This window comes from Methanoregula sp., assembly GCF_049518935.1.
GTDB lineage: Archaea > Halobacteriota > Methanomicrobia > Methanomicrobiales > Methanospirillaceae > Methanoregula.
This window is the reverse complement of the sequence record NZ_JBEKRH010000006.1, coordinates 55,979-111,576: the sequence shown is the minus strand read 5'-3', so window position 1 is coordinate 111,576 and position 55,598 is coordinate 55,979. Positions and strand designations below refer to the sequence as shown.

The window sequence follows — 55,598 nt, the reverse complement described above, 5'->3', positions numbered from 1 at the left end:
GAAGTAACCGCGATTATTCCGGTTTTCAATGACCGGAAATCGCTGGAAATTGCAATCCCGGCTTCAATAAAATCCCTTTCGGGGATCACCCCATCTTTCGAGATACTCATTGCCGAAGATGGCAGCTCCGATGGCAGTGCAGAACTGGTCACTGAATACAAAACGCAGGATCCAAGAATAAATCTCCTTCATAGTGACGAACGACAAGGACGGGGACGGGCATTGAACAGGGCGATCCGCGAGGCCCATGGAAGTATCGTGTGCTATTATGATGTCGATCTCGCAACTGACATGCATCACCTGCAGGAGTTGATCGATGCTATTCGCCAGGGATATGATGTTTCCACAGGGTCACGCCTCCTGCCAGATAGCGATATTGTCCGAAGTGGGGGGAGAGAATTCGCAAGCAGGTCCTATAACTTCCTTGTACGCACCATGCTTGGAAGCAGGGTTTTTGATCACCAGTGCGGGTTTAAGGCATTTAACCGCGAACGGATCCTCACCATTCTTCCTGCCATACGCGATACCCACTGGTTCTGGGATACGGAGATCCTTGTCCGGTCCCAGAAACAGGGCTACAGAGTCCGGGAATTTCCTGTGCAGTGGCGTGCGGGGAAGGGGACTACAGTCAGAATGAAAGATGTATTTTCAATGGGCTCGGCAATCGTGAGACTCTGGGGGCAGATCCATGTATCGAAAGATTAGCGCAATTGTTGTCCCGACACTCATAGCTGTAGGGATAATCGGATATATGCTGTATAGCGTCTGGGATCAGCTTCTCGTCGCACTCCAGCATATCATACCTGCATACCTTGTCGTGGGGGTTTTGATCTGTCTCTGTGCATGGTGGCTCCGTGGCTGGCGCTATCATACGATCCTCAAAAGCCTGAATTACTCAGTGAGTGTGAAGGTCTCAACTGCCTGTATTTTTGTCAGCCAGACTGTCAATCTCGTTGTCCCGGCCAGGCTGGGGGATTTTGTCCGGGTCTTCATCCTTAAACACGAATACAACACAACGTATTCCGAGGGAGTCTCTTCCCTTGTTGTCGAGAGAGTCTTTGACGTTGTCACAGTAGCATTTCTTGGTGCGGTTTCTCTGTTTTTTGTTCTTAACGCACCGTCATGGTTTCTAACGTTTATCATCGTACCTCTTGGGGCGGGAGTGGTATTTTTTGCGTTTCTCCTTATCATCGGAAAGTTCTCCTCAAAAAATAAGTACATTGTGATAATCCTCAACATGCTTCACGAGATTAAACGTGCCTCACTCACCCCGAGGTCCCTCACGCTGTTGGGAATATCTTCTATGGGGGCCTGGTTTCTGGACATCCTGGCATGTTTTGCTGTCGTGAAGATGTTTGAACAACAGATCCCGTTTGCAATTATCGTCCTTGCGGTAGTTATCGGAAATCTTGTAAAGGCAGTTCCCCTGACACCCGGGGGCATTGGCGCCTATGAGTATTCTCTGATGATAACCTTCGAGCTCGCTGGCGTTGCTCCTGCAACTGCCACCCTGATCGCATTGATCGATCACCTCGTCAAAAACCTTGTGACCCTTGTCGGAGGAGTCATATCGAATTATTATTTTGGGGACTGGGTCATTCCCAGTATAAAAGAAGCGTTTGCTGAAAAATTCGGAGGAGGGGAAACAGCCTGACTCCAGAACAGCAGATATTTTCCGTGATCAGCTGGCTGATTGTCCTCTTCCTCTTACAACTTGCCGTGTACCCTTCATTGAAGAAGCTGTTTGGCGAGGTTGCATTTCCCGCCGCATTCCCGGCATCGGTGCTCGCATTCACCATTATTTCCTGGTACTGCGGTCTTGCCAGGATTCCTGTTCAGGCAGCACTCGTGCCATTCCTTGTTCTCATTGCCTGGAACCTGGTCCATCGCGACTACCGGATCGATGAACTGAAAGGAGAATGGCACTGGGTGGTACTCTTCCTCATCCTCTTTTTCCTGATGCTGGATGTGCGGTTTGTCAACCCCACAATCTCATACGCCGAGAAATTCATGGACCACGGGTTTCTTGCATCCGTGATACGAAATCCTGTTGTTCCCCCGCTCGATCCATGGTTTTCCGGAGGCACCCTCAATGTGTATTATTATCTCGGATACTGGATGTTCGGGTGCCTGGCAATTATCAGTGGTGTCCCGTCTCCGGTTGCGTTCAACCTAGCCCTGCCAACAGTCTTCGCTCTTTCCGGAGTAGTCGCATACGCGATAGGAACCCTTCTGCTCGAGCGGTTCCGGTGGGTTACGCTGGTCATATTCTTCTTACCGAATCCTTCGTTCTTTTACAACCTGGCACTCGGTAAACCCCTGACTTCCGTTGTGTGGGACAGTACGCGGACAATTGCAAATACGATCAACGAATACCCTTTGTTCTCCTTCATCTGGGGGGATGTCCACGCCCATGTGGTCTCCATCTTCAACCAAGTCTTCCTGATATTCCTGCTCCTCTTTGCTTACAAACGGTGGGAATCTCTCGATTCATGGGGAAGATGGCTTATCTGCATCCTGTCCGCGTTGAGTCTCGGATCCATGCCGCTGATCAATACCTGGGACGTGTTAATCTACGCACCCATAACCCTGCTCTTCGGTCTGCTGATTCTCTGGAAAAACAGGACCTCCCTTCACAGCATCACATCCTGGATCTACCTGTGCGTGGTCCCACCCCTTGCCATCCTGTGCTATCTTCCGTTCTACCTTGAACTGCAGACCAATACCGGGGGGATCGGCATCGTCCCTGCCTCGTTATCATCAAGCGTCCCGGAATTTCTGCTGGTCAACGGCCTGTTCATTGCCATTTTTGTAGCAGTCCTTCATCGTGAGATCATTAAACGCCCAATCCTCATTCTCGCGGTGGTTCCGTTTGTCATCACGGGTTACCTGGCCGCAGCAGTTGCAGTGATTCCCCTTGTTTATTTATTTGCCCGTAAAGAGCAGGATTTCCCCGGTATCCTCGCAATGGCAGGCCTTGCAATTATCATCCTCTGCGAGCTGGTCTATCTGAAGGACAACATGGGAGACGTGTATTTCCGTATGAACACGGTCTTCAAGTGTTATCTTCCCGCGTGGCTGATGCTGGGCATTTCCTCATTCCTGATGGTTGCGCAAAAAACGGCTGACTGGAAAAAGATTCCCGTATTTTCTTTCCGGGAAAGTGCAGTCATTACGATCACTGTCGTCTGCATCCTGTTTGCGCTGCCATTTGTAATCCAGTATAACGCGGGATACGGGACAGGTACCCTTGACGGGCTTGCGTACCTCTCCACAACCCATCCCGGGGATGCCGGTGGGGTTGCCTACCTCAGGGCACTGCCAAGTGATAACGATCGCATTGTAGAAGCAGAAGATGGGGACTACACGTATTATTCGAGAATCTCCTCGTTCACCGGTATTCCGGCAATTATCGGCATGCCGTTCCATGAATTTATGTGGCGGGAAGACAACACCGGCTGGTTCAGTACAAGAAAAGCGGATATCCAGACAATTTATGAAAAACCTGACCAGACGATCCCTCTCATGAAAAAATACAACGCAACACTCCTATACGTTGGCGATGCAGAGCGCGAACGATATAATGTCAGCCTTCCTTCTGCCGGTCTTGAGAAGGTTTATTCTGCAGATAACACCGAAGTATACAGACTCGCGGGATAACAGAAGGACTATTGCCCAATAATGATAGGGCAATCCCAAACGTCAGATAGTCCCGTAAGTGCACAAACATTTATTTCCGCTCCTGTCGAATTGATATGGCTACATCATTTCAAACTGATGAGTAATGAAGGAGCAAAAATACTCCTGAATGAGGTGAGTTATGGCAAAAGGTTACGTAAAAACAGAGGCTCCAGAGGAGCTCCAGAACAAGGCTCTCGAAGCCCTTGAAGTTGCAAGAGACACCGGGAAGATCAAGAAGGGATCCAACGAAGCAACAAAAGCCATCGAACGCAGCATTGCAGCACTTGTCCTGATCGGCGCAGATGTTGAACCCGAGGAGATTGTTATGCACCTTGCCCCGCTCTGCGAGGAGAAGAAGGTCCCCTACATCTTCATCAACAAACAGAATGACATCGGTGCCGCAAGCGGCCTTGACGTCGGATCTGCAGCAGCAGCCATTGTCAAGCCCGGCAAGGCAAAAGAAACGATCGATGACCTTGCCAAGCAGCTTGTTGCGCTGAAGGCGTGAGGATTCCATCATGGCAGATGATGCAACGCCAGCCGAAGTAATAGAGGTCGTCGGCTCGACCGGCATGCACGGGGAGGCAATGCAGGTCAAGTGCCGCATTCTCGACGGCAACAACAAGGGACGGATCATCACCCGCAACACCGTAGGTCCGATCCGTGAGGGAGATATCGTCATGCTCCTCGAGACCGAGCGCGAAGCAAAGAAAATGTCGAGGCGGTAAGCGATGGTCGAACAGCATGTGTGCAGTTTCTGCGGCAAGCAGCTCGAGCCGGGAACCGGCAAGATGTTCGTGAAGAAAGACGGGACCATCTTCTTCTTCTGCAGCACGAAGTGCCAGAACAACCACAAACTCGGACGTGTCCCGCGCCGTGTTGAGTGGACCACCGCTGGCAGGAAAGCGGCCACCAAGAAGGAGTGATCCTTATGGACCGCTCTTTTGTCATGGTCAAACCGGATGGTGTCCAGCGCGGTCTCGTGGGCAACATTGTCTCAAGACTCGAGGCTAAAGGTCTGAAACTCGTCGCGGCCCGGTTTGAAAATCTGCCGGAAGCCCGTGTCACGGAACAATACAAAGAGCACCTGTCGAAACCCTTCTTCCCGTCATTGAAGAAGTACATCATGGGAGGACCGTGCTTCCTCATGGTATGGGAAGGCAGGAATGTAGTCGTCATCGTCCGCAAAGTGATTGGCTCCACCAATCCGGCGGAAGCAGCACCCGGAACCATCCGCGGCGATTTTGGGATCGATATCGGCAGGAATGTGATCCATGCCTCTGATTCACCGGAAAGTGCAGCCAAGGAGATCGCAATTCACTTTAAAAACGACGAAATCGTTTCGTACACGCGGATTGACGAATCCGTAGTCTACGAATACTGATTTTCCTTTTTTTGTAACCATAATCTCTATTAGCCTTCAGCACTGCACTATCCTTAATGGCCGGGGATATTCTCAGTTTCACGCTTCTCACACTCTCCTCGATACTCATTATTGTCAACCCGCTCAGCGCGACACTGATCTATGTATCCCTTACATCCAGTCTTGAACCTCCAGCAAAACTGACGATTGCAAAAGATTCCTGCAGGTTTGCTCTCCTGATCCTGCTGTTTACAGCGATCCTTGGCACGTGGATCCTCCAGCTTTTCGGTATAAGTCTTGAAGCGTTCCGGATAGCCGGTGGAATCCTCCTGTTCGGTATCGGCATGGAGATGGTATATGCAAAAGTGTCCCGTACGAAACTGACTGCCACGGAGAAATATGAATCCCGGGAGAATGATGATGTCGCGATCATGCCGCTTGCAATTCCGATGATTGCCGGCCCGGGCGCAATCACAACGTCAATCGTCATGATGAACGAGGCGATCGGTATGACTCCGTTTGCAATCGGAGTTGTCCTCATTTCGATCACGTTTTCGATAGGAGTCACCTATTATATGATGCGGAATTCAGATTATATCATGAAACGGATCGGGCAACGGGAATACCGGGCGATAAACCGCCTGATGGGAATGCTGCTTATTGCAATTGCAGTGCAGTTTGTCATCACCGGGATCAAGATCGCATTCCCGCTGCTCACCGGAGGATCATAATGGGGGAATGGGATCTTTCTTCAGTCGGACTCGTGCTGATCGGCAGCAGCATCACTGCCGCCGGGACGATTATGGCAGCGCTGCTTCTCGGCATAGCAGTCAGCCTTGCCCCATTCCTTCTCCTGACAACAGCAATACTCATTGTGATGAGTGCGGTTCTGATCGTACTTAGTACACCGAGAAGCCCGCCACCCATATAACCGGTGTACCTATGGTTGACCAGACGGTAATGAGGATCTGCAGCGCCCAGATTTCAAGTATCTGGGAAGATCCGGAAAAGACCCTGAAAAAAGCTGAATTTTTCATACGCCACGCTGCCGGTTCCGGCGCTGATCTCATCTGTTTTCCCGAACAATTTGCTACCGGATGGGATCCCATATCGAGAAAGAATGTCCAGGAGATTGATGGGCTCATCATCACATCCCTTTATGAAATGGCAAAAGACAATGCGATTGCCATTCTGGGATCATTCAGGGAGCAGCATGATCCGCTCCCAAAAAATACGGTTGTTGCCATTGGGAGCAATGGCAGTATCCTTGGAACGTATGCAAAAATGCACCTGTTCAGTCCCGGGGAAGAACACGAGGGATTCACGCCGGGTAAGGAACTGGGATTATTTACCATAGGCTCACTCAGATGCGGTATCGCTGTCTGTTATGATCTCCGGTTCCCGGATCTCTTCCGGATCTATGCACAGAAAGGGGTTCAGGCAGTTTTTGTTCCGGCAGCCTGGCCCCTTGCCCGTATTCGTCACTGGGAGCTTTTCATTCAGACACGAGCCCTGGAGAACCAGATGTTTGTTACCGGAATCAATACAACCGGTATGACGCCCGTCGATTCTTATGCAGGTGCATCCATGACGGCAGATCCTCATGGCACAATTGTGTGCAGAGCAAATGCTGCTGAGCAATTGATCTTTTGCGATCTCGATCCGTCCGTTGTTGAATCGGCACGAAAAACCCTGCCGGTTGCGAAGGACCGGAAAGATCAGCTCTATGACAGACTCTCAAAAAAGAGCGCATGAAATTGATATTCCCGTCGGTAAAACGGATTGCCCCGGAACCGGACCAGCAAAACCGCACGCCTATATGTAATCAGGAAACCAATACTTAGCCATGTACCATCTCGCATGCGTCAACTGTGGAGCCACCTATCCCGCTGACGAGATCCTGTATAATTGTACAAAATGCGGTCACCTCCTTGCCGTGAAGTACCCGCTAGATGAGATCAACATTACCCGGGCGGTATGGAACAAGCGGCCCATCTCCGTCTGGAGATATAAGGAACTGCTACCAGTACATATTGAACCTGTTACCCTGCAGGAGGGGGGAACTCCCCTGTACCATCTCAAGCGGCTCGGTGAAGAGATGGGCATCCCCCATCTCTATGCAAAACATGAGGGTATGAACCCATCCGGCTCATTCAAGGATCGCGGAATGACAGTCGGGGTTTCCATGGCACTCCAGCTCGGGAAAAAGAGCGTTGCGTGTGCAAGTACCGGAAATACCTCGGCAAGCCTTGCTGTTTATGCCGCGAAAGCCGGTATCCCCGCAGTGGTTCTTTTGCCTGCGGGCAAGGTGGCTGTAGGAAAGGTGGCTCAGGCACTGATGCACGGTGCCAAGGTCATCTCCATACGTGGCAATTTCGATCGTGCGCTTGAGATGGTGCACGATCTCTGCCTCTCCCACGGCCTGTACCTGCTCAACTCAATCAACCCCTACCGGCTCGAGGGCCAGAAGACCATTGGTTTTGAGGCAGTCGACCAGCTTGGGGAAGTGCCGGACCGGATTGTACTTCCTGTCGGCAATGCAGGAAATATCTCGGCAGTATACAAGGGGCTGCTGGAACTGCAGGAACTGGACTTCATCGACCGGCTCCCGATGATGACCGGTATCCAGGCAGCGGGCTCAAGTCCCATTGTCCGTGCCATCCATGAGAACCTGCCAGAAGTGGTTCCCGAACTGAATCCTGAAACCGTTGCCACCGCGATCCGCATCGGAGCACCGGTCAACGCGGAGAAGGCCCTTGTCGCCATCAGGAAAACCGGCGGACTTGCCGAGTCCGTAACCGACGCGGAGATCCTGCAGATGCAGCGGGACCTTGCAAGGAAAGAGGGGATTGGTGTCGAACCGGCATCAGCCGCATCAGTTGCCGGCATCCGCAAACTTGCAGAAAACGGCATGATTGATCGTAACGAGAAGATTGTATGCGTAGTTACCGGGCACCTCCTGAAGGATCCGGATACGGTGATAAAACAATGCGAACCACCAACGGAGATCGACGCCGATCTGTCCTCGCTGCTCTCTGCACTGCACTTGTAATTGCCCTTGCGGGAATTCCCGCTGCAGGAGCACTTTTTGCGAATTACACCGTTCTGCCAAACGGTACCGCATACAATGCGTCAGTTGAGATCACCAGCGCATCAGAGTATATGTTTTCCGATGTCGGGATCATGGGTGAGAATGTCCCGGTCCAGGTAGGAAATGTCCAGCTCTCGGGTAATTGTTCACCGTGTACTTATAACTGGAGCAGGCCCTGGGGGGCTCCGGCATCCATCACTTTTGAAAAAGGAAATTATACCGTCTCCTACACCGAGCCGCTCCAGGACAATACCCTTCAGGGAACATTCGATAGTCCATACCAGGTGAATGTCACCATCCCGGAAGAATTTGATGTGCGAAATCCGCTGCTTGCCGGCATCAGCCAGGGTGGAGTGGCAATACGTCACGGGGACAATACGACAACGGTCCAGTGGATCAAGACGGTCGTGTTCAACGTAAGATTCTATGATCCCGGCCGTGAGGAACTTCTCTGGTTCTTCCTGCAGTTCATGGGGATTCTTGTGTTGGTACTTGTCGTCATTCCATGGATGCTCTCGATGAAAAAAGCAGAATGAACCCCCTCATTCTGTCACTTGGAAGCAGGGTGATGAACGGATCCGGCTCACGCGGTCAATAATTCGACTCTGATCAAAGCAATCCCTTTCACGAGTTCCAGAATCAGTCCTGTATGCGTGAGGCAGCTGCCATAGGATAGCCGGTAGGTATTTTTGCAAGAGAGATGCCGAGTCAACACAACCTGCCTGCACCATAGGGGAATCTGTGGATTTTGTGATTGTCTTCCACGAATTTCACTACCAACACCCGCAAGAGAAATGTTTTTACCGCAATTTACCCAATAAAATAAAAAAAGGTTTTTTCATGCTTCTTGAAAATGTAATCGTCGGTCTGGTTCAGCTGGTCTTTGCCATAGTACTTGCTGTACTGGCGTTGTATATCGGTTTCTCAGTGCTCAACAGGATCACCAAGGATATAGACGAAGAGAAGGAACTTGCAAAAGGTAATGTCGCGGTCGGGATTGTCGTAGCAGCAGTTTTTGTTGCTATCGCTCTCGTGATTGAATCCGGCGTCAGTGGCCTTTCGGCGGGGATCAGCAAGGCGCTTGCCCTTGGTATCTTCACTCCGGATGGCCTGATCGTTGTGGGTCTTGCAGTATTCCAGCTTGTTCTTGGCATTCTCCTTTCCGTTGGATCAATTTACCTCGCGCTCACCATTCTCGATAAGCTGACCAAAGGTGTTAAGGAATTTGAGGAACTTAAAAAAGGAAATGTTGCGGTTGCCCTTGAAATGGCCGGGGTCATCATCGCCGTTGCATGGATTATCCAGTCCGGTGTAATCGGGATCACAGCAGCACTTGCCTGAATCACTTCTTTTTTAATTCCCTTCTCGCCAGAGGATTATTTTGCATCAACATCGCTGAAAGAACGGGAAAAATTATCCCATAAAAGGTACCTGGCTGTATGAAATGAAGGTTAAGGGAGATCGGAAGGTTGATCAGGGCCCTCATTAAGTGGTAAAAGTCCTGAGTTTCTGCACAAGTGCAAGATGTTTTTTTGTCTCCTCCTTTTTCTGTTTCTCGATGATCTGCATAATCTGTGCAAAGGTTTTTGAGAGACAGTAAATTTTCAGCGGACGTCCTTTACCTGCTGCCTTGTTTTTCCTGCTGGACATCCAGCCTTGCTCCGAAAGATAATTCATGGCAATACTGACTTCCGGTTGGCGAAGGTCAGTTCCTCGTTCGATCTCTCTTGAAGTAGCTTCAGGCGTATCTGCCATGAATACAAGTACTTTTGCGGTCACTTTCCTGATCCCTATGTCCACGAGGAGTTGGACAAGTTCCTCCTCTTTCTGCGTGAAATAAACTACGGATTTTATCTTCATACATCACATCCACATTACTCTTGAAATAATTTTGTAGATATATTCCGGGGGGTTAGATAAAGGCAGTGATCGTGAAGATTAATGTAAAATATAAAATAATATATTATGTTTGAAAGTTAAACGAATCTTATTCCATATTGACGAATTTGCCGGAATATGATGGAGACGAGCCAACGAGATAGAGATGATATATCCAAAATACCAGTGACGAGATAAAAAGAACAGGTAAAAAATTTACTGGTACCCGAATGACTTCAGGGTCACTTCAGGGTTTACTGCACCTACATGGTAAACGACACCCTCAGTGAGCTCGTTGATGGTAACTTCTGCGGGTGAGAAGAGCGAAGTGTCGATCTGGTAGAAGTCGAACTTGGCTTCCTTGAAGATCTCGTAGAACGGCTTACCGTAGCCCTTGGACTTGTTGCTCGGGATCTTCTCAAGGTAGTCCGTGATCTCGGGTGCTTTCATCGTCAGCGAGATACGGCCATAGTAGATGGTCGCATCGTTGGTGGTGCCCATTGCCCTGGTTGCATCCTTCTTGACCGGCGGGATGGGGGCGGAACCCATTGCGGAAATGATCTTCTTTGTGTCAAACCCGAGTTCGTTGAGCTTGTAGATCGCTGTCTCGACACATCGTCCCGAGACCTGAATGGAACCGACCATCGACGCGGTCGGTGCAACAACAGCGCAGACGTTTGCCACATCAACATGGCACTCTTCGGCGATCTTGTTCATAACATCCGCGTTGGGGAGGTGATCGCTCTCGAGACAGATGACTGCACAGTCGTAGTCATCCTCGTACTCGATCACTTCAAAGGTGTGCTTCGGCTTGAGCGAGAGCGCCCGGGCCGGGCCGCTGCCCATTGCAAAATAATTGCCAACCTTCACAGTCCATCCTGCCTTCTGTGCTCCAAGGCAGGAAATGGACGGGAAGTCCGTGTTCACATCAATGAAGGGCATCGGGATGCCCTTTATCTCTCCGTTCCGGAAGTTGACCTCTCCAAGACCGCCCATGCAGATCTCGGTGAAAGCCCTGCCCGCTGCATATCCACCACGGACGCTCACACCGCAATCGACAATACGCGCGCCATTGTCCAGTTCATGGTAGGCGCAATTAAATTCCTCGGCAAGATCTGCCAGATTATCAAAAATTTCCAGTGCCAGTTCGTTAACACTCAGCATAAGAGAAAACCCCTGTATTATTACAGAGGGGCTGGAAATAGATAATATTTTTCAAATACTGTGACGTTGTCTGGCTGCACATCTCAACGGGATAACTACGCGAGATACTCAAGCACTTTTACCGGATCATACCGGAGCGTGATGATACGGGTCCTGCCCTTCCCCTCACGGTACTGCAGGTTGATAAGACGCATTGCGTCCAGTTTCTTGACGATCTCGTAAAAGCGCGTATAGCCGATGGCTTGGGTTTCCTTGAAAGCTTTGTAGACATCTCCTGCATTCATTTCGTGCTCTTTGACACTCCGCTCAGCAAGGGATTTGAGGATCTGACGCTCTTCCCCTTTGAGCGTTTTCACGGTATACGAGAGGTGGAGGTACTTCGAGATCTCGTATGCCCCGCAGATGTCGTCGCGTTCTATGCTGCGCCGGGCCGCGCGTTCCGCGCTGAGGGTGGCACGCTTCAGCAGGTCGATACCAACCCGGAGATCCCCGTTTTTCTGGGTTTGTTCTATGACGAGGTTCAGCAGCTCCTCAGAAAGAACTCCGGTGAAAAGGCCCTGTGTTACGCGGGCCTTCATGATATCCCGGACTTCCTGATCACCATAGGGAGGGAAGTAGATATCGGTCGGACGGAAGACGGATGCAACCCGTGCATCCACTGCCCGTGACAGGTCCACGTCCATGTCGCTGATGATTACGATCACACCGATGCGCGTCCCCTCGTACGTTTCGTGAGACCGGAGAAGCGTGTAGAGCACCTTATTGATCTCGTTTTCGTAGAGGAGGTAGTTCGCATCGTCGAGAGCAACGAGGAGAACGATCTCCTCTTTTGTCAGATGGCGGGCTACCGCATCGAAGACCTGCTTGAACGACGTGCCCGATGAGGGCGGGAGGTGCCCGACCAGTTTCCTGTATATCTGGGAGATGATCGCGAATTTCGTATTATCGATCTGGCAGTTGATATAGACCGGGACGAGTTTCTTTGTCGTCTCCTCGATTTCCTGGAACAGCTTCCGGATACTCGTGGTCTTTCCTGTGCCGGGCAGGCCCTTGCAGACCGAGTTCATCGGCCTGCCGCCACGAAGCCCGGGCTTGATCTGGAATGCCAGCTCGCGCATCTGGTCGTCCCGGAACTCGAACTGCTCGGGAACGAAATCGATCTCCAGCACCTCAGGGTCCCGGAACAGGGTCTCATCCCACATAAGCAGGTTTTTCTTCATCTCACTACACCTCGACGCGATCGGTATTAACTGCATTGGATTTTGTACCGGTTTGCAGATTTGTTCTGCAATTAGATAAGATCGCTATAAAAAAGCGTTTTGTGGTCACGGACAAACCTATATCGCCCTTGCACACGAAACAAAAAATGAGCCTTGTGTGCGGCAGATGATGAAAGTTACCCCCACTGATTCATGATGACGCAGGGGACTGATGCCGCACTATTCAGGCAAAGAGGAAGTCGAGGAAATCGACTGCGTTTTTCCTGCGGAACATCCCGGTTTGTGCCGCTTTTTCCGAGAAAATGGTAGTATTGTCTTTTCCCTTCCCACGGATCACGAACGGGACCGGGTCGCGGGTATGGGTCTTCACCCGTATCGGTGTCGGGTGATCCGGCAGAACTGCAACGATGCCATCAAAGCCGTCCAGTATCATTCCCACGACCATGTCTACATTCTCGATTGCCCTGACCTTCTCTTCAATGCTGCCAAGATGCCCGGCTTCATCGGGCGCTTCTATATGGAGGTAGAGGAAATCGAGATGCCTGATCGCATCGAGGGCATAGCGTCCTTTTGCCGCATAGTCGGTATCGAGGTATCCTGTTGCCCCGGGAACGGTGATCACGTCCATCCCGGCACAGCGTGCAATCCCGTTGAGGAGATCCACCGCAGAGATGATCCCGCCTTTCTTCCCGTACTTCTTCTCAAAAAGCGGGAATGCGGGTTTGTGCCCCCCGCTCCATGGCCAGATCTGGGTTGTCGGGCGTTTACCTGCGGAAATCCGGGCGCGATTCACCGGGTGGTTCCCGAACACGATGCGACTTTTCTCCATGCACCGCAGGAGCAGCTTTGCATCGCCACCTTTCGGGAGGTACGGGACAATGCCCCGTCCAACGATATCGTGCGGGGGCGTGGATGAGGCCCCTTTTCCGCCATAGACCACCAGCAGGTTGCGATAGCTGACGCCTGCCCGGACCATTACATCGGGAATTTCAGGCTGGAGCGAAGCGAAGAGTGCTTTTCCTTCCGCACTGGAGATGTGGCCGGATGAGAAGTCTGTCATGGTGTCATCCTCCACGGTCACGAGATTGCAGCGGTATGCAACATCGTCCGGGGCAAGGTCAATCCCCATGCTCATCGCCTCAAGTGGGCCCCGGCCGGTATAGTACTTTTCCGGGGCATAACCGAGGATTGACATGTTCGCAATATCACTACCTGCCTCAAACCCGTCGGGGATCGTGGTCAGCATACCACAGCCACCTTCCCGGGCCATCCGGTCCATGTTCGGGGTCTTCGCATATTCGAGGGGGGTCTTGTTACCCAGCTCCGTAAGCGGCTCGTCCGCCATGCCATCCCCGAGGACGACGATATATTTCATAAAAAACCTCACCGCTCTTTCAGCAGGTCTCTCACAGCGAGCCTGACACTTTCCCGTGAACCGATCTGCGGTTTCCACCGGAGCCCCTTGATCTTTTCCACCGAGAGCTGCATCTTCGGGACATCCCCCACCCAGCCGCGCTCTCCCCCGGTGAAACGGAATTTTGTTGTGGGCAGGTGCATCTCTTCGGTAACAATCTCCGCGATGCTCTTCACATCGATCCAGTCCTCGGAACCGATATTGAAAGTATTGACAGTACCCTTTGCCTTACCGGTGGCATAGAGCATCGCTGCTATGCACTCATGCACCTCGAGATACGATTTTGTTTGTTTCCCGTCACCGAGGATTTCCAGCTCGGCCGGGTTCTCATTCAGTTTACGGATGAAATCCGTGATCACACCGTGGCCGCTCCGTGCACCGATGATGTTGGCGAACCGGAAGATCCATGTCTTCATACCAAAGGAGTGGCAGTACGAGGAGATCAGGGCTTCGCACGCAAGCTTGCTCGCACCGTACACGGATATCGGTTCGAGAGGGGTATAATTCTCCGGCGTCGGTATAACGGCTGCATCGCCATAGACCGTGGAGGTGGAGGTGAAAACCAGTTCAGGAATATTGTGCAGGCGCATGGCCTCAAGAATACGGTACGTAGCCATGATATTGTTCTGCATGGTCGGAAACGGGTTGACGGCGCTCTGCCGCACATCGGGATCCGCTGCCAGATGGAACATCCTGTCAGCCCCTTCGAGATGCTCCTGCCAGCCATCCTCCAGCAGGTCCATCTGGACTAACCTGACCTTGTAATCATCGATATGCCGGGCGATCGTTTCGCGGCGCCCTGCACAGAGGGAGTCAATGACAAGCACCTCGTTGCCCTGGGCAACGAGCGTGTCAACCAGATGCGAACCGATAAACCCGGCCCCGCCTGTCACCACATCGAACATCACTACCTAATATGTCATCCATGCTATAGGATTACTGCTATGTTCATAGGGATCGATCACGGTACAACTGCGATGCGGTTCGCCGGGGAAACGGGCGAATTTAAGATTTCACGCGAGGCCGCAAAGGAGTTTGTTATTACGGATCTCTCCCGCATCTGCCCGATCGATGAGATCGAGGGGATCGCGGTCTGTTATTCCATGGGCGATAATTTTTCAAAGATCACCCGCATCGGAAAAGTAAAAAACCGCGGTCTCGTGAGCCGCGAGGGGGCGGGAAAACACATAGGCGGGGGAACCCAAGTATTTGACGAAGTAGCAGCAAGCGGTATTCCTGCTGTTGCCATCCCCGGGCTCCACCGGGGTTCGCCGACCGATCCGCGGTTCAAGGCCTACTCCCACCAGACCAGCCCGGAGAAGATCGGCATCGCGTTCGAAGTCTGCGAAAACCTCGGGGACGACATAATTGTCTCGGATGTCAGCTCGAACACGGTCACGCTCCTGGTCTCGGCTGGAACATTTGTAGGCGCGCTCGATGCCTGCATCTTTGCCCCGGGATCGCTCCACGGTGCTCTGGATGTGGATGCAATCCGTAAAGTCGATGCAGGGGAATGGACCGCAAACGACGCGTTTCAGCATGCGGGTGTGAATTTTTCCCTTCCCGAAGCGGAGCGCCTGCCAGCAATTGCCATGTTTGCAGCCATGGAATGTGCTGCAATGCGGCTGCTGAATCCCCGCGCACCGGTTGCCCTGGCCGGCAGCCTTGCGCCGGTCATCGCCCCGGAAGTCCGGCGACTTCTTGGAGATGACGTGGCGGTATACGATGAATGGTGCGCTTCCCGCGGTCTTGCAAAAATTGCCCGTGAGGTCTTTTCGGGGAGCACAGACATTCTGGGTCTCGGTGTGGATCTCTAGATTTATATTGATTTATCATGTGTAGTTAGAAATCGGCTTTGTAAATTTACATAAACTATTTAACTTTCCGTCCCTATTTTAGTTCATGGTAAAGCTGGAGAATGATTACGCGAACCCGGATAATTTCGCCAGGAGCCGGAAGGCTGAAGCAACCCGGAAGCTTTACGCGGTTGCCCTGCGTTCGTTCGCCCGGCATGTCGGCTTGGAATATAGCGACCTCCCTCAATACCTCAAAAAGGCCAAGCTTGAGGATCTTGCCACCTTCGGCACGGATCTATCGGCTGGCACGAGGAAGGGATATGTCTCAATAGTAAAGGCGTGGCTGGAGTACAACGATATCGAGTTCTCGAAGCGGGAACGTGATGATCTTCGGATCACCGTGAAACAGGACGACAGGACCGCACAGAGGCCCCTTACACCGGACATTATCCGGAAATTATGCGACGTATCCGGGCTCCAGGGCAGATCACTTTTTATTACACTTCTCTCGACCGGGTGCAGGATCGAAGAGCTTCTCTTCACCGAGTTGCAGGATATAGATTTGGATCGGGGCGTGATGCGTATCCCCTGGGACATCACCAAGACCAAAAACTCCCGGTGCGTGGTTCTATCTCTCGAAGCGGTGGATATCCTGAAAACATGGATACACGATCGCGATACGTATCTTAAGGCCAGCGCGAATCGCGGTCAGTTTGATCGCAAACCAGTATTCGTCGGGGAAGGCAAGAAGCGGCGCGAACTTAAACGGGAGAACTTACTCTTCCCATACTCATACGAGACTGCGCGCAGCCTGTTTGCGACCGCGATCGGGAAGGTTTTCAATACTGATGGACGGTTGCGTAAGGAATGGGGCGATCTTTACGATCAGAACACGGGTCGCGGGAAACTACACCTTCACAGCTTCCGGGGGACCTTCAGGATGGAGCTCAGCAAGGGTGCCCGGCCCGAGATTGTTGAGAAACTCATGGGGCACGAGGGGTATCTGCAAGGCGCATACAAGGAAATCAATATCGATGAACTGATCGCCGAATACCGGAAGGCAGAGGAACACGTCACGGTATATGCAACCGATACACTCCGGCAGAAATTAAAGATAGCAACCAGTACATCGGCAAAACACGAAGCCGCGATCGAGAAGATGCAGCAGCAGATCGCGCAGCTTGTCCGGGCAGCAGAGATCGCAGAGAAAATGAAAAATTAATCTATTTTTTCATGGATTCGGCAACCCGTTTTGCGTACAGATTTGTTAAGTCGGGTGCTCTGTTGCCGTCCTTCGTACTGTACAACTGAGGTTCAATGTGGAATTTCAGATGTGTGATCGCTCCGTTGGGGGATGCATTCATTGCAGCAATAATGGCGTCAATCAGAACATGGTAATACGGGCCGTGATCGGTGACATCATTTCCATTCTTATAGACGACAGCACTTACCAAATTTGTCAGATCATTGATTGAAAAAATATCCCGTGTTCTCTTTTCGTGATAAGCAGCAGCTACGAGCGCAAGATCTTTTAGGGCTTGTTTCGCATGGCGCTTGATGCGGTAGTCATATTGTTTTTGCCTGTTCTTTTCATCCTCGTCACGTGGTTTTTCGGTATTCCGGGTTTGCAAATATTGACGGGTACGCGGGTTTAAAATTCCATAATTCTGGATTTCGGTAGGGATGCGTGTCATGCAAATAACTTGTAATTACGTTTTTATATAACTTTTCGGTCAATTTTGTTACTAAATGCAATACCTTTTTTTAATTTATTACGAAAATAAGTAACTTCCCCATATGCTAAATGAAGAGCATAGTTCGTATGAACAACATACGACCAACAACCACGATTTCGCTTCAGAAAAGCACAGTGCAGCGCCTTGGTGAACTCGGGAAGTTCAACGAATCGTACGATGACGTTGTAACCCGGCTGATTGAAAAATCAGGGAGTCTGGACGAGGAGGATGAAGGATGACAGCCGTTGTCTTTCTCGGTGAAATGCCAGCGGGTACCTATGCAGGGCTCCCATCACGGATGCAGGCAGCTTGCCGCGAAATGGTGAGACTGGGAGAAATGACGATCGAAGGTATGCCGGGTCAGCCGGTGGCAACGAGGGGCGATCATGGCATCAGAGCTCAACGAGGCAACTGATATCCCCGTTAACCGGACCGATGCCCTTCACATCCTGGCATTGAACGGTGATGACTTGAAACATCTTTCCTTCGAGCAGAAGACCGCTATCCTTAAGATCTATTTTCTCGATGACGACAGGACGGTTGAGCAGCTTGTCCAAGCCGGGGAGATCACCATCAGCAAGAGGGATATCCAAGAGATCGAGACGGGTGATCCATTATGACCCCTCCCCAAGAGCCCCCGGTGCGCCTCGTGATGGATGATGACCTGGGTCCGACCCTTGACACAGGATTCAACCGGCTTCTGGCCCAGCGGGAGGCAGAGAATCTATCATCAGCACCAATTCTCAAAGAACCCGGCAAAGCCTCACAGAACAAAGCGGTAGCCGTCCCTATTGCAGATCCTTTAACCCCAGAGGATCACAGGGATTATGAATCGGATGAACCCGGACCAGGGGTCTCAATAGACGCCCCAGGATCACTCACCGAGCTCGGTAATAGCAGAATGTTTGTCGATCAGTTCAAAGATCGATGTAAATTCTCATTCGATAGTAAACGCTGGTATGTGTGGGACAATGCGCAGCGATGGAAGCCTAACCATGTTGGAAAGGTCATACGATGGTCAAAAAGTATCGTTAAACATCTCTATTCCCATGCATGCAAGGTAACCGATGATACCCTTCGAGCCCGCGCCATCAAACATGCTGAACGATCAAACACCCGGTATGGCGTCACAAACCTTCTCGACCTTGCTAAATCGGATCTTGAATGTTGCGAGCTTGATTTTGATCGGGACGGGTATCTCCTGAACCTAAAGAACTGCACGCTCGACCTGCGTACAGGAAAGGACCGGGAACAGTCGTCAGAAGATATGATCTCAAAATTGGCCGGTGTAAAATATGATCCTGATGCCAAGTGCCCACGATGGGAGGACCATATCTCAAAAGTGTTCGATAATGACAAGACCTTGATTGACAACTTCCAGGAAATTTGCGGGTATATCCTTGCTGGTATTGGCAACCCCTCCGCAGCACTCTTTGTTCTGTATGGCCGAGGCCGAAACGGTAAGAGCGTGACTTTGAAAGTGCTTGTTTATATCCTCGGTGAGTATGCCGTCAATATTGCATCCCAGAGCTTGCAGCCCATGAAACCCGGGCAGATCAGATCGGACCTGATGCCAACAAAAGGCGCACGGATGATTACTTGCACCGAGCCCGGGAAGGGAATGAAGATTGACGACGGGCTCATTAAATCCATGACAGGAGGGGACCAAATAACGGCCCGTCATCTATATGGGGATCCGGTAAGCTTCTCGATAAGTGGATGCCTATTCTTGGCAACCAACCACAAGCCGCGAATAGCCGACCAATCCACCGCAATGTGGGACCGTATCTGGATGATCCCATTCCGGCACTACTTCGACCCGACCTCCGCAGACAGCGACTCGGATATTGAAAAGAAACTGATCAGGGAAGCGTCAGGGATCTTGAACTGGTGTATAATCGGATGGAAACGATACCATGATATCGGGAAGTTGGTTAAGTGCAAGGCAATCAGCGATGAGACCGTGGAATACCAAAACTCTGAAGATTTCCTGCATGAGTTCCTGTACCAGAAAAATCCGGTGGCCGAGCCGGTCTATAAGATCGAGCCGCACAATAAGACCCTCCAGATCAAAGCCTCTGATCTCTACGCAGCATACAAACAATGGTGCACAGTTGATGAATTCCGGCCAATGCCAAAAGAAGCGTTCGGGCGGGAGATGGGAAGCCGTTTTGAGATTCTACACACACGATCAGGGAATGTGTATTTGGGAATCAGCCTGTCAAAACGAGAAGTACAGACTGAAATGCCCGGGAGAGTGTGAAGGATGTGAAGGATAAACACGGAATTCACTATCTTCTTTTGCGCGCACGCGTATAGACAAAACCTGAAAATGGCATTATGCCTTCACATCCTTCACAGCGGATCTGTTCCTAACATACAGCAACCCGTACCTTCGCCGATTGTATGCCGCGCAGCAAGATACGGTCAAAAGTGATCCCCCGGTATCCCTCTCTATGATCAGGGAGCGCCACTCCTTTTCCAACAATCTTTATATAATACCCAGTCCCCTGCCTTGTCCTGTGCCATCACCCGGCCGTCGTAAGACCAAGCTATCCGTACACAAACATTCATCAATGTTTTTTGAGTACATTCTGAAAGTGAGATGCATCCCGTTTTTGGTCGGGCCGGATCCCAAGCAGCCGGGCAGGACAATCACCGAAGATTCTCCAGTGGAGACAAACCATAAACGAACGTTTAAGGTGAGTTTATATACTTTACACACTAAAGGGTATTTATGGTGTATTACGTTGGATATGCCCGGGTCTCAACCGGCGATCAGCACACGGATAACCAGTGTGTCGAGCTTCTAAAGCATGTAGATAGAGAGAATATCTTCGTTGATACGATCAGCGGCAAGACCGAGGCCCGTAGCCGTCCAGGGTACTCAAAACTATTCCAGCATGTGAAGAGCCACCCCGGGGCCGTCAGCCGGTTATATGTCTATGAGATCTCCCGTATTGGCAGGACGTATGCAGACTCCATCCGGTCCATCCTAGACCTTGAAGATCTCGGGATTGAAGTATTCAGTCTCTCCCCGGCGGAAGCGTTCCTGAACTCCTGCACCGATAAGGGCATGCGGCGGATCATGCTCACCTTCATGATCACGATGGCAGAACGGGAACGGGATCTATTGAGCGAGCGGACAAAACAGGGACTCGTAGCAGCAAAGGCCCGGGGGGTTCATGTCGGGCGTCCGTTCCGGGATATCAATATGGAAGAAGTCAAGGCCAAACGTGAGCAGGGTATGACCATCGCAGAGATCGCGGAAGAGATGGGTATACACGTCAATACACTCTCACGTAGGATACAGAAGGGACAGTAGCCCCTGCGCATACTCACCATCACACCATCACCCCAAATACAAGCACAATAACGCCCATATAGGGCAGCAATAATCAATCGGGGCGCGTATATCTCGTTTCACATCAAAAAAATTGATTTTTATATATCGCCAAGTACTCCCGATAAAAATCTTAAAAAAATGGGTTTTTTTGGGGGGTTCAGCCGCCGGTAACGTTCCGGACCGCCCCGGAGATCCCAGCTGTTCCCGTGCTGATATTCGATTGCAGTTGCTGGTATTCTCGGGCAGTGTCGTTCGTGACATTGGGGTTTGTGGCGGATTCGTAAGCACCGAGAGCTACACACCCAATAAGGAGTATAAGGAGCACCACTGCGATCAGCACCACCAAGGCCGAGACTCCGATGCCGACTAAACCAAGAGATTCAACGAGCGACCGCATAATCGCTTCTTCACCTCTGACCCGATAAGGTTATTGGGGAATTTATTGATTAGCCGGATTAGACGGTGAACAGTGTTTAGACGCGGAAAATAGGAGTTTCATCGAGCATAGCAGCTAAAATCGATCTATCCCATAGTGTAACATCATTTGATCGAGCTAATTCACGAGCACTTTGAGTAAACCCGCTGCTTGAAATAACCATAGATTTTTGCGCATCATAGTGTTTTATTGCCGCAACCACTTCTTGAATTCCGGAATTAGTGACATTATTTTGCCAGTTCTTTGCTTGAATGACGATTTTCACATTAAACTTTTCAACAATCAAATCGGCCCCTTGATCATTAGAAAGAGTTGTATGAATCACGCGATATCCCATTTTTTCAAATAACTCCTTTAATACGCGTTCAAAATCATACCCATTAAGTCTATCAATATCATTTATTGTAATCCGGTTTCCGGAGGACTGACCTGTTAAACTATTCTCAAATCGTTTAAGTTCAATTTGTTTCTCGATTCGGGTAAGGTCCAAATCCAAACTTCCTTGATAATTAAAGTCGTCTTTCAATATTTTTATGAGGTAGTTGATAAGCCGTTCTTTTTGGACGTTTTTGCTGACTTTTCCAAAAATTTCGAGATAGTTTTGAATACAGTCGTCTGATGATGAGGGATTATTATAAAGTATTCTCGTCTTTACCCATCCCAATTCGCCTTCTTGTCTCACTCCATTAATTACCGCAGTTAATTCAAGATCCGTTAATATAATGCCTTTTTTTGCCAATACCGTTTTTAAATTAAGAAAATTTTGATCGGAGATGTTAGAATTCGGATATCGTGTAATAAAATTGGAGATTAAACGAGTATTTCCAGAATCTTCTATTTTTGAGATATTTTCTTTAGTGATATCACGTTGCAGTTTCGCCGCTTTCTCTGCCTCTTCGTTTCTTTTCTCCACCACTGCCTTGTCGTATAAGAGTATTGTTTTACACTCCGGACAGTACGCTGAGTATTGTTTAATAGCCGCACCACAGGTACTACACAAAAGAGGATTTCCAGAAGTTGCCTCTTTGTTGTTTTCAATTCTCCCCTCCTGTCTATTAAGTACCATCCTTGCTGCGTATGCGCCGTCCATTTTTACACTAATAATTATGAAATATAACCCCGAAATAATTGTTAAAATCCCTGCTACACCGATCAGTCCTTTTATCCAGCAAATCCTAATATCAATACTATTCGGAGCCTCTCTCCCATTTTTTAGCAGGAGTAAATCTAAAATGAAATTCGCAGGATATATCAAGAAAAAATAAAGAACAGACGGATTCAGATAATTTGCGCTTGAAACATCGAGATAGGATCCGATGAACGCAATCCAAAATATAAAACAAAGAAGTAGATCTGAATATATTACGAGAGCAAAAAGGTTGGAATATCTAAACGATCGATCGGTTGTTTTTAATTCAGAAACAGGTGAAGGCAATTGTGTCCCGCATTTTTTACAGAACAGAGATTTATCCTCATTTGCTGAAGCACCACATTTCGGGCACACTTTAGACATTGATTCTCACGCAATGAAACTTGTTTTTTCAATATTAGAGATTATCGAATTAATATAGGCTCAAAACACCCACCGCGTATTTCTGTGGGCCTCCGCGCAGATTGGGTAAATGGGGACTAAAATAGAATGTTTGTTTCAATGAGCCGCCACGATTAAGATTCGACGAAATAGTTCATATCTATCGAAGTTACTTCTACAGTCGGGCTAGTAACATTATTGACTGAAAGAATATCTGCCACGTCATTTTCTATTTCCAGTTCCAATCTTTCGATGACCAGAGCGGATATATTGCAATCTTCTACATAAATTTTGATTTTTGGACACTCAAATTGTATACTTTCAATATTCATATGAGCACGCCAGAACTGATCAGCCCTAGCGCTCATGGGATGTTCCCCAGTGATCATAATATCATACACCCCTTTGGGGCATTTTATCTCCGTAATTTCACAAGCATCAAGCATTCTAAAAATTGCACATACTTTTTGTAGGTCTATACGACCCCATTTTAAAGGAACTTCCTTAAGGTCTTCATCTGATGAATGATATTTTACAATTGATTTCAAGCAAGTATACATCTCTTTGCCTAATAGGTCTTGAACAATAGAATTTCGATTCAATATTGTGACAGAATGATTCTGATGATTATCGCGATTTATCAAACATCCTATATCATGAAACCAAGCACTTACATATAATAAAAAAATCTCATCATCGCTAAGATTCGCATCCCAATTATCAACGAATTTATCGATAATTTCGATAATATTAATAGAATGATCCGGCCCGTGAGAGGGGAAATCGGGAATCGTTCGAGGTAGATATCTTAAATATTTCTCGGCAACAAAACTCATTTGATTAATTAAATCTAGACGAAGAGGCGCAATATGTTTGTAATGGGGAACCATTGGACACATTTACAAAATCACCCACAGAATGTTTATAAATTTTAAAAGAAAGGAGATTCGAATTTAATCTTTCCAATATTTGGTGTATAGATCAAATACTAAAGTTTCTGCTTCATTACTAATTAGAAGCAAGCGTCCTGCGTGACCTGGACTGGTTTCTCCATATTCTCCTTTTACAAGTCCCCAATCAAACAATGCCGTGATTGCCCGTGCGATTGTTGCTTTACTCAAGCGTTTATTTGCGGGCTTCTTGTCCATTGTGTCAATCAGTTTGTTGAACCAAACTTTTTCACCACTTTCACGAAGCTTGACAATTTCACAAGCTACCATGAACTCGGTGGACAAAGGACTTTTTTTAGGAACCTCTGCTTCGGCCATTCACCTCTACCTTCTACCCCTCATCGTTCTGTGAACAATCTGACATGAAATTTATAACCATATAAGGTTTTTCATTTTTTATCCAAGATGGATAATTTCTGGGACTAAGTACCTATATTCTATTACCATATCAGGTTTTCCACTAATTTCCATATGTTTATCAATTATACAAATAGAAATTAACAGACATGACATTAGATGAGGGCGCAGAAAATACTATTTCTAATAAATTCCCCGCCGCCTTCCAAAATAGATCTTTTTCTTACCATATCGATATTGAATCAAAATTGAATGATTTACTTATTGCAAAAATAATGAATGAGAAATCGGGCGTTGTAAATATAGTGGAAAGAAAGGGTCTGAACCTATATCATCCTTTTATTAATAGAATTCTAGAAAGACACACAATTTCATCATATTGTGTCAATCGATCCGAATCTTATACCGTCGTAAAGAAAATTTCACGCGACCTTTCACTGATATTAGATATAAAATTTTTTTTGAGAATCCGAAAAAAAGGATATCTATTAACTGATGCTGTCGACGAAGGAAAAGACATTCGGGATATAGACGAAATCTTAAAACACGATAATATAAATCTCTCTTTAGTATGCGGATACGTATGCAAAGATAAGAATCTTGGACAATTAAAAGCGCGTTATCCAAATGTCACATTTGAATTTGTTCATAGATCTGAAACGGATGACGCTTACTGGAATGAAATTACTCATCTAGTACAGCTTTCTCATACTAGAATGGAGCCTTTGGATAGAGATCATTGTTTCCATGTATATAGATTTAAAAGGGAATTAACAAACCCTCAATCTCTTGAAATTTTTGTGAATTTTTTTCGAAACAGTATTGGTATTCCTTGTATTTTTGAGAAAGATACAATTAAACCGTTCGACGAGAGAATCGAAAGTTATACAGCTTATTTTGATGATGTCGATCTTAGTCCTCTGTATAACAAATTGCAAATGCTCCAATCCCCAAATTTTAGTATAATTGCATTTTATTTCCGATTAAAATTTGACGTTGATCGAGGCCTAGTTAGAATTCTTCCATATTTCGAAGTAGATGTGGATATGAAAAAATTGGTGGCCGATGAATTTTTTTGCTCTAAATTACCTCATCTTTGCTGCCCAAAGAAAAATTTGTTAAAAAGCCGTCTCAATACTCGATGCGTGCAATGTATTGAGAATAATTTGGCATATGTACTGTTGAATAGTATTGAAGCTCAATTTTCAAACGATCCACTTACGAAAGGTTATCGCATGAGTCTTGTAGCGAATCATTATCCTTGCAGTTCTTTTTAAAATCAATCAAGATTTGATAAGATGAGATCATTTCATTAAAGCCGCGAAGCTCATTACATGATTTTACGAGGGGTTCTCGATTCTGATGTGGAATATATGCGGCTGGTGAAAAGAAGGCCAGTTTCGAGGGAGGTTCGGTAACAATCGGCATGATTAATAGTGATAAATTCCCTATCATTATTGGTTAATTGGGGTATGGAGATATGATCGCCGGGTGGAGATGTCATGATTAAATTTCCACAATCGGTTTGTAATTTATCATGTAAGATTATTAGTGATTTTTCTTGAGAGAGCTACGCATCCACGGCAGGGGTGGCCAGGGGTCTGTCACTGCTGCCGAACTAATTGCCGTCGCCGCGTTTGAAGGCGGCGTCTTTTCCCAGGCATTCCCGGCATTCGGTGTCGAGCGGCGCGGGGCCCCGGTGCAGGCATTTGTCCGGTTCAATGACAAAAAGATCCGGCTCCGGAGCCAGGTTTATGAACCTGATTACATCATCGTCCAGGACAGCACGCTGATCAAGGACGTCAATGTGTTCATGGGGGTCAAACCCGGCGGCATCGTGATCGTCAACACCGAAAAAAAGCCGGATTATAAAGTGCCTGAGGGTGTGAAACTCATCACAATTGACGCAACATCAATTGCCCTCAAAGCGATCGGGCTGCCTATCACTAATACATCTCTTATGGGTGCGTTTGCAGCAGCCACCGGAGAGATCCAGTTCTCTGCGCTCGAGAATGCACTCAGGCACCGGTTCCCCGCGGAGCTTGCGGCCAAGAACATAGAAGCAGCGCGCCAGGCATTCAACACCGTCAAAGGGGCTGCATAATGGCACTCGCTGTTGGCTGTCGGGCCCGGCCGGGAAAAGCCGGGGATAACAAAACAGGTTCATGGCGCGTATTCAAGCCCCTCTTCGATCGCGAGAAATGTTCGAAGTGCGGCATGTGCCAGACCCTCTGTCCGGAAGGATGCGTACACGAGGAAGCGGAAGGGTTCTTCGACCCGGACTATACCTACTGCAAAGGCTGCGGGATCTGCGCCGCGGAATGCCCGAAAGAGGCGATCACCATGAAACAGGAGGAGAAGTAAATGTTGGAGATTACCGAGGGGTCACATGCGGTGGCGGAAGCGGTCAGGCTCTGCCGCCCGCAGGTGGTCTCCGCATACCCGATTACCCCCCAGACCCATATCGTTGAGGCATTGGCGGATTTTGTTGCAAACGGTACGCTTGATGCCGAATATATCACCGTGGAAAACGAATTATCGGCACTCTCAGCCTGCGTCGGCGCCAGCGCGGCAGGCTCGCGCACCTACTCGGCCACGACTTCACAGGGTCTTGCCCTGATGTTTGAGGTCTGTTTCAATGCAGCCGGCATGCGGCTGCCCATCGTCATGTCCATCGCGAACCGGGCCATGGGTGCACCACTCTCGATCTGGAACGATCAGCAGGACTCCATCTCGCTCCGGGATTCAGGCTGGCTCCAGTTTTATGCGGAGGATAACCAGGAGGCAACCGACCTCCACTACATCGCATACCGTGTTTCAGAAGATCCCGCGGTTCTCCTCCCCTCGTTCGTGTGCTTCGACGGGTTCATCCTCTCGCACACGTATGAACCGGTCGACATGCTCTCGCAGGAGGATGTAGATAAGTACCTCCCGAAGTTTGCGCCGCCGGAACGGCTCGATGCAAAAGATCCGGTCAGTTTCGGGATGTACGCAACACCGGAATATTATCTCGAATTCCGGTACGAGACTGACAAGGCCCTCAAGGGCGCAAAAGACATAATCGCACAAGCCGGAAAGGAGTTCAAATCGCTCTTTGGCAGGGATTACAATGCACCAGTCGAAGGATACTCTCTCGAGGATGCAGAGACCGTCATCGTAGCGATGGGATCCCTCTGCGGTACGATCAAGGATGCAATCGATGAGATGCGCGCCGAAGGAAAGAAAGTCGGCCTGCTGAAGATCCGCCTCTTCCGCCCGTTCCCGACAGAAGAAGTAGCAAAGTTCCTCAAGGGAGCAAAACGCGTTGCCGTACTGGACAAGAACATCTCCCTTGGCGCAAAAGGAGCGACGGTTCTCGAAGTGAAGGACGCGCTCTATGGATCCACAATCCCCGTCAAGGGGTATGTCCTCGGGCTTGGGGGCCGCGACGTGAGAAAGAGGGATATCAGGGAGATCATCTCGCTGGTCGAGAAGGGGCAGGGCGATCAGTTTTACGGCCTGCGCAGGGAGGTGCTCTGATCATGGCATGCAAGACCTGCGAACTGTTCGACTCGGGCCACCGGGCCTGTGGCGGATGCGGTGCGGCACTGGCCGCGCGGCTGGTAACAAAAGCGGCAGGGACAGAGACCATTGTCGTCTCGTCAACAGGATGCATGGAAGTCTTCTCCACACCGTATCCCGAAACCGCATGGAAAGTCCCGTGGATCCACTCGCTCTTCGAGAACGCCGCTGCGGTAGCATCCGGTATCGAGGCTGCGCTGAAAAAACAGGGCCGGAAAGAGAAGATCGTCATTATGGCCGGTGATGGCGCTACGTTTGATATCGGTATGATCTGCATCAGCGGCGCCTTTGAACGCGGGCACGACTTCACCTATATCTGCTATGACAACGAGGCCTATATGAACACCGGCATCCAGCGCTCAGGCGCAACTCCCTACGATGCCAGCACCACCACGAGCCCGGCAGGTTCCCACTCATTTGGCAACAAACGCCCAAAAAAGGATATGCCGGCGATCCTTGCAGCGCACGGGGCCCCTTACGTGGCAACCGCATCGATTGCGTATCCTGCCGACCTCATGCAGAAAGTCGAGAAAGCGATCAACACACCAGGACCCTGCTATGTGCAGGTCCATGCACCGTGCTGCACCGGTTGGGGCTTCGAAGGCGAACAGACGATCGCCATTGCGAAACTTGCCATCGAGACCGGCCTCTGGGTAAACTTCGAGATGGTCGACGGGAAGGTTACCCGGGCAAAGAAGGTTGTCCGGAAACCGGTTACCGAATACCTCAAAACCCAGAAGCGTTTCCGTCACCTGTTCAAGCCAAAACAGCAGGATGAGGAAATTGCCATTATACAGGCAATAGCAGACCGAAACGCGGAGAAATACGGGATAGATATCAAACTCAAGAAAGAGTAAACGAATATACAGTCCCATTTTTTATCCCGATACATTTCCAGATTCAGAGAGGGTCGCAATTCACGTTTCCGGCATACATCATATCTGTCCTGAAAAGATTATATTTCACGAGTAACCGATTATTCCCGATTTAAATCGGCATATTTATTTAAAAAAACGAATTCCGGAGTACCTATGAAATATCCTCTCGCATTTTGTACAAGCCTTCTCCTCCTCGCGGTCCTGTTCGGCGGCTGCACAAGCCAGGCCCCCCAGTCCACCGCAACTCCCGTTGCAACAGCTGCACCCCAGCAGCCGGCCCTGACAACGGTACAGGTCTCTGCCGCCGCTGCTCCAGCCATCACCGGAACCACATGGACACTCGGATGGTTTGATAACAATAACGGAGTCTGGTCAAAAGTAGCCGAAGGCAGTACCATCACTGCCACTTTCGGGGCAGATGGGAAAGTGAGCGGGTCCAGTGGGTGCAACCAGTACAGCACGGTTTACCACCTCGGCACTGACCCGAAGATCTGGATGCAGAGACCCGATGTCCCGTCACAGGTCTGCCAGAGCCCCATCGGTGTGATGAAACAGGAATCTGCCTATGACACAGATCTTAGCTGGGCACAGGATTACTCAATAACGAACAACCAGCTGCTGATGTTCGACCAGACCGGCAAGAAAATCCTGCAGTTTGATCCCTCATAACGACAGAGACAAAAGATTATCCCTCACATGAAAAACAAGGGATCTTCTTTTTAGGGTGCTCTCATATCAGGCTCTTTTTTCTCCCGGGTTTTCTGCCGGGATCCGGGCAGAATAATCAACAATGTTAATAATCCCAAGGTCGACATTAGTAAGTTACCGGGCTCGTGGTCTAGTCGGTTATGACGTCGCCCTTACACGGCGGAGGTCGCCGGTTCGAATCCGGCCGGGCCCATCATTTTTAACAAAAACGGGTGCGAAAAGCACCTGGTTAATTCACCACGGATAAAAAATTCCTGGTACATTCATACCGAAAAAGGTTATTTTCTCACAACCTGCACGAGCGTGATCTTCAGGGTCAGGTTCTGACCTGCAAGGTCAGAATTCCCGTCCCATGTGACCGTTGTTGGGGTAATATTGATGATCCTCACATGTGCGACCGCATTATCGGACTTCCGTGTTATCTGGTAATCCTGTCCCACAACAAATGTTGTATTCGATGGCAGTGAAGACAGGTTTACCGTCTGGACAAGCGAGGGCTGGTAGGCGCCAAAAGCCTTTTCCGGGGGCAGGATCACCGATTTTGTCTCATTCTGCTGCATACCGATCACGGCATCCGGAAGGCCGTAGGGAATGGTCTCCGTCTGCCCGATGGTAAATACAAAGGGTGTTAAATTCAGGTTGGAGTCTATGACGGTACCGTTATCGAGAGTCCCGGTATAATAGATCGCAACGGTGTCCCCGGTTTTTGCAAAAAACGGGTTGAAAAAATAAAACAGAATTCCCGCAATGACAACCAGCACGACTGCTGCAACCATCGCATACTGTTTCATTTTTTTATTGCGGGCAGCAACTGCAGTCTTCCCTTTCTCCTTCTCTGATTTCTTCATGTGATACTCCAGTATCAAGAACTTATGACCATTATATACTTCTCTTTTCCGCTCATCTGACACCACGAAGGAATACAAAACCAGTACCAGTTTTTTGTCACACATGAGGAAACTGACACGGGAAGTACTACCACAATTGCACGGTATTTATACCTCCAGAACGAATGTAGTGGTGTTCACCATGTCTGATGAAGTCAGAATCGCAGACGTCCAAGGGAAAAAAGTCCAGTGGGATCCTGCGCAGATGCGCAAGATTCAGGAGCATCCCTGTTTTTCCGAAAAAGCATGCCACAATTTCGGCAGGTGCCATATACCGGTCGCTCCCAAATGCAACATCCAGTGCAATTACTGCATCCGGGACTTCGACTGCGTCAATGAGAGCAGGCCCGGGGTCACGACAAGGGTGCTGAACCCCGATGAATCCATGGAGATGGTCAAGAAAGTCGTGGAGAAGTACAACTACATTAAGGTCGTGGGAATTGCCGGGCCCGGGGATCCGCTTGCAAACGAGGAGACATTTGAGACCCTCAGGCGCCTGCATGAGCAATATCCGAACGTGATCAAGTGCATCAGCACCAACGGCCTCCTGCTTCCCGACAAGATCGACCTCCTGCAGAAATACGATGTCGGCAATATCACCGTGACGCTCAATGCGATAGACCCGGAGATCGGTGCAAAGATCTACCAGTTCGTGAATTACAAGGGGAAGCGCTACGAAGGACTCGAAGCGGCAAAACTGCTCCTCTCCCAGCAGATGAAAGGGATCGAAGAAGCAGTGAAGAGGAACATGATCGTGAAGATCAACACGGTCTATATCCCGGGCATCAATGAGGACCATATCCCTGCAATCGCAAAGAAAGTCGGGGAAATGGGCGTTTATACGTTCAACCTGATCCCGCTCATCTCCCAGTATAAGTTCGCCAATATCACCCCGCCGACACCGGAAATGAAGCGGAAGATGCAGGATGAGTGCGGGAAATATGTCAAGCAGATGCGGCACTGCCAGCGCTGCCGTGCTGATGCAATCGGCAAACTCGGCCACGATGTCCAGTCGTGCATGTACGAGAACAAGTAACTGTTTTTTGTAGTGCGGGCCAACATTCCCGTTTTTAAAAAGAAGGGTATACTTATGGCGTCAGGGACGCAAACGGCTGGTTCGAGGATCCGGTCTTTGACTCCTCACTGATCATATGGTCCATCTCGTCAAGGATAAGCTGGAGTGAAGGAGGCACGGCCGAGTCTTCGGTATTCACGGTTTTTCCATGATAGGTGATCGTGTAGTGAATGAAATCAGCTCCATCGCGCCGTGAGGTGTAGTTCTCCTCGAGCAGGGAATACTGTGCTTCAGAGAAGAGCGCGGTGATCCGATCGAGGTCCGTCTGGTTCAGGAAGAGTTCCCGGTTAATAGTCCGGCTCGAAAAAACTGCGGCACCATTATCAAAGATGACCAGGCGGTCATCCAGACCGGCGATCCCACCAAACCGGTGGTAATCAAGCATAATCAAGGGGGGGGTAGGCTTAGCTACCGGAGGAGTCCTGACCCCGAGGCACCCGGCTGTTACTGCCGCTACCAGGAGGAAAGCAATGAATACGATAATCCATTTCCTTATATACATCACACCTTGCAGGGTACCAGTGTCGCAGGCTTTTATTAAATCTGGAGCACGTCGGATTTTACCGATTTACCTGCTGCCTTGCGATCGGGGAGCACATCTTCAAGCGCGGCAATGAGACTGTCAACTTTCTCGTTGTTGAAGGCGGCCCTGAATGCGGCGATCTCGGCAGCATTCATGATCATGATGCCTTTCTTCTTCATCGGGAGGCCGTTGGAACCCAGGGGATTGATATCAATCGCAAGGGAGGCCGGCCGGTTCTTGGTGGCCGGCAGGCGGATGATTGAGACACCCTTCACCGAGGTGTGCTTGCGTTCCCAGTCCTGGCCTTCTTCTATGAATGTCCTGAGGGTTTCTGTTAATTCCATAACAAGAACTATTGATTTATATATTAAAATGCTATTCGTTCCGATGCGAAAGTAACGGGTCGGCCGTTTAAGCGATCTCCGGCAGGAACCCATGGATTGCATGTACCGGGGTATTAAAGATCAGGGAAATTTAATTGAGTACACACAAAGTCAGGGAGAATTTTCATGCCAGTCCTTTCCATCCCACGCGGCCAGCCGTTCTCGCTCGAACAGACACTCCAGTGCGGCCAGGTATTCCGGTGGGACCGCGCTGCTGACGGTACATGGACCGGCGTTGTTGGAAATTCCGTGATCCATATACGCCAGAACGGCCGAAAACTGACGTTCGAGGGCGCTTCTGAAAAATTCATCCGGGAATACTTTTCGCTCGATATGGATCTTGGGCCGGTCATCGCATCTATCGACCGCGACCCCTTCATCCATACCGCGATCAGGTCCTGCAAAGGGCTCCGCCTGATCAGGCAGCCGAAATGGGAATGCCTGGTCTCGTACATCTGCTCCACGAACTCGAATATTCCGGCCATCCGGAAGCGGATCGCGCATCTTTCAGAGCAATTCGGGGATGCGATAGAGACCGATGACGGGACCTGGTATTCGTTTCCTGATCCTTCCGCCCTCTCCTGCAAAGGCAGCAACGCACTGGACACCTGCAAGCTCGGGTACCGCTCCCCGTATGTGTTCAAGACTGCCTGCCGGATCGATGACCTGGAATCCTGGGAGGCAGCGGTTTCCGCACTGCCGTACGATGAAGCCAGGCGTGAGCTGATGCACTGTGCCGGAGTCGGCCCCAAGGCGGCGGACTGCATACTTCTCTTTGGATTCCAGAAATACGAGGCGTTTCCGGTGGATGTCTGGATCCGCCGGATCATACAGCGGCAGTACCTCCCGGAACTCAGTACAGGTTCACCGCTGACCGGCCGGGAGTACGATGTGATCCGCCGTTTCGCCAGAATGCATTTTGGGGAATACTGCGGCTATGCACAGGAATACCTGTATGGGGCACGCGAAGACTAAAAAAAGATTTATAGCTGATATTGCTGCTGGATAGGTGCCGGTATGAAAATTATGTTCCGATATCCCAGCTGCAGCTGTATTTCTGCTGCTCTTTACTGAGTTTATCGATGGAGAGCCCGAGCGAGGAGAGCTTGAGGTTTGCCACGTCTTCATCGATTTCGTTTGGCACTTCATGGACGCCGGCCTTGAGTTTCTTTCCGTTCTTTGCAATGTACTGCGTACAGAGCGCTTGGAGGGCGAAGCTTAAGTCCATCACTTCGATCGGGTGACCCATGCCCTTGGGGGTGGCAAGGTTAACGAGCCGCCCCTCGGCAAGGACGTGGACTGCCTTGCCCTTGAGCATATACGTGTCGATGCCGTCCCGCTTGACAGTCTTGTCGGCATGCTTCTGGAGCCATTCAATATCGATCTCCACGTTAAAGTGGCCGGCGTTGGAGAGGATCGCACCCTCTTTGAGTTTTTTAAAGTGCTTTTCGGCAATAATGCTCGTGTTGCCTGTTGTCGTTATAAAGATGTCCCCGATTGCGGCTGCCTGCTCCATAGTCATGACCATGAACCCGTCCATGTGCGCTTCGAGCGCCCTGCGCGGATCGATCTCGGTGACGACCACCTTGGCACCAAGGCCATGCGCCTTTCGTGCAAGACCCCTGCCGCAGTAGCCGTAGCCGGCAACTACTACGTACTTCCCGGCGATCAGGGTGTTTGTCGTAATCATGATCGAAGAGAGTACGCTCTCCCCGGTTCCATGAACATTGTCAAAGAAATGCTTCATGGGGGTGTCGTTGACTGCAACCACCGGAAATTCAAGCTTTCCCTCGGCCTCCATTGCCCGGAGCCGGTGGATACCGGTGGTGGTCTCCTCGCAGCCGCCGATAACTTTCTTCAGAAGATCGCGCCTCTTAGTGTGGATATAATGAATGAGGTCCATCCCGTCATCGATAGTGATGACGGGTTTTGCATCGAGGACCTTGTTGATGGCGTCGTAATATTCCTCGACCGTACAGGCCCGCTTTGCATAGCAGTGGACATTTTTCACATGGTTCAGCGCCTCTGCCACATCGTCCTGCGTGGAGAGCGGGTTGCACCCGGTGATGTGCACCACCGCCCCTCCTGCGGCAAGGGTGGAAACGAGGTTTGCAGTCTTTGCCTCGACATGGAGCGCCATGCCGATCGTTATCCCGTCAAAGGGCTTCTCCTTTGCAAACTGTTTTTTTATGGCGGCAAGGACCGGCATATACTGCGCGGCCCACTCGATCTTCAGTTTTCCGGTACTCATGAAACATCCTCGTGGGCGGTACCTGCAGGAGGTCCCGTCCCGGTAGTATCTACCCTATCAGTACGCACCGCAAGTTACATAAAAACTTGCAGGAACCAGCGAAATTTTTGGGTATAACTAGAGAGATTTTTCTTCCCTAAAAATCATCAGCACATCTTTTAACGCTCTTGGGGGCTTTGGCAATTCCTGCCTCCGCCCCCGCCGCTGGGGTATCTCCAAATAGAGATAACTCCAGAACAGGTAATTCCCTCAAGCATCGCAAAGCGCAGGAGCGGTCCGGGGAGACAGGCACGGTCCCCTCCATCGCTATTTATTCTCCATATTTATTCTCCAGTTTATTGAAGATCTATATTTTCTTTTGAGCCAAATTTTTCTCGATTTTCCCCGACGAACAGGATCTGTAGAAATATAGATGTGTCTTGCCTGCACAGGTTGTATGAATGGTACTGACGAGACGGATCATCCCCTGCCTGGATCTCAAGGACGGCAGGGTGGTGAAGGGGACCAACTTCCTCGGGCTCCGGGATGCCGGCGACCCGGTGGAACTTGCCGGGCGGTACAACGAGCAGGGTGCCGATGAAGTGGTGTTCCTCGATATCACGGCATCCAAGGAGAAACGGGGCATCATCGTCGAGCTGATCCAACGGGCGGCCGACCAGCTCTTCCTGCCGCTGACTGTGGGTGGGGGACTCAAATCTCTCGAGGACATCCAGCAGATCCTCCGGGCCGGCGCCGACAAGGTGAGCCTCAACACGAGCGCTGTCCACGATCCCACCCTGATCACGAAAGGGGCGGAGGCTTTCGGTACACAGTGTATCGTGGTCGCGATGGACGTGCGGCGTAATTTCAACCCGAACGGGAAGGCCATCCCTGTCCTCCTCGAAGACGGGCGGACATGCTGGTACGAGGTGGTCATCTACGGAGGGAGCAAGCCGACCGGCATCGATGCAGTTGCCTGGGCGAAGGATGCGGAGGAACGTGGTGCGGGCGAGATCCTCCTCACCAGCATGGAGACCGACGGGACCAAGAACGGGTTCGACATCGCCATTACCTCTGCGATCTCTGACGCTGCCGGGATTCCCGTGATCGCAAGCGGTGGTGTAGGCACTCTCTCACATTTCTACGAGGGATTCACAAAAGGAAAAGCGGATGCATGCCTCGCTGCAAGCGTCTTCCACTATGGGGAGTTCACCGTCAGGGATGTAAAAGAGTATCTCAGAGCACGGGATATCCCGGTACGGCTCTGAGATCGAACTCGAACGCTGCCACGGAGTGCTCCAGTTCAAACGCGGTCAGCACGGCGGGATGGATCTCGCCAAAGACCCCAATCGTTTTTCCGGCCACGATGATATCGCCCCGCCGGCCTTCGATGAACGCCGGGTCAGCCGATTCTTTCACTATATAATCAATAGACATCTCGTGCAGCACCGCATCGGCCGATGCGTAAGCCTCCGAGAAGTCGGCATCCGGGTGGGTGCTGACTCCCGATGCCTGCTGGTAGGTGTGGCAGGAATCCACTACGTCCCCGACCGTAAAGAGACGCTGCGGCAGCTCGCGGTGCCGGTTCAGGGCCAGAAATTCGAGGAGCAGGGGGAGGAGCTCGGTCCTGACCACCGTGTTCTCGATGCTGATCGGGTGCATGACATGGAGAACGCCAGGGTGTTCCGGCCGCTGCATCTTCGTATAGAGCACATCTTCGCTCGTCAGCGTGAACGGCATCACCTCAAGGTACCCGAGGCCGCAGAAGGCCTCTCGGGCAAGGGCCGCGTTGACCTGCACCGGGTGGGGTTTTCCCACCGTGAAAGTTTTCGGCGGCAGGTCCTGGATCTTGTCGTAGCCATAGGCAATCGCCACGTCTTCGAATAGATCCCAGTCGTGCATGATATCGGCCCGATAGCAGGGTACCTGGATCTTCACCTTGTCTGAACCCGACGGTTCTGCACCAAAACGCATCTTCCGGAGGAGCTCGGCCATCGTCGCCGCGGTCAGGTCGAAACCAAGCAGTTTTGAGCATTCCGCCACACTCACGGTCCGTTCCGCTGGGGCAAGCGTCGGGGTCTGCACGCCGGCGATCTCAACGCTCTCGATCGTCGCGCCCGCTTCGGCCATTGCCGTGCAGATAATGTTGACGGCCACGCCGACCGCCCGCTTGTCGGTGCCGGTCGTATCGAGGAGGATGTTTTTGGTATCTATCGTCACCCGGGTCCGCTCGCCGTTAATGATCGGCGGGAAGGAGAGAACGTGGTCGTCATCGTCCACGATCAGCGGGTAGAGCGGGAAATCCTTCACAATCTTCGCGTAGTCCCGTCCCTTTGGGTGCTTCTCGAGGATCTCCGTCATCGTCATCTTCTCCGTGAAATCGAGCGGGATGAAGCCCCGGCTCGGACGGGAGGCAATGTAGTGGAACGGGGGTTTGACCGTATCCATATCGTGGATACCGATCGCAACCTTGCTCCTGCCCCTGCCGACCGCCCAGTGGAGCGACTCCTGCAGGGACATGATGCTCTGGATCGACTCGTCATCGAACGAGACCCCGCGGATGACTGCTGCGCCGAGCACGGGGCGGATGGTTGCAAGCTGGGGATCGATGGTGAACTTTATACCGGACGGTTTTACCGGGTACGTCGGCAGGCCTGTCTCGATCCCGAGATAGCCCCGCATTGCCCGGGCTACCCCTTCCGGACTGAAGAGGTCGGGTCGGTCCGGGAAGAATTCCACATCGGCGTGATCCTCTTCGATCCGCTCTACATCCGAACCGATGAGGGCGACCTTGTCGAGGATCGTTTTTTTGTCGGTGCGGGTGAGGCGTTCGAGGTACTTGTAAGGGAGAGTGATGACTGCCATGTCAGATACCTCCCTTGTTCTGGCGCAGTGAAGGGGTTTCGCGGAGGAACGCCACGTCGCTCTTATGCAGGTAGCGGAGGTCCTTGAGACCGAGGCGGAGCATCGCGATCCGGCTCACGCCGAGCCCCCATGCCAGGACCGGGTAATTTATCCCGAGCGGGGCAGTGACTTCCTCGCGGAAGACGCCGGCGCCGCCCATCTCGATCCAGCCGATGCCCTCGACGTACACTTCGGCATCAAGGCTGGGCTCGGTATAGGGATAGTAGGAAGGCTTGAACCGCACGCCCTCGAATCCCATCCGGTGGTAGAACTCGCGGAGGATCCCGAGCAGGTTCCCGAACGTGACACCTTCATCCATTACGATCCCTTCGAGCTGCTCGAACTCGGCAAGGTGCGTTGTGTCGATGGTCTCCCGCCGATAGACCCTGCCAATGCAGAAGGCCTTGACGGGCGGGTTCGGGTTCCGGGCCAGGTGCTGGATGGATACGCTCGTCGTGTGGGTGCGGAGCACGCACTGCTCGGCCTTCTCCTCCTTCCAAGCGCCGCCCCAGCCGGTCGAAGACGTATCGCCGCCGGAGATATGCATCGCCTTCACCTTCTCGTACCCCGGCGGAAGCGGAAGGGTCTCCCGGAGGTAGAAGGTGTCCTGCATCTCGCGGGCCGGGTGGTCCTGCGGCTGGAAAAGGGCATCGAAGTTCCAGAACGACTGCTGGACTATGCCGCCATAGAGTTCCTCGAATCCCATTTCGAGAAGGATCTCCCGCATCTCGGCAATGATCCGCTGGTAGGGGTGGATCTTGCCGGGGTACGCCTTCTTCGGGAGTTTCGAGACATCGTATTTCCGGAGGTTTGCCGTCTTCCATGACCCGGAGAGGATCTGCTCGCGGGTGAGAGTGCCTGTCTCTTCACGGAGGTCGAGGCCTTTCTTTGCGAGCGCAAACCCTTCGGGCGTGATGGCGATGACGTACCGGACGGTCTCGGACTCCTGCAGGATTCCGCGTTTGATCAGATCCTTTGTCTTCGAGTTATTTGCTGACGGGTTTCTGAGGGCAAATTCATCCGCTTTGATGGATGATCCAGATGTCTCGTTATCCTCTCCGAGTTTGAGATCCGGTTTTTCTATCCGTAAAGTGCCTTCTTTAGTAATGGATAGAACTTTTTCTACCAAGGCTCCATTTACTTTCACGAGCCCTTTCTTTCGCAGCTGGCCAAAACCAATCTTAAACGCATCATGCTTCTGGAGGTCGGCCAGCTGCGTTCCCGGGTGGATAAAACGCAGAAGCTGCGTTTCGGGAAGCCCGTCCTTCAGGTACGTCTTCCCCTCGTCTGTGTACACAAACTCCTTCGATACGATCCGTTCAACCGTGGCAAGCCCCTTGTCCCCGGCCAGGTGTGCCCATTGCACCACCGCTTCCTGCGTTGTGTCCAGCAGGTCTGCAAGATGCGGGGCATCGGCCTTCTCTTCTTTCCCGAGCACTGCAAGCAACCGTTTCTCGTTCTGGGTCAGTTCTGCCATCGTCACACCGTGATTTTGTCTGCTGCTGCATCCATCTTCTCGCGGAAGTCTTTCAGGAATGCGACTACCCGCTCCGCCGTATCCTTCTTGCACTGGCCGCAGGTGATCTCCCCGGCCGTGCACTTCCGCCGGATCTCCGCAAGCTCTGTATCGTCAGTAACCATGTGGAAGAGGTTGAGGAGATAGAGAGAGCACTTGTCCGGCTCACCGCCAAGCCGTTTCTGCTCTTCAAGGGTCATCCTGCCACCGGTGATCCCGCTCATTACCTTCTTGCGCACCACTGCTTCGGGCTCGTAGAACGAGATGATGCTCTCCGGGATGCTGCTCGACATCTTGCCACCGGTCAGCCCGGGCATGAAGATATGGTACGTGGACGAGGGGGTGAAGAATGCATAGCCCCCTTGTGCCCGCTCGATCTCACGCACCTTCGTCTTTATATCGGCGCATCCGCCATCCCTGATATCAACATGGCCCTCGTATTTCTTCGCGTGCGGGAACGCTTTCTTGACCGCATCAAGTGCGGCATCAGGTGCATTCTTGGACCTGACGCTGATGTACCCGTCGCGCTCTTCAACCGTGAACATCCGCATCTTGTGGGCAACCCCGCGGGTGAGCCGGATGTGCGGATCCTGGTCAACCCCGACCGGAACAACCGTCGGCGCCGGTTCCCGGTCGATCTGCGGGTAGAGGATATCCGCGACCTGCATGATCACACTGTCCGCATGGGCCAGGTCGGTGTCGGGACCGAACCCGTAGATCGCCGAGAGCTCCGAAAAGTTCACCTTGGTCGCTGCTTCGAAAGCGAGATCCTTGAGCCGGTCGTTCCTGCTCTGGAAGTAGGTCTGCCCTTCAAACCCGAGTGCATACAAGCAGGACAGGTATTCCTTCCCGTACTCATTGCACTTCTCCCACGAGAGGCCGCGGACCGCGTGGGCTTCCCGGTCGGCGATCGTGATATAGCCGTTGCCGCCCTGCTGCACATGCCAGACCACTTCCTTCATGACCATAAGGTGGCCGAGATGCGGGTGGCCGCTTGGCATGAACCCGGTGAGGATGTGGAACGGTGATTTGTTCTTTATTGCGTGGGCGATCTGGCCGTAATCGCGGTGGCCGACCACGATACCCCGCCGCATGAAGTACGGGACTTCCGGAAGTTCCGGGATGACCGGGGCTATCGGGTCGATCCCGAATTCGGCAAAGGTTTTCCCGATATCAAGGGACGGCGTGCTTGACCAGGGGTTGATCTGCGGTTCCTGCATGATTTAGCTCACAGCTTGATCCGTGCGAATTCCACGAACTGGATTCCGGATGTATGTACGGCGCCAAACAACATCTTCTTTTTGACACTGTGTGCCATCCGCACGGAGCGGGAGATGAGGCTCATGGGCAGTGTCGCTTCCTTCTCAACGGCATGGACAAGAAGATCCGAGTGAACCGAGATGCCACAGTAGACCCGGAAATGATGCCCGAACTTGTAGCCGGTCCTCGGGGTGAACTTATGATCCCGGAGCTCGGTGTAGACCGCGTGCTTGCCGTTAAGCTCCCGGTCAGTCTCGCTCGCCAGCGCAAGGAAAGCCTCAGGGCTTACCGCTTCGTTCCCTTTCATCAGCACAATATGCTTCCGGCTCATGAGATAGAGGAGTTCGACCGGGGAAAGCAGCAGTCGTTCAGGATCGAGCCGTTTCCCGTATCCGCCGTGTTCGAGATCCGAATTGGCCGGTACCCGTACCATTGCGGACTTACCGGTCAGCATCGCATCGTGGCTGGAGATTAACGGGACCTCATTGCAGGCATCCGCCAGCTTCTGGAGCTTGATCTCGTAGTAGGTGAGCTCCTCTTCGTCATCCACTACTGCAAGGACATATTGTTTGCGCATGTTCCGGGAGGCAACAACCTCCTCGATCAGTTTCCCGAAATGGATCGGGTCCCGCTCTGAAAGCACACGCACGAGGTACAGCGACTCGCCGGTCCCGGGTTTCTCACCCCTGCGGAAGACCCGGAAATCATGCGGTCCGGTCTGGACCACGTAACCCCGTTCCCGCAGGTCGCGGTACACGAGAAAACTCCGCATGAAATTACGCTGGTCGGCAAACTCGGCAAAGAGCGTATCGAAATTGTACCCGTCCACCTCGATCTTCTGGCGGTGGAGGAGATAGAGTGCTTCCTGCGGGGAAAGCCGGAGACCGTCCGCTTCCGGCCGGCCGTACCCGCTCTGCTCGTAGAGCTGGCGCCCGTCCTTTCCCACGCGGATTATCGTGCCGTCAAATGCTGCCTTCACTGCCTGATCTATTGTGCCCGGAGGGTTATAAGAGCGCGGGAGAATGAGGCGCGGGTTTTTGCGCGACTGGCTTCCCCTCAGCGAAATCCTTATGTATCACAATAATTCCGGACAATGGCATTAAGAGGGGTCGAATCGAATCTGTATAGTCAGATTGTATCTCATAAGTATGCTTAATTGCACGTCCCCGAGAATGACTTCATTCCGGGATATTTGGGTAATACACTAGGTACATCGATCACCCAACACCGGAATCATTTTGGAAGGCCAATACAAGCGGCGGAAAAATGATGGTGCATCGTTTCAGCGACCACGGATGCCGACAAAAGGACCAACTCAACCTCGCGGGTTTTCTCCCGCGGTCTGAGGTCAACGGTCCCGGCAGCCGGGCGGTCGTCTGGGTGCAGGGTTGCCCGATCCGGTGCAGGGGTTGCTTCAACGAAGCATACTGGCCCTTTTCTCCCGCGAACATTATTGCTGTCGACGAGCTCGCGTCCCGTATAACAGCATTACCGGATATTGACGGGGTCACCTTCTCCGGTGGCGAACCATTCGCACAGGCAGGTCCCCTTGCCCAGCTTGGCGATCGGATCAAAGAAGCAGGTCTCACGCTTGTGACCTACACGGGGTTCACCCACGATCAGCTCCTGAGAGGTCGCCGCCCATCCTGGGTCCACCTCCTGGCCATAACCGACCTCCTCATTGCAGGACCCTACATCGACAGCCTGGCGTGCACAGGGATGTACCGGGGGTCATCGAACCAGCAGGTCATCCCCATAAGCGGAAGGATTGCTCCGGTGTCCGGGGGTCAGGAGGGGCATGGCGGCAGGGTGGAATTTACGATCGGGACGGATGGCAGCATCACGACCAGCGGTTTTCCGGAAAAGCCGCTCGTGGAGCAGCTCGCATGCCGGTGCAGGGAAGCGTGAGACAATACATGTCGCATTTCAGCCGTATCAGGACAAAATTCCGCCACCGCCAGGCCCTGGTAGAGTGCCTGCAGGGCCTCGGGTATAGCGTGGAGACGGATACCACGGTCAAAGGATATCACGGGCAGCACGATGTGGAGATCGCTGCCCGCAAGTCAGGGGGATACGGTATCGGTTTTGTGAAAAATCCCGATGGCAGCTACGATATGGTGGCAGACCTTTGGGGCGCCGGCAGCAGGACCCGGGATACAATGGCAGAGGAACTGGATGTACAGTCAGGAATAATCCAGAAGGCCTATGCAAAAAAGATGGTGCTCGAACAGGCCAGGGCCGACGGGTTTGACGTGGTCTCACAGGTCGAGGAGAAAGACGGGACGCTGCGGATCGTTGTCAGGAGGTGGCAATAGATGGCTCAGCAGGAACCGGATTTTGCCCGGAGGCTCAACATCTCGCTCCGGGCCCGGGTGACCCTGATCGTTGTGATCACCCCGGAGGAGGAGCGGGTCGTCTCCCGGATCCGGGAAGTCTGCGAGACATGGGATCCCCCCCGCCAGTGCATTGCATGGGACAGTGTGGACGGCTTTGCCGTGATCGCCGGCAGCAGGAGTTTCCTTGCCCAGTCCCGCGATCCGCTTGCGGCACTCGAGGACGTGGGGAAGACCGACGAAAACGCCGTGATCATTCTCAAGGACTTCCACGAGTACTGGAATACACCGCAGGTCAAGCGCAGGATACGAAACTTCTCGCAGCAGTTCCGGTACAACCGGCGCACGATCGTAATCGTGACACCCTCCCACCGGGTTCCGGACGAGATCCGGGACGAGGCGGTGACCATCCATTTCCCGCCGCCCGGCGCGGCCGAACTCTCGGCAGATCTCGATCTGCTGCTCTCAACGAGCGGCATCACGAGCACCCTCTCGCAGGGAGGACGGGAGAAACTGATCCAGGCAGCCCTCGGCATGACCCTCAACCAGGCACGCCGGGCCTTCTCCAAGGTGATCGTCACGGGCGGTACTATCGGCGACAACGATATCGATGCAATCATCGCAGACAAGAAAGATATCCTCAGTTCCTCCGACGCCCTCGAGTTCTACAGCTACACCGAGGCCCCGGAGAATGTCGGGGGCCTCCTTGTCCTCAAGGACTGGCTGCGCCTGCGCGAGCGGGCATTCACGCAGGACGCACGGGAGTACGGCCTTCCTGCCCCGAAAGGGATTGCCCTGATCGGGATCCCGGGAACGGGAAAGAGCCTGACGGCAAAGATGATCGCCGATCTCTGGCACCTGCCCCTGCTCAGGCTGGACGTGGGCGCCCTCTTTGGCAGCCTCGTCGGGGAATCCGAGGAGAGGACGCGGAGGGCGCTTGCCCTTGCTGAGGCGATCTCCCCCTGTATCCTCTGGGTGGACGAGATCGAGAAGGCATTTGCCTTTGGCAGCGGGGACGCGGGAACGAGCCAGCGGGTCTTTGCCCACCTCCTCACCTGGATGCAGGACAAGACCGCCCCCTGCTTTGTCGTGGCCACGGCCAATAACATTGCGGCACTCCCGCCGGAACTGCTCCGGAAAGGACGGTTCGATGAGATCTTCTTCCTCGATCTCCCGACATGCGAGGAACGCAGGGAGATCTTCTCCGTGCACCTCAGGAAACGCCGGTGCATAACCGCAGAGTTTGATCTCGGCCTGCTTGCAACGGAGAGCGAAGGATACGTGGGAGCAGAGATCGAGCAGACCATCATCGATGCGATGTACCGTGCCTTCAACGAGAACATGCGCAAAGTAACAACAGATGACATCCTTCTCTGCATGAGGACGCAGGTCCCCCTCTCGATCTCCCAGCGGGAAACGGTCACCGCGCTCCGGGCATGGCTTGCCGAGGGGAGGGCCCAGTCCGCGTCCCGCCCACCGGTTTCTGTCCCGCCTGAAGGAAGAGCGATTGCACTGGAAGCTTTTGCTCCCCGGCTCCCGTGAGAGAGATGCAGCTCCCTGTCCCCGTCCCGTTCATAGGCCCGCTGCTGGCCCGGCGCAGTGCGAAAAAGATTGCAGGTGCAGCCCGGGACGGGGGGCCCGCTGCCGTCCGGGAACTCTGCCGTATACTGGTGGATTCTAATGACGGAGTGATACAGGAAACCGCCAAGTCTGCCCTGAGTGCACTCACCTCACAGGAAACGGTTGACATTTTCTGCAGATGGGTAATTGATACAGGAGACCTGCATCCCCGGCTCGTGGAGATTGCCGTACACCAGGAATATGCGCCGTCATCTCTCCCGGCACGGGCACTGTTTTATGCGGCAACCGGGCAGAAAGACTGCCTCGCGGCCATCGACAGCGGGTCCCGTCACCCGCTTCTCTCTGAGGGGTACCGTCAGGCAGACCTGCCCACCCGTAAACGTATCCTGATGGCAGCAGACGCAAACGGGATGGTTGCGATCTTTGCCCATGCCCTCCTGGGAGATCCTGCGGCCGGAGATCCTGCCGCATGGTCGGGAACTGAATGGGAGACGGTAATCACCGGACTCATAGAAGAACGTGACCGGGATGTCCTCTGGCCGCTGCTCTTCTCTGCTCCCCCATCCCTTGCAGTACGATCCCTCCATGCCCTGCATGCCGGAGAATGGCAGCCCCGGGCGGTGGATCGGCATCTCTTCAACGATCTGGTAACAGCCCTTCCCGAGGCATGGGACTACCCCCTCCCGCAAAACCCGGCCAGCCTCACTCTTGCGTGCCCGGACAGCCAGTGCCTGAAGCTGGTTTTCTCTCAGGATGGCTCGCTGCTCGCGGGTTCTCATTCTGACGGGACGATCTCGGTCTGGCAGCTTGCGTCGGGCAGGCTTGTTTCCCGCTGGTCCGAAGGAGGGGGTCTTGTGGGAAACCTGATCCTCTTGCCGGATACGGGCAGTCTCGTTTCCCTCAGTGACGAGGGAATACTCCGGTGCCGGCATATCCCGGACAGCACCGTGCGCTGGTCATACGATGATCCTCTCCATCGCATAACAAAAATACTTCTTTCCCCGGGTGGGGAAGACCTGCTGGCTGGGGATAGGGGAGGAATCGTATCCCTTGTGAACTATCGCACGGGACAGGTAGTAGAAGAGTTTGCGGGGTACCCATCGCCAGTCACCGCCCTTGCAGCTGCAGAGGACGGGAGGTCCATTGCCTCCGGCCACGGGGACGGAACTATCAGGTACTGGGACCGGAGAACCCATGCAAACCAGAGATTTTTTTCCGGTAGCAGAGACCGTGTCCTTACCCTTGCCTTCAGCAATGACGGATCCCTCCTGTTTGTACTGTCCGGACATGTACAACCTGCTGTCTGGAATGTGGTTACCGGTGAACGGGTGCTGACCTGCACCGGGTTTTCCGGTGCCCCTTCGGATTATGCAATCAACACGGCAGGGTGCCTGACCCTGGTCTGGGATGCCGGCAACATTCTCCAGCTCTGGCGATGGACCGAACCAACTCCCTGTGCCAGCATCCCGTTCTATAACCGGCGTCCCGGTAGTTGTGCAATTACCCCGGACGGCACCCGCTTCATAGCAGGATGCGATGACGGGACGATCAGGATCTTTGCATCGCAGGATGCACGGCTGATCCGGGAGTTCCGGGGCCATACCCGGCCGGTATCGGCGTGTGCCATCTCCCCGGACAGCTCCCTCCTTGCAACGTCTTCCTGGGACGGGACGGTCACGCTCCGGGACCTCCCCTCCGGTGAGATCCGCCGGACCCTCCAGCGACAGGCCGGCGCGGTGACTGCCTTTGGCATGACACCGGATGGGACCGTACTTATCGCGGCGACTGCGGACGGGATCGCACGGCTGTATTCCCGGGACGGGGGAACCCTGCTCCGCTCGATCGATCTGTACACACCGTCAGCAAAGGCCATCGCGGTCAGTCAAGACGGGAAGTACCTGGCCTGTGCAGGGAACGACGCCACGATCAGGCTCTGGAACCTTTTAACCGGAAGCCTGGTGGCGGGCCGGGAGCGGCTTGGTACAACCCTGCGTTCGCTTGCATTCACACCGGATGGTTCCCTGCTGGTATCCGGAGGGTGGGACGGTCTGGTGAGGTACTGGCGGGTGCCGGACCTGCACCCGGCCGGCACGGGAAAGGGACATTCCAGCATCGTGACCTGCTGTACCATAACGCCCGACGGATCACAGGTAGTTACCGGCAGCAACGACGCGTCCATCCGCATCTGGAACCCGTCGGCAGGGAGATCCTCTGCAGTGATCCAGGAGGCAAAAACCGAAGTGAGTGCCTGCACAATCCTGCCGGACGGATCGCTTTTTGCTGCCGGGAGTGCCGAAGGGATGATCCAGCTGTACCGGCTGCCGGACGGAAAACCGGAGGGCACCATCCCGGTAGTTCCCGGCAAGATCACTGCCCTTGTATGTTCGCCGGATGGTGAGCTGTGCATTGCCGGCTATGAGAATGGGTCCCTTGCATTCAGCTCCCTGCCGGAGCGCAGGCTCATCCGTATCCTCCCGGTCCACACTGCGGCCATAAGCGGTATTGCCGTCATACCGGGAGGAGATTACATAGCAACGAGCGGGATGGACGGGATGGTCCGGGTCACCCGTCTCCCCTGGACAAAGAGCCTCTCGCATGCAACCCTCGATGAACTGCCATGGGTGTATGAGGAAACCACAGGGGACGGTGCAGCAATGAGATCGCAGTGGACATTCCTCTACCGGATGCTCGCGGGCAGGTTCCGCGGGGAGATCGGGATCTGCTCCCCGGCCCACGAGGCAGGACCATTCGATATCCAGATCGCGGGGTGATGGCAATGGACACAACCGGCACGCACAAGGATCTGCCCTCCCGCCTTGGCGTGGATTTTGGCAACGATACCCTCGTCATTTCATCGGGCTGCGATGACGGCCGGTGCAGCCCGTTGGTGTTTCCCGGCTGGTCGGAGAATATCCCCTTCGGGGAACCGGACTGCCGGTCGCCAGGTATTCCGGTCTGCATCCGGTTCACGGAAACCGGGGAGCGGATCCTCGGGGTGTCAGCCGACTGCGGCGATCCTGCATCTTCCCTGTGCACGGGCCGGTGGATGCGGAAATATGTGCTGGAGAACAGTCCGGTACGGATGCCGGACGGGGGGAGCAGGGGGATGCGGTACCAGGATGCAGGTGAAGTGTTTCTCCGGGAGGTCCTGGCCCGGGCCGTCCGGGAGACCGGCAGGAGCGCCGGCATCGTCTTCACAATCCCTGACGGTGCACCGGAGCAGTATATCCAGTGGCTCGGGCGCATTGCCGGGGCCGCAGGTGCTCCTTCCTGGCAGGCAATCGATGAATCCCGGGCGGTTGTTACCGGATACGGAATGGTTCCGTCACCCGGGGATGGCTTCCTCATCCTCCGCTGCGATGAACTGGAGCTCGATGCATCGGTAGTCGTTGCGGCGGATCCATCTGACGGGGGAGCGTCCCCGGCAATGGTTGTGCGGGGAAGGGCCACAGAGCCGACAGGGTGCGGGGCGATCGACAGCTGGATCGCCCGCGACCTGATGGTGCGGGACCGCAGGGGATGGAGCAGTGCAGGCAGCCGGGGGGTGCCGATTCCACCCGCACTCCTCCTGGCCGCACGGGATATCCGGTCGCAGCTGACCCACCCGGTCACGGTTCCCGCGGATCGTCCCGATGCAGGATACTCAAACGCCCCCGTGCCGGAATTCTCACGGGAAGACCTTGCCCTTATCCTTGACGCGAACGGATTCTTTACGTCCCTTGATCGGACAATCGATCGCGCCTTTGCCCGGGCACGATCCCGCGGCTTTGATGACCAGGCGCTCAGGGCAGTCCTCCTCACCGGCAACGGGTGCGCACTCCCTGCTGTGCAGGCTGCTGCCAGGAAACGGTTTGCTGCACTGCCGGTCCATTGCGACCATCCCCTCGATGCAGCAGCACGCGGGGCCGCTCTCTCTGCACCATCAGCACAGGATCCGGGCCGGATCCGGCGCGATTATGCGCTCCGGTACTGGGACCCTGCAGCCCGGGAACACCGGTACCGCTTCCTTGTGCACGGCGGGGCCCGGTTCCCGAGCGCCGGGCAGGTGGCCCGGGTCACCATCTGCGCAGCCTATGACGGGCAGGCCCAGCTGGGTATTCCCCTGTACGAGATGCCTGCACCGCAGGGAGACGGCATATCAGCGCTCGAGCTGGTTGCCGATAAAGCAGGAGGCATCCGGCTTGCAGGACCGTCACCGGATTCCGGTGCCCGGGGCAGGCCGGTGCCGGTGAACGGGGGAATCCCGGTCTACCTGGCGGCATCGCCGCCGGCAGTGAAAGGGGAGCCCCGTTTCGAACTGACGTTTACCATCGATGCAGAAAGATGCCTCTGCGTCACGGTACGCGATCTTGCCACGGGCAGGCTGCTGAAAAAGGATGAGGCGTTACATACGCTGATGTGAATGACAAAGGAGTGAGGAGTGAACTGACCATGGAGATGCAGGAACTGGAAATCACGATAGACAACGAAGGACGGATACAGGTAAAAGTGACCGGGGCGCACGGTGCCGGCTGCCTGGAAATGACGAAGAACCTGGAGAATGCTGCGGGAGAGGTGGAGAACCGGGAGTTCCTGCCCGCGTATTACGAGCAGCCGGTCTCCACGCAGGAGCACGAGTACATCCGGAGAACCTGAACCTCAGGAAGATAGTTCCCGTACCTTTGCAATGTTGCCCCGATCGTCCCGCCTGTCGTCCACAGGAGTTTCGCAGACAAGCGGGAGGGTGGCAAAGACCCTGTTATGCAGGATATGCCGGAACCCGTCCTCCCCGATAAACCCGAGGCCGATGTGTTCGTGCCGGTCAAGGCCGCTGCCCCGGTCGCCCTTGGTGTCGTTCAGGTGGATAACCCGGAGATTCTCCAGGCCAACCTGCTCGTCAAGCTGCGCAAGCGTTTCGGAAATCCCTTCCTCAGTCCGGAGCTCGTAGCCCGCCGCGAACGCATGGCAGGTGTCAAAGCAGATCCCGATCCGCTTCTTCTCTTCGATCCCGTCCATGATCCCCCGGATGTGCTCGAAACTGCTGCCCACGCTGTTCTTCTCCCCCGCGGTATTTTCAAGGATCAGCTGCACGGCATTGTCCGATTCGCCGAGCGCCGTGTTGATCGCCGTGATTACCCGGACGCGTCCTCCTGCGATACCGTCGCCGAGGTGGTGGCCGAGATGGGTCACCAGGTAGGGGATCCCGAGCGTGCCGCACCGGCCGAGTTCGGCAGTCAGGGCAGAGACCGATTTCTCCCAGATATCGGGTTTGGGCGAGGCAAGGTTCGGGAGGTAGGGCATGTGGTCGACCGGAATGAGGCTGGTGGTGCGGATCTTTGTGCGGAATGTTTGGGCAACCTCGCCGGGAACGGGCTGGTATGCCCATCCCCGGGGGTTGCGCGAGAACATCTGGAACACATCGCACCCGGCATCCTTGGCCCGGTCCACAGCGAGATCGAGGGAGCCGGCGATCGAGACGTGGACCCCGACTTTCACCATGCCGCTCTGCGCTCCTTTCGGATCATCTGATCAGGAATCGGGTGCAGGGGTATTTGGGGATTGTGATTGGGGAAAAGCCCATTGATGCTGAGAACAACACCGGGTTCTTTTTTGGGGGATAACACCAATCCGGTATACATGAAGGTGACGTTCCTTGGCACCAACGGCTGGTACGACAGCGTGACCGGCAATACCGTCTCGGTGCTCGTGCAGTCGGAGGAGTTTGATATCATTCTCGATGCCGGCAACGGTATCGCAAAGGCAGACCGGTACATCACGCAGGACAAGCCGGTATTCCTTTTCCTCAGCCACATGCATATCGACCATATCGCCGGCCTCCACACTCTCTGCAAGTTCCGGTTCCGTAAGGGACTGAAGGTCTTCACGCAGGCAGGAACGCTGGGGCAGCTTGAGACGTTCGTCAACGAGCCATACACCGTGCCGTTCAAAGAGCTCCCGTTCAAAAATGAAGTTCGCGAACTCACTGAAGGAACGCACCACCTTCCCTTCACGGTCACCTGCCTCCCGCTCGTCCATCCGGCACCCTGTCTCGGGTACCGTCTGGAACTCGAAGGGAAGGTGATCGCGTACTGCACGGACACCGGTGTCTGCGACAATGCCGTGAGCCTCGGCCGCAATGCCGACCTGCTGATCACGGAATGCGGGCTGAAACCCGGCGAGGAGAGCCCGGGGTGGCCGCACCTGAACCCGGAGATGGCGATCGCGATCACGAAAGAGGCGGGTGCACGGCGGCTTGCCCTCACGCACTTTGGGGCAGAGGTGTACCGGACGCTTGAAGAGCGGAGGGCGGTTGAGGAGCGGTTTGCACCGGAGTGCCCGGGGCTTGTCGTGGGTGCCGATGATATGACCATCGACGTGTAAATAATTCTGTTTTCAGGTAGTCCCGGTGGTTAAAAGCACGATTTACAGGAGTTCCGGCCCGGCGTCGCGCGCTTCGTATTCCGGACCGGAAAAATTGCCGAGTATGCCGGTTCCGTGAACGTTTAACCGGTCTTTTCCCGGTATGACTTCGACCTTTTTCTCAGTCACCAGCAAGCATATATTCTCGTTTTTTATTACAGCTAGTATATACATGCCTGTCAATTCCTGTTCACGAATGGCAAGGAGGATCCGGCAGATCGGGTACGCCGGCATCACTGCTGCCCGTCACACCGGGCTCTTCTGTATTTCCATGCTCTTTCGTGTACGCGATGATGGGGACTGTGCTCCGGCATATCATCCGGAGTATGGCGGGAGACGGAGTTTTTCACCCTCTCTCCAGCGTATTGCAAAGTCCATATGGGATGGTGGAACTACAGATCGCCGGCTCCGGGGAAAACCGTTCGGGTGCCCGTGCCGGTATTGTACCCGACATAAACGGAATACAACACTGAATACCGGGCCGGTGTCCTGAATCCGGCACGGGTAACGGGCCAGAGGTCTGCCGTACGCCACGTGCCGGGAACCGGGGGGCCGCTGCATACAGCAGGGGCTCCGCCGGTCCGGCTCACGGGTATTCCACAGACTCCAGCGAAAGCTCTCGTTCGCAGGAACGATGGCCGGAAAACAGCACAGGTGTGAATTGCTTGACAGCTCATGATGATGAAACCATAGCGGGATCCCCCGGGACCCTGGGGCGGAGAAGCGAAGGCGTTGCCGGGCCTTCCCGTGAGGTATCGAAACGGGACCAGCAGCCGTCCGGTGCGGGAGGTGCAGGACGGGAGAATGAGGAACTGCGGTGGGCGAGGACTCTCCCAGCTATGACCCCGCCCGTGAGTACATCACCCTCCCAGGCCGGCTCAAGAAGCGGCTCGATGAGATGGACCGGCGGATCGCCACGTTCCCGCAGCGGCGGTGGATGTGATGCCGCGAAGACCAGCCCTCGTAAAACCGGACATCCCGCTCTTCCTCATCTCGTCCGTGATACGGTAGGAGATCAAGAAAGCCGGTGAAGAACTGGAGCGGATTGTCGTAAAGAAGACCGGCCGGCATTTCTACAATCTTGCCATCCATACGCGGTCTGTCAGTCGCGAGTTGCGGGCCGGTGTGATGAGGGTTGGTGTGCCGGAGTGCGGCGGGGCGGGAGCGTGAGCCGGGGCCGGCCGCCGGCCCGGGGTCTCGACGTCGCGCTTCCCGTTGCCCGGGCCCTGGGAGGACTGGTCATGCAGTTTGTCCAGGATGATGAGTGCCCTGCGGATTTCGTGATCATCATTGGCGGGAAGGATATTTTCATCCGGCTCCGGAGGGCGGTCCCTTTCCGGAGATCCGTGGCAGAACTCGAAGCGGAGTTCCGCGACCTGATCCGGCTGCTGCGCAGTATTCCGGGACGCAGGGAGTTCTGGATATATTCCAAAAAAGGATCGCTTCGGTTCTTCCGCGTGGATGATGCCGGTCTTGTGGAGATCGGGAGGGACGGGCTGCCCCTTCCTCTGCATGAGAATAGTGATCCCACGGGGAAGACAGGTACCGGCGGAACAACATCTCCCCCACCGGCGATATCCCCGGCTCCCACTTCTCCGTCGGAGAAACACCTGGTTTTGGAGACGGTCAAAAAGAAGCCCGCAGAGGGCTCCGTTTGACCATTTCGGGGGTTTTTGGAGGACAAATTCGCAAAAACGGGGGACAAATTCAATCCGATCTTCACGGATTACCGTCTGACGGAGAAGGGGCGCTAATAGACGCTATTGGGAGGCCGATCGGACATGAAAACGGGTTTCAGTTCGTGCCCCCCACGGGACTATCATGCCCGGATCGTTCGGTACCGGGTCCGGTTTTCTGGTGAATTTCCCGTATTTTAAAAAAACGACCGGACAACTCCCTCCATCACAAAACAAAAGCCGGTGTCCTGCATTGCAAAGGACATCGCCCAGAAAAAACAGACACGGGATCCAAATATACAAAAAAAATACCAAAAAAATTATTTGTTGGGTTTCTTCATCACCCACGCCATTTTGGCGCCCAGCGTCTTCATCGTGGCAATCCCTTCATCATCCTCCTTCACTTCTCCGGCCTCGCGACCGATGCCCACATTCCAGTAGGACGAGCCGGGCACCACCATCCGGCTGATGATGAAGAAATGGTTCATGGTATCGAAAGCATGGATCACGCCGCCGCGCCGGACCGCGACAACCGCAGCCCCGACCTTGCGCCGGAACATGTCGTCGTTTACCTTTGCCGCATACCCGGACCGGTCGATCAGGGCCTTCATCTCGGTCGAGACATCGGCAAAATACGTGGGCGATGCAAGGATGAGCCCGTCCGCGTCCGCCATCTTTTCAATACAGTTGTTCGCGATGTCCCCCTTGGCCGCGCACCTGCCATCCTTCTTCTCGAAACACTTGCCGCACGCAATGCAGCTGTGGATCTTCTTAACTGCAAGCTGGACAAGTTCCATCTTGATCCCTTCCTTTTTCAGTTCCCTGAAGACCGCGCTGACTAGGATCGCGGTGTTCCCATCCTTACGCGCACGGCCGTTGAATGCAACAACCTTCATACTAATATCCTGTACTATCCCTGTCTTGCGTGCCGGTATAAAACGCCGGGGGAGTAGTTGACCCATAGATTTAACCGATTCTGTACAGATTCAGCACGGTTTTCGTGCGCCACCTTATGAGCTCATGCGCTAAATGGTGTTGCAACATGAATACACGTATACAGTTTTCCGATTTCAACCTCTCGCGCGAGATCGGAAAAGCAATAGAAGATATGGGCTTCGAAGAGCCCTCGCCTATCCAGGCACTCGCCATCCCTCTCATCCAGGCCGGTCGTGACGTGACTGCCCAGGCACAGACCGGCACCGGCAAAACCGCAGCATTCGGCATTCCCACAATCGAGAAGATAGATCCGACACGTCGTGTCGTGCAGGCCATCGTACTCTGCCCGACCCGTGAACTTGCGATCCAGATCGCAGAAGAGTTCTCCCATCTCCTTGCCCACCTCCCCCGTATCACAGTCCTGCCGATTTACGGCGGCCAGCCCATCGAGCGCCAGCTGCGGGCCCTGCAATCCGGCGTCCACATCGTGATCGGCACACCCGGTCGCGTGATGGACCACCTCAACCGCCGCACGCTCAGGCTCGACGACGTAGCAACAGTTGTCCTTGACGAGGCCGACCAGATGCTCGACATGGGATTCCGGGACGACATCGAACTGATCCTCCGGAAGATCCCGCAGAAACGCCAGACCCTCATGTTCTCGGCCACCATGCCAAAGCCGATCCTGGAGATCTCCCAGAAGTTCCAGACAAAGCCGGAGTTCGTCCGGGTCGAGTATGCTGAGCTGACCGTGCCGCAGACCGAACAGTCCTATATCGAGGTGCGGGAGCGCGACAAACTGGACACGCTCTGCCGGCTCATCGATATGGCTGACCCGAACCTCGCGATCATCTTCTGCAACACCAAGCGCCGCGCGGAGGAACTCTCCGGGAAGGTCAGGGCCCGGGGATATCGCGCAGACGAGCTGCACGGCGACATGAAACAGTCCCAGCGGGACCGGGTCATGGGCGGGTTCCGCAAGGGCACCATCGAGATCCTGATCGCAACCGATGTGGCTGCACGGGGTATCGATGTTGACGACGTGGACATGGTGATCAATTTCGATGTGCCGCAGGATGTGGAATATTACGTTCACCGCATAGGCCGGACCGGCAGGGCGGGCAAGAGCGGTAAGGCGATCACCTTTGTCACCCCCAAGGACTTTACCAAGCTCCGGGAGATCATGCACTACGCAAAGGTCCAGATCGCCCGTATGCCGGTGCCGTCCCAGAGCGATGTCGCCCAGTCCAAGACCCGGGCGGTCTTCGAGCAGGTGCGCGAGACGATCCAGGCAGGCGGCCTCGAGCAGTTCGTGCGGATCATCGAGACTGAGGCCGAGGGCGACGTCAGCACGGTGGATATTGCCGCCGCGCTTCTCAAGATGCAGATGGAACTCGGAACAGAGCTGACTGCAGAGAAACCATCCGGGGAGGTCGATTTCGGCGATACCGGTGCAGAGCATGGCATGGTCAGGTTCTTCCTCGGCGTAGGAAGAATGCACAAGGTCGCCCCCAAGGACATTGTCGGGGCAATTGCCGGTGAGACCGGGATTCCCGGGAAAGCGATCGGGGCGATCCGGATCCTCGATTCCTACTCCTTTGTCGAAGTGCCAAAAGAGAATGCTGCGGAAGTCTACAACATTATGAAGGACCGGACAATCCGCAACCAGCCCACCGGGATTGAACCCGCATCGGGAAAACGAGCGTAATATTCCATTCTTTTCTTTTTTCGGTGTTTACACGAAATCGATCTGAATCTATCCTGCCCTGAAGAAATCCTTACAAATAGTAACACTCTGGGGGGTTTCACGGTCCAGGATTTCCTGAGGGTAATACACAATTGACTGTTATTTACGGTGGAAATTATTTGTCTGGAATTTTTAAAAAACTAAAATCGAAGTATTTATTTTGGACTGAATAATTCTTATCTGAATATGGATACAGATAAAAAAAATACCCCCATTGGAATCATAATTCTCGGTATTCTCTCGAGTCTCTTTGGATTGATGCAAGTACGGAGAGGTCTTGGTCTGGCAATATACCCCTCATATCGTGGTATTTTAGGTCTGATTCTCGGGACCATACTGATTGTTAAAGAAAAAAAGTGCCCCGGGGTAGTTACAGGCGCTTTATTGTGATGTTCTGCTCGGCATGGCGCTCATTGATCCCGTGCGCGATCCGCATCATGCCAAAGACCGCAAGATAGAGGCCGGTGAGGAGGGCCAGCGTATCAATACCGGCCGCGGGGTTGAGGATGATCACTGTGCCAAGAAGGATGGCAAAGAATCCCATAAAGGCGATAACCAGCCGGACCATGAGATCCTCGATGATGACATAGCTGACGACCGCCTCGATGATCCCAAAGAGGAACAGGAACCGTCCAAGCGCGATACCGGTCGCAATGACAAGAAGGGAGGGGACGGCAATAACGAGAAGACCAAAAAGGATACCGATAATTCCAAGGATCAATATTCCCCACCTGGGCAGGCCTTCGCGATCAATGAACAGGCTTTCAGCAAAGAGAATGCCGGCAAGCATAATGATGGCAATCCCGGCGAATAGTGAGAACATGCCGGTGACAAAACCCGGGAAAAAGAGCAGGATCATCCCGGTTAAGAGTGTGAGAAAACCCAGGCTTATCATTGATTTCCACCTGAGCGGATGCGGTTCATTCATGGTACAACGTCGACATCCCGCCTGATATTAATTTCGACGGTGTTTTTTTATTTTATTTTTAAAAAGTATGCGCATGCAAAAAATAATTGCAAAAAACCATGCCGCAGCAC

62 protein-coding genes and 1 tRNA gene (2 of these 63 running past the window's edge) are annotated in these 55,598 nt (G+C 53.2%); 41 read left to right on the top strand and 22 right to left on the bottom strand.

Annotated features, from left to right (window positions below; genetic code table 11):
• Window positions 1-2, top strand: partial view of an NAD(P)/FAD-dependent oxidoreductase gene (locus ABSE13_RS06340; protein WP_424027664.1) — a 2-nt sliver only. 1,237 nt of this gene lie to the left of the window's left edge; only 2 of the gene's 1,239 nt are visible here; its start codon lies beyond the left edge, outside the window; the stop codon is cut by the window's left edge — 2 of its three bases fall inside, at window positions 1-2.
• Window positions 1-705, top strand: the 3' portion of a protein-coding gene (locus ABSE13_RS06335) for a dolichyl-phosphate beta-glucosyltransferase (RefSeq protein WP_424027663.1). The gene continues 12 nt to the left of window position 1, outside the view; 705 of the gene's 717 nt are visible here — the last part of the coding sequence; its start codon lies off the left edge, out of view; its stop codon occupies window positions 703-705. Before ABSE13_RS06340 ends, ABSE13_RS06335 begins: the two co-directional genes overlap by 14 nt.
• Window positions 689-1,654: a lysylphosphatidylglycerol synthase transmembrane domain-containing protein gene (locus ABSE13_RS06330; RefSeq protein ID WP_424027662.1), complete on the top strand. Its 966-nt coding sequence runs from the start codon at window positions 689-691 to the stop codon at window positions 1,652-1,654. The genes ABSE13_RS06335 and ABSE13_RS06330 overlap by 17 nt, the downstream gene beginning before the upstream one ends.
• Window positions 1,655-1,677: 23 nt before the next feature.
• Window positions 1,678-3,660 (top strand): DUF2298 domain-containing protein, encoded by a 1,983-nt coding sequence (locus ABSE13_RS06325; protein ID WP_424027661.1) that lies wholly within the window; start codon window positions 1,678-1,680, stop codon window positions 3,658-3,660.
• 160 nt (window positions 3,661-3,820) lie between these two features.
• Complete coding sequence (gene rpl7ae, locus ABSE13_RS06320) at window positions 3,821-4,189, top strand: 50S ribosomal protein L7Ae (protein WP_424027660.1); 369 nt, start codon at window positions 3,821-3,823, stop codon at window positions 4,187-4,189.
• A 10-nt stretch (window positions 4,190-4,199) separates the two neighbouring features.
• Complete coding sequence (locus ABSE13_RS06315; protein WP_424027659.1) at window positions 4,200-4,409, top strand: 30S ribosomal protein S28e; 210 nt, start codon at window positions 4,200-4,202, stop codon at window positions 4,407-4,409.
• A 3-nt stretch (window positions 4,410-4,412) separates the two neighbouring features.
• The gene (locus tag ABSE13_RS06310) at window positions 4,413-4,607 is read left to right on the top strand and encodes a 50S ribosomal protein L24e (RefSeq protein ID WP_424027658.1); all 195 of its coding nucleotides are present in this window, start codon (window positions 4,413-4,415) and stop codon (window positions 4,605-4,607) included.
• A gap of 5 nt (window positions 4,608-4,612) precedes the next feature.
• Window positions 4,613-5,065, top strand: coding sequence for a nucleoside-diphosphate kinase (ndk, locus tag ABSE13_RS06305; RefSeq protein WP_424027657.1), 453 nt, complete (start codon window positions 4,613-4,615; stop codon window positions 5,063-5,065).
• A gap of 56 nt (window positions 5,066-5,121) precedes the next feature.
• Window positions 5,122-5,775 (top strand): MarC family protein, encoded by a 654-nt coding sequence (locus tag ABSE13_RS06300; RefSeq protein WP_424027656.1) that lies wholly within the window; start codon window positions 5,122-5,124, stop codon window positions 5,773-5,775.
• On the top strand, window positions 5,775-5,975 hold the full coding sequence (locus ABSE13_RS06295) for a hypothetical protein (protein ID WP_424027655.1): 201 nt from the start codon (window positions 5,775-5,777) through the stop codon (window positions 5,973-5,975). The genes ABSE13_RS06300 and ABSE13_RS06295 overlap by 1 nt, the downstream gene beginning before the upstream one ends.
• An 11-nt stretch (window positions 5,976-5,986) precedes the next feature.
• Window positions 5,987-6,799 carry a nitrilase-related carbon-nitrogen hydrolase gene (locus ABSE13_RS06290; RefSeq protein ID WP_424027654.1) on the top strand — a complete coding sequence of 271 codons (813 nt, stop codon included), beginning with the start codon at window positions 5,987-5,989 and terminating at the stop codon, window positions 6,797-6,799.
• A gap of 91 nt (window positions 6,800-6,890) precedes the next feature.
• Window positions 6,891-8,096, top strand: a complete 1,206-nt coding sequence (thrC, locus tag ABSE13_RS06285) for a threonine synthase (protein ID WP_424027653.1) — start codon at window positions 6,891-6,893, stop codon at window positions 8,094-8,096.
• Complete coding sequence (locus ABSE13_RS06280) at window positions 8,033-8,671, top strand: DUF5803 family protein (RefSeq protein ID WP_424027652.1); 639 nt, start codon at window positions 8,033-8,035, stop codon at window positions 8,669-8,671. The genes thrC and ABSE13_RS06280 overlap by 64 nt, the downstream gene beginning before the upstream one ends.
• A gap of 304 nt (window positions 8,672-8,975) precedes the next feature.
• Window positions 8,976-9,476, top strand: coding sequence for a DUF350 domain-containing protein (locus tag ABSE13_RS06275; RefSeq protein ID WP_424027651.1), 501 nt, complete (start codon window positions 8,976-8,978; stop codon window positions 9,474-9,476).
• A gap of 144 nt (window positions 9,477-9,620) precedes the next feature.
• Here ABSE13_RS06275 and mreA read toward each other — a convergent pair whose 3' ends face one another.
• From mreA to ABSE13_RS06250, 5 genes are all read right to left on the bottom strand, one after another.
• Window positions 9,621-9,995, bottom strand: a complete 375-nt coding sequence (mreA, locus tag ABSE13_RS06270; protein ID WP_424027650.1) for an MreA family transcriptional regulator — start codon at window positions 9,993-9,995, stop codon at window positions 9,621-9,623.
• Between the two features lie 234 nt (window positions 9,996-10,229).
• Window positions 10,230-11,177, bottom strand: coding sequence for a methenyltetrahydromethanopterin cyclohydrolase (gene mch, locus ABSE13_RS06265; RefSeq protein WP_424027649.1), 948 nt, complete (start codon window positions 11,175-11,177; stop codon window positions 10,230-10,232).
• Between the two features lie 95 nt (window positions 11,178-11,272).
• The gene (locus ABSE13_RS06260; RefSeq protein ID WP_424027648.1) at window positions 11,273-12,397 is read right to left on the bottom strand and encodes an ORC1-type DNA replication protein; all 1,125 of its coding nucleotides are present in this window, start codon (window positions 12,395-12,397) and stop codon (window positions 11,273-11,275) included.
• A gap of 223 nt (window positions 12,398-12,620) precedes the next feature.
• Window positions 12,621-13,772: a cofactor-independent phosphoglycerate mutase gene (locus ABSE13_RS06255; RefSeq protein WP_424027647.1), complete on the bottom strand. Its 1,152-nt coding sequence runs from the start codon at window positions 13,770-13,772 to the stop codon at window positions 12,621-12,623.
• 8 nt (window positions 13,773-13,780) lie between these two features.
• Window positions 13,781-14,716, bottom strand: coding sequence for an NAD-dependent epimerase/dehydratase family protein (locus ABSE13_RS06250; RefSeq protein ID WP_424027646.1), 936 nt, complete (start codon window positions 14,714-14,716; stop codon window positions 13,781-13,783).
• 39 nt (window positions 14,717-14,755) lie between these two features.
• Here ABSE13_RS06250 and ABSE13_RS06245 point away from each other — a divergent pair, with 39 nt between their 5' ends.
• The gene (locus tag ABSE13_RS06245; protein WP_424027645.1) at window positions 14,756-15,628 is read left to right on the top strand and encodes a methanogenesis marker 12 protein; all 873 of its coding nucleotides are present in this window, start codon (window positions 14,756-14,758) and stop codon (window positions 15,626-15,628) included.
• A gap of 85 nt (window positions 15,629-15,713) precedes the next feature.
• Complete coding sequence (locus tag ABSE13_RS06240) at window positions 15,714-16,829, top strand: tyrosine-type recombinase/integrase (protein ID WP_424027644.1); 1,116 nt, start codon at window positions 15,714-15,716, stop codon at window positions 16,827-16,829.
• A 1-nt stretch (window position 16,830) separates the two neighbouring features.
• Here ABSE13_RS06240 and ABSE13_RS06235 read toward each other — a convergent pair whose 3' ends face one another.
• Window positions 16,831-17,301, bottom strand: a complete 471-nt coding sequence (locus ABSE13_RS06235; protein WP_424027643.1) for a hypothetical protein — start codon at window positions 17,299-17,301, stop codon at window positions 16,831-16,833.
• A 110-nt stretch (window positions 17,302-17,411) separates the two neighbouring features.
• Between ABSE13_RS06235 and ABSE13_RS06230 the strand changes: the two genes are divergently transcribed.
• From ABSE13_RS06230 to ABSE13_RS06215, 4 genes are all read left to right on the top strand, one after another.
• Window positions 17,412-17,582 carry a DUF7557 family protein gene (locus ABSE13_RS06230; protein ID WP_424027642.1) on the top strand — a complete coding sequence of 57 codons (171 nt, stop codon included), beginning with the start codon at window positions 17,412-17,414 and terminating at the stop codon, window positions 17,580-17,582.
• A 147-nt stretch (window positions 17,583-17,729) separates the two neighbouring features.
• Entirely contained in the window at window positions 17,730-17,963 is a 234-nt protein-coding gene (locus tag ABSE13_RS06225) for a hypothetical protein (RefSeq protein WP_424027641.1), read from the top strand.
• Between the two features lie 32 nt (window positions 17,964-17,995).
• On the top strand, window positions 17,996-19,606 hold the full coding sequence (locus ABSE13_RS06220) for a DNA primase family protein (RefSeq protein ID WP_424027640.1): 1,611 nt from the start codon (window positions 17,996-17,998) through the stop codon (window positions 19,604-19,606).
• A gap of 474 nt (window positions 19,607-20,080) precedes the next feature.
• Window positions 20,081-20,668: a recombinase family protein gene (locus ABSE13_RS06215; RefSeq protein ID WP_424027639.1), complete on the top strand. Its 588-nt coding sequence runs from the start codon at window positions 20,081-20,083 to the stop codon at window positions 20,666-20,668.
• Window positions 20,669-20,846: 178 nt separating this feature from the next.
• On the opposite strand, the gene ABSE13_RS06210 is transcribed toward ABSE13_RS06215, so the two are convergent.
• The 4 genes from ABSE13_RS06210 to ABSE13_RS06195 all read right to left on the bottom strand — a co-directional run bounded on the left by ABSE13_RS06210 (window position 20,847) and on the right by ABSE13_RS06195 (window position 23,924).
• Window positions 20,847-21,086, bottom strand: coding sequence for a hypothetical protein (locus ABSE13_RS06210; protein WP_424027638.1), 240 nt, complete (start codon window positions 21,084-21,086; stop codon window positions 20,847-20,849).
• A gap of 76 nt (window positions 21,087-21,162) precedes the next feature.
• Window positions 21,163-22,638 carry a restriction endonuclease gene (locus ABSE13_RS06205; protein WP_424027637.1) on the bottom strand — a complete coding sequence of 492 codons (1,476 nt, stop codon included), beginning with the start codon at window positions 22,636-22,638 and terminating at the stop codon, window positions 21,163-21,165.
• Between the two features lie 152 nt (window positions 22,639-22,790).
• On the bottom strand, window positions 22,791-23,555 hold the full coding sequence (locus ABSE13_RS06200; RefSeq protein ID WP_424027636.1) for an HD domain-containing protein: 765 nt from the start codon (window positions 23,553-23,555) through the stop codon (window positions 22,791-22,793).
• A gap of 54 nt (window positions 23,556-23,609) precedes the next feature.
• Window positions 23,610-23,924: a hypothetical protein gene (locus ABSE13_RS06195; RefSeq protein WP_424027635.1), complete on the bottom strand. Its 315-nt coding sequence runs from the start codon at window positions 23,922-23,924 to the stop codon at window positions 23,610-23,612.
• Window positions 23,925-24,112: 188 nt separating this feature from the next.
• Between ABSE13_RS06195 and ABSE13_RS06190 the strand changes: the two genes are divergently transcribed.
• The 7 genes from ABSE13_RS06190 (at window position 24,113) to ABSE13_RS06160 (ending at window position 29,303) form a co-directional block, all read left to right on the top strand.
• Entirely contained in the window at window positions 24,113-25,240 is a 1,128-nt protein-coding gene (locus ABSE13_RS06190; RefSeq protein WP_424027634.1) for a hypothetical protein, read from the top strand.
• Window positions 25,241-25,524: 284 nt separating this feature from the next.
• Window positions 25,525-26,067 carry a pyruvate ferredoxin oxidoreductase subunit gamma gene (locus ABSE13_RS06185; protein ID WP_424027633.1) on the top strand — a complete coding sequence of 181 codons (543 nt, stop codon included), beginning with the start codon at window positions 25,525-25,527 and terminating at the stop codon, window positions 26,065-26,067.
• The gene (locus ABSE13_RS06180; RefSeq protein ID WP_424027632.1) at window positions 26,067-26,327 is read left to right on the top strand and encodes a 4Fe-4S binding protein; all 261 of its coding nucleotides are present in this window, start codon (window positions 26,067-26,069) and stop codon (window positions 26,325-26,327) included. The genes ABSE13_RS06185 and ABSE13_RS06180 overlap by 1 nt, the downstream gene beginning before the upstream one ends.
• The gene (gene porA, locus ABSE13_RS06175) at window positions 26,328-27,482 is read left to right on the top strand and encodes a pyruvate synthase subunit PorA (RefSeq protein WP_424027631.1); all 1,155 of its coding nucleotides are present in this window, start codon (window positions 26,328-26,330) and stop codon (window positions 27,480-27,482) included. It abuts the gene before it with no gap.
• A gap of 2 nt (window positions 27,483-27,484) precedes the next feature.
• Window positions 27,485-28,381, top strand: a complete 897-nt coding sequence (gene porB, locus ABSE13_RS06170; RefSeq protein WP_424027630.1) for a pyruvate synthase subunit PorB — start codon at window positions 27,485-27,487, stop codon at window positions 28,379-28,381.
• A 174-nt stretch (window positions 28,382-28,555) separates the two neighbouring features.
• On the top strand, window positions 28,556-29,071 hold the full coding sequence (locus ABSE13_RS06165; RefSeq protein WP_424027629.1) for an META domain-containing protein: 516 nt from the start codon (window positions 28,556-28,558) through the stop codon (window positions 29,069-29,071).
• A gap of 158 nt (window positions 29,072-29,229) precedes the next feature.
• Window positions 29,230-29,303 (top strand) — tRNA-Val (locus ABSE13_RS06160).
• Between the two features lie 85 nt (window positions 29,304-29,388).
• Here ABSE13_RS06160 and ABSE13_RS06155 read toward each other — a convergent pair.
• Entirely contained in the window at window positions 29,389-29,958 is a 570-nt protein-coding gene (locus ABSE13_RS06155) for an FKBP-type peptidyl-prolyl cis-trans isomerase (RefSeq protein ID WP_424027628.1), read from the bottom strand.
• A gap of 181 nt (window positions 29,959-30,139) precedes the next feature.
• Between ABSE13_RS06155 and nifB the strand changes: the two genes are divergently transcribed.
• Window positions 30,140-31,033 carry a nitrogenase cofactor biosynthesis protein NifB gene (nifB, locus tag ABSE13_RS06150; protein WP_424027627.1) on the top strand — a complete coding sequence of 298 codons (894 nt, stop codon included), beginning with the start codon at window positions 30,140-30,142 and terminating at the stop codon, window positions 31,031-31,033.
• A 52-nt stretch (window positions 31,034-31,085) separates the two neighbouring features.
• On the opposite strand, the gene ABSE13_RS06145 is transcribed toward nifB, so the two are convergent.
• Entirely contained in the window at window positions 31,086-31,574 is a 489-nt protein-coding gene (locus ABSE13_RS06145; RefSeq protein ID WP_424027626.1) for a hypothetical protein, read from the bottom strand.
• A 35-nt stretch (window positions 31,575-31,609) separates the two neighbouring features.
• On the bottom strand, window positions 31,610-31,939 hold the full coding sequence (locus ABSE13_RS06140) for a hypothetical protein (protein ID WP_424027625.1): 330 nt from the start codon (window positions 31,937-31,939) through the stop codon (window positions 31,610-31,612).
• Window positions 31,940-32,104: 165 nt separating this feature from the next.
• On the opposite strand from ABSE13_RS06140, the gene ABSE13_RS06135 reads away from it, so the two are divergent.
• Window positions 32,105-32,953, top strand: a complete 849-nt coding sequence (locus tag ABSE13_RS06135) for a DNA-3-methyladenine glycosylase family protein (protein ID WP_424027624.1) — start codon at window positions 32,105-32,107, stop codon at window positions 32,951-32,953.
• A 49-nt stretch (window positions 32,954-33,002) separates the two neighbouring features.
• Here the strand turns inward: ABSE13_RS06135 and ABSE13_RS06130 are convergent, their stop codons facing one another.
• Window positions 33,003-34,229 carry an adenosylhomocysteinase gene (locus ABSE13_RS06130; RefSeq protein ID WP_424027623.1) on the bottom strand — a complete coding sequence of 409 codons (1,227 nt, stop codon included), beginning with the start codon at window positions 34,227-34,229 and terminating at the stop codon, window positions 33,003-33,005.
• Between the two features lie 440 nt (window positions 34,230-34,669).
• Between ABSE13_RS06130 and hisF the strand changes: the two genes are divergently transcribed.
• Window positions 34,670-35,476 (top strand): imidazole glycerol phosphate synthase subunit HisF, encoded by an 807-nt coding sequence (gene hisF / locus ABSE13_RS06125; RefSeq protein ID WP_424027622.1) that lies wholly within the window; start codon window positions 34,670-34,672, stop codon window positions 35,474-35,476.
• Here the strand turns inward: hisF and pheT are convergent.
• The 4 genes from pheT to endA are packed head-to-tail and all read right to left on the bottom strand — an operon-like array spanning window position 35,445 to window position 40,867.
• Window positions 35,445-37,073: a phenylalanine--tRNA ligase subunit beta gene (gene pheT / locus ABSE13_RS06120; protein WP_424027621.1), complete on the bottom strand. Its 1,629-nt coding sequence runs from the start codon at window positions 37,071-37,073 to the stop codon at window positions 35,445-35,447. The genes hisF and pheT overlap by 32 nt on opposite strands.
• A gap of 1 nt (window position 37,074) precedes the next feature.
• Window positions 37,075-38,589, bottom strand: coding sequence for a phenylalanine--tRNA ligase subunit alpha (gene pheS, locus ABSE13_RS06115; protein ID WP_424027620.1), 1,515 nt, complete (start codon window positions 38,587-38,589; stop codon window positions 37,075-37,077).
• A gap of 2 nt (window positions 38,590-38,591) precedes the next feature.
• Window positions 38,592-39,848, bottom strand: a complete 1,257-nt coding sequence (locus tag ABSE13_RS06110) for a tryptophan--tRNA ligase (RefSeq protein ID WP_424027619.1) — start codon at window positions 39,846-39,848, stop codon at window positions 38,592-38,594.
• A gap of 8 nt (window positions 39,849-39,856) precedes the next feature.
• The gene (gene endA / locus ABSE13_RS06105; protein ID WP_424027618.1) at window positions 39,857-40,867 is read right to left on the bottom strand and encodes a tRNA-intron lyase; all 1,011 of its coding nucleotides are present in this window, start codon (window positions 40,865-40,867) and stop codon (window positions 39,857-39,859) included.
• A 287-nt stretch (window positions 40,868-41,154) separates the two neighbouring features.
• Between endA and ABSE13_RS06100 the strand changes: the two genes are divergently transcribed.
• Genes ABSE13_RS06100 through ABSE13_RS06075 form a run of 6 tightly spaced genes read left to right on the top strand, consistent with a single transcriptional unit; the run spans window position 41,155 to window position 48,437 of the window.
• Window positions 41,155-41,796: a 4Fe-4S single cluster domain-containing protein gene (locus tag ABSE13_RS06100; RefSeq protein WP_424027617.1), complete on the top strand. Its 642-nt coding sequence runs from the start codon at window positions 41,155-41,157 to the stop codon at window positions 41,794-41,796.
• 8 nt (window positions 41,797-41,804) lie between these two features.
• A complete protein-coding gene (locus ABSE13_RS06095) occupies window positions 41,805-42,203 on the top strand; it encodes a DUF1257 domain-containing protein (RefSeq protein WP_424027616.1) in 399 nt (132 codons plus the stop codon).
• Window positions 42,204-43,763, top strand: coding sequence for an AAA family ATPase (locus tag ABSE13_RS06090; protein WP_424027615.1), 1,560 nt, complete (start codon window positions 42,204-42,206; stop codon window positions 43,761-43,763). It abuts the gene before it with no gap.
• 5 nt (window positions 43,764-43,768) lie between these two features.
• Window positions 43,769-46,573 carry a WD40 repeat domain-containing protein gene (locus tag ABSE13_RS06085; protein WP_424027614.1) on the top strand — a complete coding sequence of 935 codons (2,805 nt, stop codon included), beginning with the start codon at window positions 43,769-43,771 and terminating at the stop codon, window positions 46,571-46,573.
• Window positions 46,574-46,578: 5 nt separating this feature from the next.
• Window positions 46,579-48,204, top strand: coding sequence for an Hsp70 family protein (locus tag ABSE13_RS06080; RefSeq protein WP_424027613.1), 1,626 nt, complete (start codon window positions 46,579-46,581; stop codon window positions 48,202-48,204).
• Window positions 48,201-48,437, top strand: coding sequence for a DUF2997 domain-containing protein (locus ABSE13_RS06075; RefSeq protein WP_424027612.1), 237 nt, complete (start codon window positions 48,201-48,203; stop codon window positions 48,435-48,437). Before ABSE13_RS06080 ends, ABSE13_RS06075 begins: the two co-directional genes overlap by 4 nt.
• Before the next feature lie 3 nt (window positions 48,438-48,440).
• On the opposite strand, the gene ABSE13_RS06070 is transcribed toward ABSE13_RS06075, so the two are convergent.
• Window positions 48,441-49,280 (bottom strand): deoxyribonuclease IV, encoded by an 840-nt coding sequence (locus tag ABSE13_RS06070; protein ID WP_424027611.1) that lies wholly within the window; start codon window positions 49,278-49,280, stop codon window positions 48,441-48,443.
• A gap of 138 nt (window positions 49,281-49,418) precedes the next feature.
• On the opposite strand from ABSE13_RS06070, the gene ABSE13_RS06065 reads away from it, so the two are divergent.
• On the top strand, window positions 49,419-50,162 hold the full coding sequence (locus tag ABSE13_RS06065; protein WP_424027610.1) for an MBL fold metallo-hydrolase: 744 nt from the start codon (window positions 49,419-49,421) through the stop codon (window positions 50,160-50,162).
• Between the two features lie 42 nt (window positions 50,163-50,204).
• On the opposite strand, the gene ABSE13_RS06060 is transcribed toward ABSE13_RS06065, so the two are convergent.
• A complete protein-coding gene (locus ABSE13_RS06060) occupies window positions 50,205-50,435 on the bottom strand; it encodes a hypothetical protein (RefSeq protein ID WP_424027609.1) in 231 nt (76 codons plus the stop codon).
• 583 nt (window positions 50,436-51,018) lie between these two features.
• On the opposite strand from ABSE13_RS06060, the gene ABSE13_RS06055 reads away from it, so the two are divergent.
• Both ABSE13_RS06055 and ABSE13_RS06050 read left to right on the top strand, forming a co-directional pair.
• The gene (locus ABSE13_RS06055; protein WP_424027608.1) at window positions 51,019-51,144 is read left to right on the top strand and encodes a hypothetical protein; all 126 of its coding nucleotides are present in this window, start codon (window positions 51,019-51,021) and stop codon (window positions 51,142-51,144) included.
• 223 nt (window positions 51,145-51,367) lie between these two features.
• Window positions 51,368-51,859 carry a hypothetical protein gene (locus tag ABSE13_RS06050; protein WP_424027607.1) on the top strand — a complete coding sequence of 164 codons (492 nt, stop codon included), beginning with the start codon at window positions 51,368-51,370 and terminating at the stop codon, window positions 51,857-51,859.
• Between the two features lie 338 nt (window positions 51,860-52,197).
• Here the strand turns inward: ABSE13_RS06050 and ABSE13_RS06045 are convergent, their stop codons facing one another.
• Window positions 52,198-52,773, bottom strand: coding sequence for a flavodoxin family protein (locus ABSE13_RS06045; protein ID WP_424027606.1), 576 nt, complete (start codon window positions 52,771-52,773; stop codon window positions 52,198-52,200).
• Between the two features lie 146 nt (window positions 52,774-52,919).
• Here ABSE13_RS06045 and ABSE13_RS06040 point away from each other — a divergent pair, with 146 nt between their 5' ends.
• Both ABSE13_RS06040 and ABSE13_RS06035 read left to right on the top strand, forming a co-directional pair.
• Window positions 52,920-54,521: a DEAD/DEAH box helicase gene (locus tag ABSE13_RS06040; protein ID WP_424027605.1), complete on the top strand. Its 1,602-nt coding sequence runs from the start codon at window positions 52,920-52,922 to the stop codon at window positions 54,519-54,521.
• Between the two features lie 225 nt (window positions 54,522-54,746).
• Window positions 54,747-54,950 (top strand): hypothetical protein, encoded by a 204-nt coding sequence (locus ABSE13_RS06035; RefSeq protein ID WP_424027604.1) that lies wholly within the window; start codon window positions 54,747-54,749, stop codon window positions 54,948-54,950.
• On the opposite strand, the gene ABSE13_RS06030 is transcribed toward ABSE13_RS06035, so the two are convergent.
• A complete protein-coding gene (locus ABSE13_RS06030; protein WP_424027603.1) occupies window positions 54,931-55,455 on the bottom strand; it encodes a DUF308 domain-containing protein in 525 nt (174 codons plus the stop codon). The two genes, ABSE13_RS06035 and ABSE13_RS06030, sit on opposite strands and share 20 nt — an antisense overlap.
• Between the last annotated feature and the right edge of the window lie 143 nt (window positions 55,456-55,598).

Coding starts and splice junctions, on each gene's coding strand:
- ABSE13_RS06330 (WP_424027662.1), top strand. CDS start 689: ATGTATCGAAAGATTAGCGCAATTGTTGTCCCGACACTCATAGCTGTA.
- rpl7ae (WP_424027660.1), top strand. CDS start 3,821: ATGGCAAAAGGTTACGTAAAAACAGAGGCTCCAGAGGAGCTCCAGAAC.
- ABSE13_RS06315 (WP_424027659.1), top strand. CDS start 4,200: ATGGCAGATGATGCAACGCCAGCCGAAGTAATAGAGGTCGTCGGCTCG.
- ABSE13_RS06310 (WP_424027658.1), top strand. CDS start 4,413: ATGGTCGAACAGCATGTGTGCAGTTTCTGCGGCAAGCAGCTCGAGCCG.
- ndk (WP_424027657.1), top strand. CDS start 4,613: ATGGACCGCTCTTTTGTCATGGTCAAACCGGATGGTGTCCAGCGCGGT.
- ABSE13_RS06300 (WP_424027656.1), top strand. CDS start 5,122: ATGGCCGGGGATATTCTCAGTTTCACGCTTCTCACACTCTCCTCGATA.
- ABSE13_RS06295 (WP_424027655.1), top strand. CDS start 5,775: ATGGGGGAATGGGATCTTTCTTCAGTCGGACTCGTGCTGATCGGCAGC.
- ABSE13_RS06290 (WP_424027654.1), top strand. CDS start 5,987: ATGGTTGACCAGACGGTAATGAGGATCTGCAGCGCCCAGATTTCAAGT.
- thrC (WP_424027653.1), top strand. CDS start 6,891: ATGTACCATCTCGCATGCGTCAACTGTGGAGCCACCTATCCCGCTGAC.
- ABSE13_RS06280 (WP_424027652.1), top strand. CDS start 8,033: ATGCGAACCACCAACGGAGATCGACGCCGATCTGTCCTCGCTGCTCTC.
- ABSE13_RS06275 (WP_424027651.1), top strand. CDS start 8,976: ATGCTTCTTGAAAATGTAATCGTCGGTCTGGTTCAGCTGGTCTTTGCC.
- mreA (WP_424027650.1), bottom strand. CDS start 9,995: ATGAAGATAAAATCCGTAGTTTATTTCACGCAGAAAGAGGAGGAACTT.
- mch (WP_424027649.1), bottom strand. CDS start 11,177: ATGCTGAGTGTTAACGAACTGGCACTGGAAATTTTTGATAATCTGGCA.
- ABSE13_RS06260 (WP_424027648.1), bottom strand. CDS start 12,397: ATGAAGAAAAACCTGCTTATGTGGGATGAGACCCTGTTCCGGGACCCT.
- ABSE13_RS06255 (WP_424027647.1), bottom strand. CDS start 13,772: ATGAAATATATCGTCGTCCTCGGGGATGGCATGGCGGACGAGCCGCTT.
- ABSE13_RS06250 (WP_424027646.1), bottom strand. CDS start 14,716: ATGTTCGATGTGGTGACAGGCGGGGCCGGGTTTATCGGTTCGCATCTG.
- ABSE13_RS06245 (WP_424027645.1), top strand. CDS start 14,756: ATGTTCATAGGGATCGATCACGGTACAACTGCGATGCGGTTCGCCGGG.
- ABSE13_RS06240 (WP_424027644.1), top strand. CDS start 15,714: ATGGTAAAGCTGGAGAATGATTACGCGAACCCGGATAATTTCGCCAGG.
- ABSE13_RS06235 (WP_424027643.1), bottom strand. CDS start 17,301: ATGACACGCATCCCTACCGAAATCCAGAATTATGGAATTTTAAACCCG.
- ABSE13_RS06230 (WP_424027642.1), top strand. CDS start 17,412: ATGAAGAGCATAGTTCGTATGAACAACATACGACCAACAACCACGATT.
- ABSE13_RS06225 (WP_424027641.1), top strand. CDS start 17,730: ATGGCATCAGAGCTCAACGAGGCAACTGATATCCCCGTTAACCGGACC.
- ABSE13_RS06220 (WP_424027640.1), top strand. CDS start 17,996: ATGGATGATGACCTGGGTCCGACCCTTGACACAGGATTCAACCGGCTT.
- ABSE13_RS06215 (WP_424027639.1), top strand. CDS start 20,081: ATGGTGTATTACGTTGGATATGCCCGGGTCTCAACCGGCGATCAGCAC.
- ABSE13_RS06210 (WP_424027638.1), bottom strand. CDS start 21,086: ATGCGGTCGCTCGTTGAATCTCTTGGTTTAGTCGGCATCGGAGTCTCG.
- ABSE13_RS06205 (WP_424027637.1), bottom strand. CDS start 22,638: ATGTCTAAAGTGTGCCCGAAATGTGGTGCTTCAGCAAATGAGGATAAA.
- ABSE13_RS06200 (WP_424027636.1), bottom strand. CDS start 23,555: ATGTGTCCAATGGTTCCCCATTACAAACATATTGCGCCTCTTCGTCTA.
- ABSE13_RS06195 (WP_424027635.1), bottom strand. CDS start 23,924: ATGGCCGAAGCAGAGGTTCCTAAAAAAAGTCCTTTGTCCACCGAGTTC.
- ABSE13_RS06190 (WP_424027634.1), top strand. CDS start 24,113: ATGACATTAGATGAGGGCGCAGAAAATACTATTTCTAATAAATTCCCC.
- ABSE13_RS06180 (WP_424027632.1), top strand. CDS start 26,067: ATGGCACTCGCTGTTGGCTGTCGGGCCCGGCCGGGAAAAGCCGGGGAT.
- porA (WP_424027631.1), top strand. CDS start 26,328: ATGTTGGAGATTACCGAGGGGTCACATGCGGTGGCGGAAGCGGTCAGG.
- porB (WP_424027630.1), top strand. CDS start 27,485: ATGGCATGCAAGACCTGCGAACTGTTCGACTCGGGCCACCGGGCCTGT.
- ABSE13_RS06165 (WP_424027629.1), top strand. CDS start 28,556: ATGAAATATCCTCTCGCATTTTGTACAAGCCTTCTCCTCCTCGCGGTC.
- ABSE13_RS06155 (WP_424027628.1), bottom strand. CDS start 29,958: ATGAAGAAATCAGAGAAGGAGAAAGGGAAGACTGCAGTTGCTGCCCGC.
- nifB (WP_424027627.1), top strand. CDS start 30,140: ATGTCTGATGAAGTCAGAATCGCAGACGTCCAAGGGAAAAAAGTCCAG.
- ABSE13_RS06145 (WP_424027626.1), bottom strand. CDS start 31,574: ATGTATATAAGGAAATGGATTATCGTATTCATTGCTTTCCTCCTGGTA.
- ABSE13_RS06140 (WP_424027625.1), bottom strand. CDS start 31,939: ATGGAATTAACAGAAACCCTCAGGACATTCATAGAAGAAGGCCAGGAC.
- ABSE13_RS06135 (WP_424027624.1), top strand. CDS start 32,105: ATGCCAGTCCTTTCCATCCCACGCGGCCAGCCGTTCTCGCTCGAACAG.
- ABSE13_RS06130 (WP_424027623.1), bottom strand. CDS start 34,229: ATGAGTACCGGAAAACTGAAGATCGAGTGGGCCGCGCAGTATATGCCG.
- hisF (WP_424027622.1), top strand. CDS start 34,670: ATGGTACTGACGAGACGGATCATCCCCTGCCTGGATCTCAAGGACGGC.
- pheT (WP_424027621.1), bottom strand. CDS start 37,073: ATGGCAGTCATCACTCTCCCTTACAAGTACCTCGAACGCCTCACCCGC.
- pheS (WP_424027620.1), bottom strand. CDS start 38,589: ATGGCAGAACTGACCCAGAACGAGAAACGGTTGCTTGCAGTGCTCGGG.
- ABSE13_RS06110 (WP_424027619.1), bottom strand. CDS start 39,848: ATGCAGGAACCGCAGATCAACCCCTGGTCAAGCACGCCGTCCCTTGAT.
- ABSE13_RS06100 (WP_424027617.1), top strand. CDS start 41,155: ATGATGGTGCATCGTTTCAGCGACCACGGATGCCGACAAAAGGACCAA.
- ABSE13_RS06095 (WP_424027616.1), top strand. CDS start 41,805: ATGTCGCATTTCAGCCGTATCAGGACAAAATTCCGCCACCGCCAGGCC.
- ABSE13_RS06090 (WP_424027615.1), top strand. CDS start 42,204: ATGGCTCAGCAGGAACCGGATTTTGCCCGGAGGCTCAACATCTCGCTC.
- ABSE13_RS06085 (WP_424027614.1), top strand. CDS start 43,769: ATGCAGCTCCCTGTCCCCGTCCCGTTCATAGGCCCGCTGCTGGCCCGG.
- ABSE13_RS06080 (WP_424027613.1), top strand. CDS start 46,579: ATGGACACAACCGGCACGCACAAGGATCTGCCCTCCCGCCTTGGCGTG.
- ABSE13_RS06070 (WP_424027611.1), bottom strand. CDS start 49,280: ATGGTGAAAGTCGGGGTCCACGTCTCGATCGCCGGCTCCCTCGATCTC.
- ABSE13_RS06065 (WP_424027610.1), top strand. CDS start 49,419: ATGAAGGTGACGTTCCTTGGCACCAACGGCTGGTACGACAGCGTGACC.
- ABSE13_RS06060 (WP_424027609.1), bottom strand. CDS start 50,435: ATGCCGGCGTACCCGATCTGCCGGATCCTCCTTGCCATTCGTGAACAG.
- ABSE13_RS06045 (WP_424027606.1), bottom strand. CDS start 52,773: ATGAAGGTTGTTGCATTCAACGGCCGTGCGCGTAAGGATGGGAACACC.
- ABSE13_RS06040 (WP_424027605.1), top strand. CDS start 52,920: ATGAATACACGTATACAGTTTTCCGATTTCAACCTCTCGCGCGAGATC.
- ABSE13_RS06035 (WP_424027604.1), top strand. CDS start 54,747: ATGGATACAGATAAAAAAAATACCCCCATTGGAATCATAATTCTCGGT.
- ABSE13_RS06030 (WP_424027603.1), bottom strand. CDS start 55,455: ATGATAAGCCTGGGTTTTCTCACACTCTTAACCGGGATGATCCTGCTC.